This window comes from Aliidongia dinghuensis (assembly GCF_014643535.1).
In the GTDB taxonomy this organism is placed as follows: Bacteria; Pseudomonadota; Alphaproteobacteria; order ATCC43930; family CGMCC-115725; genus Aliidongia; species Aliidongia dinghuensis.
Genome location: NZ_BMJQ01000025.1, coordinates 1 through 57,671 on the forward strand (window position 1 = coordinate 1; position 57,671 = coordinate 57,671).

47 protein-coding genes (1 of these 47 running past the window's edge) are annotated in these 57,671 nt (G+C 66.2%); 16 read left to right on the forward strand and 31 right to left on the reverse strand.

Annotation, left to right across the window (positions count from 1 at the left end):
- Positions 1 to 124 precede the first annotated feature (124 nt).
- From IEY58_RS31065 to IEY58_RS31095, 7 genes are all read right to left on the reverse strand, one after another.
- A complete protein-coding gene (locus IEY58_RS31065; protein ID WP_229744090.1) occupies positions 125 to 1,279 on the reverse strand; it encodes a quaternary amine ABC transporter ATP-binding protein in 1,155 nt (384 codons plus the stop codon).
- Positions 1,236 to 2,123, reverse strand: a complete 888-nt coding sequence (locus IEY58_RS31070; protein ID WP_189052071.1) for an ABC transporter permease — start codon at positions 2,121 to 2,123, stop codon at positions 1,236 to 1,238. Before IEY58_RS31070 ends, IEY58_RS31065 begins: the two co-directional genes overlap by 44 nt.
- Positions 2,124 to 2,254: 131 nt before the next feature.
- Positions 2,255 to 3,253, reverse strand: coding sequence for a glycine betaine ABC transporter substrate-binding protein (locus tag IEY58_RS31075; RefSeq protein WP_189052072.1), 999 nt, complete (start codon positions 3,251 to 3,253; stop codon positions 2,255 to 2,257).
- 137 nt (positions 3,254 to 3,390) lie between these two features.
- Positions 3,391 to 4,737: an NAD(P)/FAD-dependent oxidoreductase gene (locus tag IEY58_RS31080; protein WP_189052073.1), complete on the reverse strand. Its 1,347-nt coding sequence runs from the start codon at positions 4,735 to 4,737 to the stop codon at positions 3,391 to 3,393.
- Positions 4,724 to 5,626, reverse strand: a complete 903-nt coding sequence (locus IEY58_RS31085) for a dihydrodipicolinate synthase family protein (RefSeq protein WP_189052074.1) — start codon at positions 5,624 to 5,626, stop codon at positions 4,724 to 4,726. Before IEY58_RS31085 ends, IEY58_RS31080 begins: the two co-directional genes overlap by 14 nt.
- 4 nt (positions 5,627 to 5,630) lie before the next feature.
- Positions 5,631 to 7,130 carry an aldehyde dehydrogenase gene (locus IEY58_RS31090; protein WP_189052075.1) on the reverse strand — a complete coding sequence of 500 codons (1,500 nt, stop codon included), beginning with the start codon at positions 7,128 to 7,130 and terminating at the stop codon, positions 5,631 to 5,633.
- Between the two features lie 42 nt (positions 7,131 to 7,172).
- The gene (locus IEY58_RS31095; RefSeq protein ID WP_229744091.1) at positions 7,173 to 7,832 is read right to left on the reverse strand and encodes a GntR family transcriptional regulator; all 660 of its coding nucleotides are present in this window, start codon (positions 7,830 to 7,832) and stop codon (positions 7,173 to 7,175) included.
- 255 nt (positions 7,833 to 8,087) lie between these two features.
- Here IEY58_RS31095 and purU point away from each other — a divergent pair, with 255 nt between their 5' ends.
- Positions 8,088 to 8,963 carry a formyltetrahydrofolate deformylase gene (purU, locus tag IEY58_RS31100; RefSeq protein WP_189052077.1) on the forward strand — a complete coding sequence of 292 codons (876 nt, stop codon included), beginning with the start codon at positions 8,088 to 8,090 and terminating at the stop codon, positions 8,961 to 8,963.
- Positions 8,964 to 9,053: 90 nt separating this feature from the next.
- Here purU and IEY58_RS31105 read toward each other — a convergent pair whose 3' ends face one another.
- From IEY58_RS31105 to IEY58_RS31135, 7 genes are read right to left on the reverse strand one after another with little or no spacing between them, the layout of a single operon-like run.
- Complete coding sequence (locus IEY58_RS31105; RefSeq protein ID WP_189052078.1) at positions 9,054 to 10,922, reverse strand: ABC transporter ATP-binding protein; 1,869 nt, start codon at positions 10,920 to 10,922, stop codon at positions 9,054 to 9,056.
- On the reverse strand, positions 10,919 to 11,806 hold the full coding sequence (locus IEY58_RS31110; RefSeq protein ID WP_189052079.1) for an ABC transporter permease: 888 nt from the start codon (positions 11,804 to 11,806) through the stop codon (positions 10,919 to 10,921). The genes IEY58_RS31105 and IEY58_RS31110 overlap by 4 nt, the downstream gene beginning before the upstream one ends.
- The gene (locus IEY58_RS31115; protein ID WP_189052080.1) at positions 11,803 to 12,747 is read right to left on the reverse strand and encodes an ABC transporter permease; all 945 of its coding nucleotides are present in this window, start codon (positions 12,745 to 12,747) and stop codon (positions 11,803 to 11,805) included. Before IEY58_RS31115 ends, IEY58_RS31110 begins: the two co-directional genes overlap by 4 nt.
- Positions 12,744 to 13,874, reverse strand: coding sequence for an NAD(P)/FAD-dependent oxidoreductase (locus tag IEY58_RS31120; RefSeq protein WP_229744092.1), 1,131 nt, complete (start codon positions 13,872 to 13,874; stop codon positions 12,744 to 12,746). Before IEY58_RS31120 ends, IEY58_RS31115 begins: the two co-directional genes overlap by 4 nt.
- Positions 13,871 to 15,298, reverse strand: a complete 1,428-nt coding sequence (locus IEY58_RS31125) for an FAD/NAD(P)-dependent oxidoreductase (protein WP_189052081.1) — start codon at positions 15,296 to 15,298, stop codon at positions 13,871 to 13,873. The genes IEY58_RS31120 and IEY58_RS31125 overlap by 4 nt, the downstream gene beginning before the upstream one ends.
- The gene (locus IEY58_RS31130) at positions 15,295 to 15,621 is read right to left on the reverse strand and encodes a (2Fe-2S)-binding protein (RefSeq protein WP_189052082.1); all 327 of its coding nucleotides are present in this window, start codon (positions 15,619 to 15,621) and stop codon (positions 15,295 to 15,297) included. Before IEY58_RS31130 ends, IEY58_RS31125 begins: the two co-directional genes overlap by 4 nt.
- Positions 15,602 to 16,720, reverse strand: coding sequence for an NAD(P)/FAD-dependent oxidoreductase (locus IEY58_RS31135; protein WP_189052083.1), 1,119 nt, complete (start codon positions 16,718 to 16,720; stop codon positions 15,602 to 15,604). The genes IEY58_RS31130 and IEY58_RS31135 overlap by 20 nt, the downstream gene beginning before the upstream one ends.
- A 91-nt stretch (positions 16,721 to 16,811) precedes the next feature.
- Between IEY58_RS31135 and IEY58_RS31140 the strand changes: the two genes are divergently transcribed.
- Complete coding sequence (locus tag IEY58_RS31140) at positions 16,812 to 17,729, forward strand: LysR substrate-binding domain-containing protein (RefSeq protein WP_189052084.1); 918 nt, start codon at positions 16,812 to 16,814, stop codon at positions 17,727 to 17,729.
- A 7-nt stretch (positions 17,730 to 17,736) separates the two neighbouring features.
- Here the strand turns inward: IEY58_RS31140 and IEY58_RS31145 are convergent, their stop codons facing one another.
- From IEY58_RS31145 to IEY58_RS31165, 5 genes are all read right to left on the reverse strand, one after another.
- Positions 17,737 to 19,119, reverse strand: a complete 1,383-nt coding sequence (locus IEY58_RS31145; protein WP_229744093.1) for an MmgE/PrpD family protein — start codon at positions 19,117 to 19,119, stop codon at positions 17,737 to 17,739.
- Positions 19,116 to 20,684: an ABC transporter substrate-binding protein gene (locus IEY58_RS31150; protein WP_189052085.1), complete on the reverse strand. Its 1,569-nt coding sequence runs from the start codon at positions 20,682 to 20,684 to the stop codon at positions 19,116 to 19,118. Before IEY58_RS31150 ends, IEY58_RS31145 begins: the two co-directional genes overlap by 4 nt.
- 188 nt (positions 20,685 to 20,872) lie before the next feature.
- Positions 20,873 to 23,932: a hypothetical protein gene (locus tag IEY58_RS31155; RefSeq protein ID WP_189052086.1), complete on the reverse strand. Its 3,060-nt coding sequence runs from the start codon at positions 23,930 to 23,932 to the stop codon at positions 20,873 to 20,875.
- A 112-nt stretch (positions 23,933 to 24,044) separates the two neighbouring features.
- Entirely contained in the window at positions 24,045 to 25,583 is a 1,539-nt protein-coding gene (locus IEY58_RS31160) for a patatin-like phospholipase family protein (RefSeq protein ID WP_189052087.1), read from the reverse strand.
- On the reverse strand, positions 25,580 to 25,828 hold the full coding sequence (locus tag IEY58_RS31165) for a hypothetical protein (RefSeq protein WP_189052088.1): 249 nt from the start codon (positions 25,826 to 25,828) through the stop codon (positions 25,580 to 25,582). The genes IEY58_RS31160 and IEY58_RS31165 overlap by 4 nt, the downstream gene beginning before the upstream one ends.
- Positions 25,829 to 26,065: 237 nt before the next feature.
- Here IEY58_RS31165 and IEY58_RS31170 point away from each other — a divergent pair, with 237 nt between their 5' ends.
- From IEY58_RS31170 to IEY58_RS31205, 8 genes are all read left to right on the forward strand, one after another.
- Positions 26,066 to 27,532 (forward strand): NADH:flavin oxidoreductase, encoded by a 1,467-nt coding sequence (locus IEY58_RS31170; protein WP_229744094.1) that lies wholly within the window; start codon positions 26,066 to 26,068, stop codon positions 27,530 to 27,532.
- Positions 27,529 to 29,070: a c-type cytochrome gene (locus IEY58_RS31175; RefSeq protein ID WP_189052089.1), complete on the forward strand. Its 1,542-nt coding sequence runs from the start codon at positions 27,529 to 27,531 to the stop codon at positions 29,068 to 29,070. The genes IEY58_RS31170 and IEY58_RS31175 overlap by 4 nt, the downstream gene beginning before the upstream one ends.
- Positions 29,067 to 29,507 (forward strand): hypothetical protein, encoded by a 441-nt coding sequence (locus IEY58_RS31180; protein WP_189052090.1) that lies wholly within the window; start codon positions 29,067 to 29,069, stop codon positions 29,505 to 29,507. The genes IEY58_RS31175 and IEY58_RS31180 overlap by 4 nt, the downstream gene beginning before the upstream one ends.
- Positions 29,504 to 30,979: a c-type cytochrome gene (locus tag IEY58_RS31185; RefSeq protein ID WP_189052091.1), complete on the forward strand. Its 1,476-nt coding sequence runs from the start codon at positions 29,504 to 29,506 to the stop codon at positions 30,977 to 30,979. Before IEY58_RS31180 ends, IEY58_RS31185 begins: the two co-directional genes overlap by 4 nt.
- Before the next feature lie 24 nt (positions 30,980 to 31,003).
- Complete coding sequence (locus tag IEY58_RS31190; protein ID WP_189052092.1) at positions 31,004 to 33,796, forward strand: hypothetical protein; 2,793 nt, start codon at positions 31,004 to 31,006, stop codon at positions 33,794 to 33,796.
- Positions 33,797 to 33,804: 8 nt separating this feature from the next.
- Positions 33,805 to 35,697 (forward strand): GMC family oxidoreductase, encoded by a 1,893-nt coding sequence (locus IEY58_RS31195; RefSeq protein ID WP_229744095.1) that lies wholly within the window; start codon positions 33,805 to 33,807, stop codon positions 35,695 to 35,697.
- 191 nt (positions 35,698 to 35,888) lie between these two features.
- Positions 35,889 to 37,184, forward strand: a complete 1,296-nt coding sequence (locus tag IEY58_RS31200; RefSeq protein ID WP_189052093.1) for a glycosyltransferase — start codon at positions 35,889 to 35,891, stop codon at positions 37,182 to 37,184.
- Positions 37,181 to 38,695 (forward strand): oligosaccharide flippase family protein, encoded by a 1,515-nt coding sequence (locus IEY58_RS31205; protein WP_189052094.1) that lies wholly within the window; start codon positions 37,181 to 37,183, stop codon positions 38,693 to 38,695. The genes IEY58_RS31200 and IEY58_RS31205 overlap by 4 nt, the downstream gene beginning before the upstream one ends.
- An 85-nt stretch (positions 38,696 to 38,780) precedes the next feature.
- Here the strand turns inward: IEY58_RS31205 and IEY58_RS31210 are convergent, their stop codons facing one another.
- The 3 genes from IEY58_RS31210 to IEY58_RS31220 all read right to left on the reverse strand — a co-directional run bounded on the left by IEY58_RS31210 (position 38,781) and on the right by IEY58_RS31220 (position 41,761).
- Complete coding sequence (locus IEY58_RS31210; protein ID WP_189052095.1) at positions 38,781 to 39,770, reverse strand: radical SAM protein; 990 nt, start codon at positions 39,768 to 39,770, stop codon at positions 38,781 to 38,783.
- An 82-nt stretch (positions 39,771 to 39,852) separates the two neighbouring features.
- Positions 39,853 to 40,620 carry a PIG-L family deacetylase gene (locus IEY58_RS31215; RefSeq protein ID WP_189052096.1) on the reverse strand — a complete coding sequence of 256 codons (768 nt, stop codon included), beginning with the start codon at positions 40,618 to 40,620 and terminating at the stop codon, positions 39,853 to 39,855.
- Between the two features lie 4 nt (positions 40,621 to 40,624).
- Positions 40,625 to 41,761 (reverse strand): glycosyltransferase, encoded by a 1,137-nt coding sequence (locus IEY58_RS31220; protein ID WP_189052097.1) that lies wholly within the window; start codon positions 41,759 to 41,761, stop codon positions 40,625 to 40,627.
- Positions 41,762 to 41,996: 235 nt separating this feature from the next.
- On the opposite strand from IEY58_RS31220, the gene IEY58_RS31225 reads away from it, so the two are divergent.
- Entirely contained in the window at positions 41,997 to 42,515 is a 519-nt protein-coding gene (locus tag IEY58_RS31225) for a DUF2141 domain-containing protein (protein WP_189052098.1), read from the forward strand.
- 29 nt (positions 42,516 to 42,544) lie between these two features.
- On the opposite strand, the gene spt is transcribed toward IEY58_RS31225, so the two are convergent.
- Entirely contained in the window at positions 42,545 to 43,768 is a 1,224-nt protein-coding gene (gene spt, locus IEY58_RS31230; RefSeq protein WP_189052099.1) for a serine palmitoyltransferase, read from the reverse strand.
- 3 nt (positions 43,769 to 43,771) lie between these two features.
- On the reverse strand, positions 43,772 to 44,023 hold the full coding sequence (locus IEY58_RS31235) for an acyl carrier protein (protein ID WP_189052100.1): 252 nt from the start codon (positions 44,021 to 44,023) through the stop codon (positions 43,772 to 43,774).
- A 552-nt stretch (positions 44,024 to 44,575) separates the two neighbouring features.
- Here IEY58_RS31235 and lptF point away from each other — a divergent pair.
- Positions 44,576 to 45,664, forward strand: coding sequence for an LPS export ABC transporter permease LptF (lptF, locus tag IEY58_RS31240; protein WP_189052101.1), 1,089 nt, complete (start codon positions 44,576 to 44,578; stop codon positions 45,662 to 45,664).
- Complete coding sequence (lptG, locus tag IEY58_RS31245) at positions 45,664 to 46,803, forward strand: LPS export ABC transporter permease LptG (protein WP_189052102.1); 1,140 nt, start codon at positions 45,664 to 45,666, stop codon at positions 46,801 to 46,803. The genes lptF and lptG overlap by 1 nt, the downstream gene beginning before the upstream one ends.
- Positions 46,804 to 46,844: 41 nt before the next feature.
- Here lptG and IEY58_RS31250 read toward each other — a convergent pair whose 3' ends face one another.
- The 4 genes from IEY58_RS31250 to IEY58_RS31265 form a co-directional block, all read right to left on the reverse strand.
- Positions 46,845 to 47,741 carry a CDP-alcohol phosphatidyltransferase family protein gene (locus IEY58_RS31250; protein WP_229744096.1) on the reverse strand — a complete coding sequence of 299 codons (897 nt, stop codon included), beginning with the start codon at positions 47,739 to 47,741 and terminating at the stop codon, positions 46,845 to 46,847.
- A 12-nt stretch (positions 47,742 to 47,753) separates the two neighbouring features.
- On the reverse strand, positions 47,754 to 48,470 hold the full coding sequence (locus IEY58_RS31255) for a phosphocholine cytidylyltransferase family protein (protein WP_189052103.1): 717 nt from the start codon (positions 48,468 to 48,470) through the stop codon (positions 47,754 to 47,756).
- A complete protein-coding gene (locus IEY58_RS31260; RefSeq protein ID WP_189052104.1) occupies positions 48,467 to 49,594 on the reverse strand; it encodes an inositol-3-phosphate synthase in 1,128 nt (375 codons plus the stop codon). Before IEY58_RS31260 ends, IEY58_RS31255 begins: the two co-directional genes overlap by 4 nt.
- Positions 49,595 to 49,999: 405 nt before the next feature.
- The gene (locus IEY58_RS31265) at positions 50,000 to 50,968 is read right to left on the reverse strand and encodes a glycosyltransferase (RefSeq protein ID WP_189052105.1); all 969 of its coding nucleotides are present in this window, start codon (positions 50,966 to 50,968) and stop codon (positions 50,000 to 50,002) included.
- Positions 50,969 to 51,141: 173 nt separating this feature from the next.
- On the opposite strand from IEY58_RS31265, the gene IEY58_RS31270 reads away from it, so the two are divergent.
- Both IEY58_RS31270 and IEY58_RS31275 read left to right on the forward strand, forming a co-directional pair.
- Positions 51,142 to 52,890 (forward strand): fatty acyl-AMP ligase, encoded by a 1,749-nt coding sequence (locus IEY58_RS31270; protein WP_189052106.1) that lies wholly within the window; start codon positions 51,142 to 51,144, stop codon positions 52,888 to 52,890.
- Positions 52,887 to 53,840: an NAD-dependent epimerase/dehydratase family protein gene (locus tag IEY58_RS31275; RefSeq protein ID WP_189052107.1), complete on the forward strand. Its 954-nt coding sequence runs from the start codon at positions 52,887 to 52,889 to the stop codon at positions 53,838 to 53,840. Before IEY58_RS31270 ends, IEY58_RS31275 begins: the two co-directional genes overlap by 4 nt.
- 21 nt (positions 53,841 to 53,861) lie before the next feature.
- On the opposite strand, the gene IEY58_RS31280 is transcribed toward IEY58_RS31275, so the two are convergent.
- The 3 genes from IEY58_RS31280 to IEY58_RS31290 all read right to left on the reverse strand — a co-directional run bounded on the left by IEY58_RS31280 (position 53,862) and on the right by IEY58_RS31290 (position 56,871).
- Positions 53,862 to 54,992, reverse strand: a complete 1,131-nt coding sequence (locus tag IEY58_RS31280; RefSeq protein ID WP_189052108.1) for a dATP pyrophosphohydrolase — start codon at positions 54,990 to 54,992, stop codon at positions 53,862 to 53,864.
- The gene (locus IEY58_RS31285) at positions 54,989 to 55,777 is read right to left on the reverse strand and encodes a sterol desaturase family protein (RefSeq protein ID WP_189052109.1); all 789 of its coding nucleotides are present in this window, start codon (positions 55,775 to 55,777) and stop codon (positions 54,989 to 54,991) included. The genes IEY58_RS31280 and IEY58_RS31285 overlap by 4 nt, the downstream gene beginning before the upstream one ends.
- Positions 55,778 to 56,139: 362 nt before the next feature.
- A complete protein-coding gene (locus IEY58_RS31290; protein ID WP_189052110.1) occupies positions 56,140 to 56,871 on the reverse strand; it encodes an MIP/aquaporin family protein in 732 nt (243 codons plus the stop codon).
- Positions 56,872 to 57,229: 358 nt separating this feature from the next.
- Here IEY58_RS31290 and IEY58_RS31295 point away from each other — a divergent pair, with 358 nt between their 5' ends.
- A protein-coding gene (locus IEY58_RS31295) for a dihydroxyacetone kinase subunit DhaK (RefSeq protein WP_189052111.1) crosses the window boundary here: on the forward strand, positions 57,230 to 57,671 show its 5' end (the start). 1,229 nt of this gene lie beyond the right edge of the window; only the first 442 of its 1,671 coding nucleotides appear in the window; its start codon is at positions 57,230 to 57,232; its stop codon lies beyond the right edge, outside the window.

Here is a 57,671-nt window from a genome sequence, read left to right on the forward strand (position 1 = left end):
CGCCGCCAGGACGATCGAGGACCTCTGGCAGGCCATCGGCGAAATCTGCGACCTCTACGAGCCCGATGAGTGCCTCAACTATTTCAAGACCGCGGGCTATGACCCAGCATGATCGCAAACCGCTCTAGAGCCGGCTCCGCTGGCTGCGCGCGGGTTCGGTCGTCGTGGTGGCCTGTGGGCCAAGGTTCTGCGGGAGCGACCCACCCGGAGAGATCAATGCCCCGGCAAGCTCTCGCAGGCTGACCAATCCGACAGGCTGTCCGGTCGATCCGACGACGACAACCTCGGTATCCGGGCCATGGACCACCATCCGCATCGCATCTTCGATCGCCGCGCCGGCTGGGATCGTGGTGTCTCCGGTCGGATAGGCTCGCCCGAGAGGCTTCATCACGGTCTCGACGCGCACCACGCGCGCTCTGTTGACGCCCTTGACGAAGTCCATGACGTAGTTGTCGGCCGGCCGCAGGACGATGTCCTGGCTCGTGCCCTGCTGGACGACTTCGCCGTCCCGCAAAATCGCGATCTGATCGCCGAGCCTGAGCGCCTCGTCGAGATCATGCGTAATGAAGACGATGGTCTTCTTCAATTCCGCCTGCAGATCCAGAAGCACTGTCTGCATATCCGTCCTGATGAGCGGGTCCAATGCCGAATAGGCCTCATCCATCAGGAGGATTGCGGCATCGTTGCTGAGCGCGCGGGCAAGGCCGACCCGCTGTTGCATGCCGCCGGACAGCTCATGCGGATAACGGGCATCGAACCCGTGGAGGCCGACCCGCTCGATCCACGCCATGCCGACATCGCGCGCTTTCGCCTTTGGCATGCCCCGGACCTCGAGGCCGAACGTCACGTTCTCGATGACGGTCCTGTGCGGCAGAAGGGCGAATTTCTGGAACACCATCGCGGTCCGATTGCGCCGGAATTCGCGCAGCTCCAATTCCCCCATATCGAGGATGTCGCGTCCGTCGATGACGATCGATCCCGAGGTCGGCTCGACCAGCCGGTTGATATGCCGGATCAGCGTGGACTTGCCGGAGCCGGACAGGCCCATGATGACCTGAATCTTGCCGGCCGGCATGGCGATGCTGATGTTGTTCAGCGCCAGCACATGCCCATGGTTTCGCCCGAGTTCGGTCTTGGAGAGCCCGTTCCTTACAGCCTCGACATGCCGCGCTGGCGAGGCGCCGAAGATCTTGAACAGCTCCCGTATCTCGATCGAGGCGTCGGACTGGATGTTTCTAGCCATGCGTGGCACCCCTATGCCGCTGTAGGCGGCGCCCATACGCCTGGCTTATGCGGTCGAAAATGATCGCAATGCCGACGATGGCAAAGCCGTTGAAGACACCCAGCGTGAAATACTGATTGGCGATCGCCTGAAGGACGCTCAGCCCCAGCCCCTGCACGCCGATCATTGAGGCGATGACGACCATGGCAAGCGCCATCATGATCGTCTGGTTGATGCCGGCCATGATGGTCGGCAGGGCGAGCGGCATCTGCACTTTCGACAGCTTCTGCCAGCGCGAGCAGCCGTAAGCGTCGGCCGCCTCGATGACTTCGCTGTCGACCAGCCTGATGCCGAGGTCCGTGAGACGGATGATCGGCGGAAGAGCGTAGATGACCACAGCGATGAAGCCCGGCACCCGGCCTATTCCCAAGAGCATGACGACGGGAATGAGATAGACGAAGGGAGGCATCGTCTGCATGACATCGAGAACGGTCTGCACGATGGCCCCGAGGCGCCTGAAGCGGGACATCAGGACGCCGATCGGAATGCCGATTGCGATCGAAAAGATCGTCGCGGCGAAGACGAGAGAGATCGTCTTCATCGCATCGCCCCACAGGCCGAAGAGACCGATCGCGAGCAGAGTTCCGACCGCGGCCGCCACGACCGCCCAGCTGCGGGCTGCAAACCACGCGACGGCACCGATCACGAGGACGATGATCGGCCACGGCGTGCCGGTTATCAGGCGCTCGAAGAAGATCAGGGTCCGGTCGAGCGGGCCAAAGAAGGCTTCGATTCCGTCGCCGTAGGTGCGGGTAAAGGCCCTGAACGATCCGTCGACGTATCGTTTGATCGCCAGCAGGGACTCGTCGCTTAATTGCGGAAAATTGAGCAGCCAGTTCATCGCGACATCCGTCAATGATCTGTTGCGGAACATCGTGGGCGTGATCGTCCGCGAAGGCGCCCGACGAGCAGCGACATCGCTCCCGAGGCTTCAAGACCTCTCCCAAAGCCCCGGGATGGTGTGCAATGACCTTAGAGCGCCGCCTTGACCTTCGCGGCGACGTCGGCCGGGACCCACTTCGTCCAGAGGTCAGGCTGCGTTTTCAGGAAGTGCTTCGCGCCGTCGGCACCGGTCGCCTGGTTTTCCGTCATCCAGAGCATCACGTTGCCGACGGTGTCCTGGCTCCAGCTCCGGGCTTTCAGATAGCCCAGGGCCGGAGCGATATCCTCACGCTTTGCGAACTTGCCGCTCACCAGCGTCACGGCCGGTGTCGCCTGCCAGTAGTTCGGCTTCGGATCGGGGCACGACTGAACCGTCGTGCACCGCTTCCACTCGGCATCGTCGTGGGCCGCTTCCAGGCGCTTCATCGGATATTTCTGCAGCAGGGACGTCGGCGCCCAGTAGGCGGCGATGTACCCCTGCTTGTGCTCGTAAGCCTTGGCGATCGCGCCATCGAGGCCGGCTGCCGACCCGGTCGGCACCAGCACGAAGCCCTTGTCTGCAGCCTTCAGAGCCTTGAAGAGCTGTGCCGTCACGACTGTGTCGCCCCATCCCTGCGGTCCCTGAAGAATTCCGCCCTTCGATGGGTCTTCGGGCGCCGGAAAGAGCTCGGGATGACGCAGCGCATCGTCGACGGTCTTGATGTCGGGGTGCTGGTCGGCCAGGTACTTCGGGATGTACCAGCCCGAAGAGGACCCTTCGTCGATCGCCGTCCCGACCTTGACGACGTGCCCGTCGGCGATCGCGTTGGCAACAACGTCCGGGAGGAGGCTCACCACCGCCTCCGGGGCGATGTCCGGTTGCCCCTTCTCGGCCATCGACGTAATCGTCGGAACAGTGTCGCCGGCGATGGCGGAAGCGTTGCAGCCGTAGCCGTTCTTGAGGATGAACTGGTCGACATAGGCGAGCGCCTCGGCCGACTGCCAGCTCATGGCCGCGATGGTGACGTCGCCGCAGGCCGCGGCGTTGGCGAAAGACGGGCCTGCCACCAACCCGGTGAGCAGGCACGTGGATGCGAGTAGTTTTTTCATTGCCATTTCCCTGTTGGCGGCAACTTCACTTGGTCCGTGGCGCCGCAGTCACGGATTTCGAGAGGAGGACGAGCCCCCGCGATTCGTTTTTTTCTTGCACTCGACGAGCCGCACGATTGGCATGTCGGCCGTTTCTCTTATTCGTCTCCCGCGTTCCACTCGCGCACGGCCAGGGTTATTTTGGCGCCGATCGTTGTCAGCGGTTGAGGCGGCAGCGATTTCGGAGGCTGGAAGGTCTGATAGATGCGACTGAGCTCGGAACTGACGCCGAGCGCCATCTCCGCCGCCGCGATGCCGGAAGCGGTCGCTTTCGATGCGCCAAGCCCGTTGCATCCGCAGGCAGCGATGATCCCTTGCTCGACCTCGCCGAAGGCGGGCACGCTGTTCCACGTGATCGCCATCGCCCCGGCCCAGCGGTATTCCATCCCGATATTCGGGAGGCCCGGGAAACGAGCGGCGAACTTACGATCGTGCAGCGCACCTGCGCGCCTCATCTCGCCGTCGCCGACGTCCAGGCCTGGATTGTAGGTGTATCGCGACCGGATCAGGATGCGGTCGCCGCCCTTTCCGTTAATACGGCGAACCGTCGTGCCCATGGGAAGTGCCGGTGTCGCGCCCCATTTGCGCGCGCCCGAAAGGCGTGCCGGGTCGAATTCCTCGGTGAGCGATGCATAGGTGAAGACGTGCAGCAGGCGCCCGCTGAAGAAACCGAAGCTCTGGGCGTGCCCGTTGTTGGCCAGAATGATCTGGCCCGCCTCAACGGAGCCGTGCGGGGTCTTGACCAGCCAGCCGCCGTCGACCCTCGCGAAGGACAATGCGGGCGTTCTCTCGAAGACCCGGACCGGCTCCTTCAGGCTGTCGGCGACCGCCCGGATATAGGCGGCGGGCTGGATCATCACCGTCCCGGGCATGAAGAGCCCCGAGGTGAAGGCAGGACACCCGGTAATCTCCGCAGTTTCTTTCGCATCGAGGAGGGTGTGCGCTTCTCCCAGTTCGGCGAGTTGGCGTGCATAGGTGACAAGATGTTTGTCCCCTTCGGCGCTCATCGCGACGCTGTATCTGCCGCATGGATCGAGGATATCCGGGCCCCAGCCCTGCTCGGCAGCCAGCTCGCTCGCCAACGCAATCGCCGTGCGTTGAACGGTGATATCCCGCCGGCTCTTGTTCGACGAGGCCTCGCTGAAATCTTCCGACGACACCTCGTGCGGCAGGTCGATGATGAAGCCGGAATTGCGTCCGGCCGACCCCTCGCCGATGCCCCCGACTTCCAGCACGGCGACACGCAATTGAGGGTCGAGCTGCGACAGCCGGCGCGCCGCGGACAAACCCGCGAAGCCGCCGCCAATCACGACAACGTCGGCCGTGAGGGCTCCCTCCAGGCGAGGCTTCTCGACACGAGGCGGCAGCATCGCAACCCAGCCGCACACCCCCGTATTCTCAGGGAGCCGCGAGGCCACAAAGCTTTTTGCCTTAACGGGGCTCATGATGCGCTGCTTCCCGCTCGGCAAGCCCGCCGAGGGCCCCCCGCAGGGCCTCGATTCGATCGGCTGGCAGCCCTCTCAGCGGCTTGCGCGGATGTCCCGCGCCATAGCCGGTCAGTTCGACGGCGGCATAGACGGATTGCACGTAGTCGCGCTCGCAAATGAGGGACATGACCGGCTCCAGCGATGTCCAGATGTCGCGGGCGGCCTCCCAGTTTCGAGCGCGGGCGGCCTCGAAGAGAGCGACGCACGTCCGCGGCGCGAAACCGGCACCGCCCCAGATCGCACCGCTGCATCCGGCATAGAGGGCGAAGAGCATGAGCGGATCCGTCCCGTTCATGACCGGCCTTCCGGTCCGAATGAGTGCCGCCTGCTTCACGAAATCGCCGCTGCTGTCCTTGACGGCGCAGAAGCCGGGGATGTCGCTCAATTCGTTGAGCAGCGACGGGGTAACCGCCACGCCGACGGCCTGGGGCACGTTGTAGCCGATGACCGGCAGGCCGGCCTTCGCGACCTCCGTATAGAAATCGACGATCCCCTGATGATCCGTCGGGCCTTCGAAGAACGGCGGCAGCACCATCACGCCGTCGGCGCCGCAATCGGCCGCGTAGCGCGTGCGCTCGACGACATCTTCCACGAGAAGGGCGGACGTCTGCGCGATGATCTTGGCGCGCCCGTTGATGATCTTCGCGCCGCGCTTGACCAGGGACTTCGATTCCTCGGTCGAGAGGTAGACGTGCATCCCGGTGCCGGAGCTGAGCACGAAGCCACGCACGCCGGCCGCGATATAACGCTCGATATTTCGTTCCAGCCGCGCGAAATCGATCCGCCCTTCACTGTCGAAAGGTGTCGCGACGGCGAGGTTCAGACCCGGGAAAGGAAAATCGGACATGTCGCTACAGTTCTCCCGTTTCGGATCCGGAGAGATCCAGCCAGATTGTCTTCAGTTGCGTGTATTGATCGTGGGCGTGCAGCGAATTATCGCGACCGCCGAAGCCTGACTGCTTGAAGCCGCCGAACGGCGTCGTGATGTCGCCTTCGCCGAAGGAGTTGACGGTGACCGTGCCGGCTTTCAGCGAACGCGCGGCGCGCAGCGCGCGCTTGCCGTTCGCCGTGAAGACCGACGCCGCGAGCCCGTAATCGGTGTCGTTTGCGACCTCTACGGCTTCCTGCAGGCTATCCACCGTGATGACCGACAGGATCGGCCCGAAAATCTCCTCTCGGGCAGGCCGGACACGATTGTGCTCGAGCTCGAGGATTGTCGGATGGACGAAGCGGCCTTCGCTGGTCGTTCCGCCATAGAGCACCCGCTCACCTTGCCCCAGGTAGGACTGGACCTTCCCGAAATGCTCTTCGGAGACGAGCGGCCCGATGCGATTGCGGGGATCGAGCGGGTCGCCGACGTGCCAGCTTTCCGCGAGCGCGATGATCTTCTCGATGAGGCGCTGCTTTACGTCCGCGTGCACGATGAGCCGCGAGATCGCCGAGCAATTTTCGCCCATGTTCCAATAGGCGCCGTTCACGACATGGCTTGCGACACTGTCGAGATCCTCGGCGTCATCCATGACGATACAGGGGTTCTTGCCGCCCATCTCGAGGACGACTTCCTTGAGATTGCTTTCGGCCGCGTACTTGAGGAAGCGGCGCCCGGTTTCCGTCGACCCGGTGAACGACACCACATCGATATCAGGATGCCGCCCGATGGGTTCGCCGACCTCGGGGCCTGAACCGGTCACCACATTCAAGATGCCGGGCGGAATGCCGGCCTCGAGCGCCAGCTCGGCGACGCGCAGCGCCGTCAACGAGGTTTCTTCCGCCGGCTTGACGATCAGCGAGCACCCCGCGGCGAGCGCCGGCCCGATCTTCCAGGCGAGCATCAGCAAGGGGAAGTTCCAGGGCAGGACGAGCCCGACCACGCCGATCGCCTCTCGGACGATCAGGGCGATGTGGTCATTCGACGGCGGCGACACCTGGTCATAGATTTTGTCGATGGCTTCGGCATGCCATCGCAAGCAGTTTACCGTCTCGGGAAGGTCCACCGTCTGGCAGTCGAAGATGGTCTTGCCGCTATCGAGGCTCTCCAGAATCGACAAATCAAGCGCGTGCTGCTCGATAAGGTCGGCAAGCCTGAGCAGCGCCCGCTTCCGGTCCGCAGGATGACGTTTTGCCCAGCGGCCGTCGGCCCACGCCGAGCGCGCACAAGCAACCGCCGTGTCGACGTCCTGCGCCCCGCAAGCCGGCAGTTGCGCGAGAAGCTCTCCCGTCGCGGGATTATAAGTCGAATACGTCCTCCCGGACGCGGCGGATACAGGCGCGCCGTCGATGATCGACTTGCTTGGGAATTTCAGCTCCTTCGCAAGCTTTTTATACTGCTCGGTCGTCAGCAGTTCAGCCATGGCCATCCCCGGTATTCTCAGATCTGGTTGATCTTGCGATCGCTACATGCCGATAGGGCTTTCAAGCCCTTCCGGCGCCGCGTACATCGCCATGTTGCGCCGTGACAGATCCAGGTGAGCGCGCACGAGATCTCCCGCGGCATCGCCACTGCGCCGCTCGATCGCCTCGATGATCTCGTCGTGCTGGCGCGCCGCGGTCTCGAGGTCGTCCTGCATTTGCGGGTTGTTCGGATGCCGGTAGAAGATCTTTCCGATGCGGGCATGGTCGATCAACAGGCGGCGCAGGCTCGGCATCAAGTAAGGATTGTGCGCCATCTCGCCGATCTGAAGATGAAACTGATCGTTGTAGAAGACCCGCCCGTCGACGTCATATTGTTCGACTGCCGTTCGGAAGCGTTTCTGGATCAGCTTCAATGCGTCAATTTCTGACCGCGACGCATTTTCGGCGGCAAGCTTCGTTGTCGCGACATAGATCATCGGCGCGACCAGGAAGAAGTTGCGCAGTGACTGATAGCTCATCGAGGTCACGCGCGCGGCCCGGTTGGCCTCGAGCTCGATGTAGCCCTCGCCCGCCATCTGCCGCATGAGCTCGCGGACGGGCGGGCGCGACAGCCCGAACTCCTCGCTCAACGCCATTTCATCCAGCACGGCGCCCGGTGCCAGCTCCATCGTCAGGATCCGCCGCCGCAGGACGTCGCTCATGGTCGCCTTTCGATCGGGCGACGGCGCAGCCTCGTTTCCGCTGGTTTCCATGCTCGTGACGTCTCCGCTTGAGATAGCCTACAATATGTCTACAAAAGATATACGTCAAGTTTGTTCATTTGTAGACATGCCTCACGGCCGCGTCGCCGGCCGGCCCGGCATCGCCGCGACCTGCGCCCAAGGTTGACGGCGGCGCCCGGCGCCGCCATTCCTTGCTTCCGACCGTCCCGTATTTCTTTTGACGAGCCAGACCTCATGTCTCTTTCGCTGGCGGACCAAGCCGTCCTCACGCTGTCCAGCGTCAACCGCCCCGGCATCGTCGCCCGGGTGTCGGGCTATCTGTTCGAACAGGGCTGCAACATCCTCGAGGCGCAGCAATACGACGACACCGCGAGCGGCCAGTTCTTCGCCCGCATCCGGTTCAACCGGGTCGACGACACGGCGCCGCCGATCGACGCAATCCGCGAGGGCTTCGAAACGGTTGCCCGCCGCTTCGATCTCGTCTGGCGCATGCGGCCGTGCGACGAGGAGCGGCGTGTCCTGCTGCTCGTCTCCAAGTTCGACCATTGCCTGGCCGACCTGCTCTATCGCTGGCGCATCGGCGAGATCCGCATGGCGATCACCGGCATCGTCTCGAACCACCCGATCGAGACCTACCGGCACCTCGATTTCGACGGCATCCCGTTCCACCACTTGGCCGTCACCAGGGAGACGAAACGGCAGCAGGAGACTGAGATCCTCGGCCTGGTCGAAGAGACCCGGACCGACACGGTCGTGCTCGCGCGCTACATGCAGGTGTTGAGCGATGAGATGTCAGCGGCGCTCGCCGGCCGCTGCATCAACATCCATCATTCCTTCCTGCCCGGCTTCAAGGGCGCCAAGCCCTATCACCAGGCGCACGCGCGCGGCGTGAAGCTGATCGGCGCCACGGCGCATTACGTGACGGCCGATCTCGACGAGGGCCCGATCATCGAGCAGGACGTCGAGCGGATCAGCCATCAGGACTCGGCCGACGATCTCATCCGCAAGGGGCGCGACATCGAGCGGCGCGTGCTCGCCCGCGCACTCGCCTGGCACTTGGACGACCGGGTGCTGATGAACGGCCACCGCACCGTCGTCTTCCGGGATTGACCGTCACGATCCGGACCCGATCGATGGCAAGGCGGTGGCCGAGCGCCCTGCCGATTTAATGCGCCTCGAGCTCCTCGATCTCGATCGTGCTCAGCAGTCTCTGTGGCGAGCCGATGCGGCGCAAACGGGCGGCGACCTCTCCCACTCCTCGCCCCAGACCATCACGGCGTGGCCCGGCGCGACGGTTCGATAGATACGGGCCGGCGCCTCATAATCCGGCGGGCGTACCGGGCTCCGGATTTCGTCGTCGACGACCGGCAGCCGCCCGCCACGGCGCGCCGGATCCGCGATCGGCACGGCGGCGAGCAGGCGCTTCGTATAGGGATGCTGCGGATTGCCGAAGATCGCCGCGCGCGGGCCGATCTCGACGATCTCGCCCAGATACATGACCGCGACACGGTGACTGACCCGCTCGACGACCGACATGTCGTGCGAGATGAAGAGATAGGCCAGCCCCAGGCTCGCCTGCAGATCGAGCATCAGGTTCACGACCTGCGCCTTGACCGAGACGTCGAGCGCGGAGACCGATTCGTCGGCGACGATCAGGCGCGGCTCGACGGCCAGGGCGCGCGCGATGCAAATGCGCTGGCGCTGGCCGCCAGAGAATTCGTGTGGAAACCGGCGCGCCATGTCGGGCTCGAGCCCGACGCGCCGCAGCAGATCGGCCGCCTTGTCGCGGGCTTCCGCACGGGTCGCGAGCCGGTTGACCAGCAGCGGCTCGGTGATCGCCGAGCCGACGTCCATGCGCGGGTCGAGGGCCGCGAACGGGTCCTGGAAGATCATCTGCATGCGCTTGCGCTGATCCTTGAGCGCGCGCCGCGGCAGCTTCAGCATGTCGACGCCGTCGAGCAGGATTGAGCCGGCGCGCGGCTCGACGAGGCGCATGACCGAGCGGCCGGTCGTAGACTTGCCGCAGCCGGATTCGCCGACCAGCGCCACGGTCTCGCCGGCCTGGATGCTGAACGAGACGTTCTCGACCGCGTGGACCCGCCCCCTCACCCTGCCGAACAGGCTGGACCGGAGTTCGAAGCGCGTCGTGAGGCCCGTAACCTCCAGCGCCGGCCGCCCGGATATTCCGACGGTGTCGGGCACCTCGGTTGGCACGTCCGCCTTGCCGGTCGTCCGATCGACGACCGGGAAACGCATCGGGCGGGCGCGGCCCGTCATCGAGCCGAGCGCCGGCACGGCCGCGAGCAGCGAGCGGGTATAGGGATGGTCCGGCCGCGCGAAGATGTCCGCGGTCCGCCCCGCCTCGACCGCCTCGCCCCGATACATGACCACGGTACGGTCGGCGATCTCGGCGACCACGCCCATGTCGTGGGTGATGAACAGGACGGACATGCCGTCCTCCGCCTGCAGCGCGCGGATGAGGTCGAGGATCTGCGCCTGGATCGTCACATCGAGCGCGGTCGTGGGCTCGTCGGCGATGAGCAGCTTCGGCTTGCAGGCGAGCGCCATCGCGATCATCACGCGCTGGCGCATGCCGCCGGAGAAGCGGTGCGGATATTCGTGGAACCGCGACTTCGCCGCCGGGATGCGCACCTTGTCCAAGAGGCGGATCGTCTCCATCTCGGCCGCGGTCCGGTCGAGGCCGCGATGCAGGATCAGCGTCTCGGCGATCTGGCTGCCGACGGTCAGCACCGGATTGAGCGACGTCATCGGCTCCTGGAAGATCATCGCGATCTCGTTGCCGCGGACCTGGCGCATCTCTCGCTCGGAGAGCGCCAGCAGCTCGGTCGAGCCGAGCCGGATCGAACCCTCGATCCGGCTCGCCCCCGGCGGGACCAGCTGCAGGATCGAGAGCGCCGTGACGCTCTTGCCCGACCCGGACTCGCCGACGACCGCCAGGGTCTCGCGGGGCGCGATGTCGAAGGAGACGCCCTTGACCACCGGCCGCCAGCCGTCGCCGACGCGGAACGAGGTCGCCAGGTTTTCGACGGAGAGAACGGGTGCCGTCATCGCGACCCCTGCGAACGCGGATCGGCGGCATCGCGCAGCGCATCGCCCAGCAGATTGAGCGCCAGCACCGTCGCCAGGATCGCGAGGCTTGGGAACACCGCCAGCCACCAGGCATCGAGGATGTTCTCGAACCCTTCGCGGATCATGCCGCCCCAGCTCGCGGCCGGCGGTGGTGCGCCAAGGCCGATGAAGCTCAACGACGCCTCGGTCCGGATCGCAGAGGCGAGCCAGAGCGAGCTCACCACGACCACGTCGGAGATCATGTTGGGCAGGATGTGCCGGACCATGATTCGGAACGGCCCGCAGCCGTAGGACCGGCACGCCTCGACGAAATCGCGCTGCTTCAGCGTGATCGTGGGAGCGCGGGCGACGCGCGCGAACGGCGCCACCTCCGTCACCGCGATCGCGATGATCAGGTTTTGCAAGCTCGCCCCCAGCATGGCCGCAATCATCAGGCCCAGGAGCAGGGTCGGGAACGACAGCAGGACGTCGAGCACGCTCATCACGATCTGATCGAGGAGCCCGCCGACATAGCCCGTAACCACGCCGATGGCGGTGCCGACGACCATCGCAATCAGCACCGAGATGAACCCCACGGTGAGCGAGATCCTGGCACCGTAGATCAGGCGGGAGAGCACATCGCGGCCGTAGCTGTCGGTGCCGAGCCAGAATTCGGCCGAGGGCGGCTCGAGCCGTGCCACGATGTTCTGCTCCAGCGGATCGTGCGGCGCCAGCAGCGGGGCAAAGATCGCCACCAGCACGATCGCGGCGAGCAGGACCACGCCCGGCCAGGACAGCCGGTTCTGGGAGAAGGCACGCAGGAACCGGCCGGACCGCGGCGGCGGCGGCGTTACGACATCGGGCGTTACGACATCGGCGGTCATGAGAACTTGACCCGGGGATCGACCAGGCCATAGGCGAGGTCGGTCAGCGTGTTCACGACGATCACGCAGACGGCGAAGATGATCATGAGCCCCTGCAGCAATGTGTAGTCGCGTGTGTCGAGTGCCGCGATGATCAGCTTCCCCAGCCCCGGCCGGTTGAAGATGATCTCGGTCAGCACCGAATTGCCGATGAGCGTGCCGAAATAGAGCCCGACGACCGTGATGACCGGGATCAGGCTGTTGCGGAAGGCATGGCGCCAGACGAGCCGGCCCGGGCCCACGCCCTTGGCGCGGGCGGTGCGGATATAGTCCTCGGTCAGCACGCCCAGCATGGCGGCCCGGGTTACGCGCATGACGTAGGCCATCATGATGATGCCGAGATTGAGCGCCGGCAGCGCCAGCGCCTGCAGATGGGCGGCAAGGCCGCTACCCTCGCCGATCTGGCCCAGGACCGGAAACCAGCCCAGCTCGATCGCGAACACGATCAGCATCAGGATGCCGGAAACGAAGGCCGGAAAGGACAGGCCCAGGAGCGACACGAGGCGCGAGATATAATCGAGCCAGCCGTTCTGGCGCAGCGCTGCGACGACGCCGAGCGGCAATCCTGCGACGAGGCCGATCGCGATTGCGGTCAAGGTGAGCTCGATCGTTGACGGCAACACCACCAGCACTTCGTCGACGACGCTCCGGCCGCTACTGAGCGACTGGCCGAGATCGCCACTCAGCACATGGCCGAGGAAGGTCAGATATTGTACCGACACCGGCTGGTCGAGCCCGAGCTTGACGCGCAACGCCGCGAGTGCGGCCGCCGTCGCCTGATCGCCCAGGATGACCGCCGCGGCATCGCCTGGCACGAGCCGCACCAGCACGAAGATCGCCGTCAGCATGATGAACAGCGTCGGGATCGCCAGAGCCAAGCGCTTCAGGAGATATCCCGTCATGCGGCCGCCCTCGCCGGCATCAGGCGCTCCGGCGCGAAGGCCGCGATCGGGCGCTGCGTCCCGCCCTCGAGGATCAGGTCGCAGAGGATGGCACCCACGACGGGCACCAGCTGAAAGCCATGGCCGGAGAAGCCGAAAACGTGAAACAGGCCCGGCTGGTTCGGCGAGGCGCCGATGACCGGCAGCAGGTCGCGGGTCTTGGCCTCGATTCCGGTCCAGCAGCGCGCGATCCGTACGTCACCGACCACCGGGAAGAGATCGACCGCCGCCCGCGCGCCCCGAGCCAGCGTCGCGAAATCGACGCGGCTCGCCTGTCGGTCGAGATCGGCCGAACCTTGCAAGCCGCCACCGATCACCAGCGTGCCCTGGTCCGACTGCTTGAAGGAGAGCGCACGGCCAACGACACTCACGACCGGCGCCAACACTGGTGCCAGCCGCTCGGTCACGATCATCATCGAGGCCTTGAGGCCGAGCTCGATCTCGTCGCCTAACATTGCCGCAAGCCGGCCCGCCCAGGCGCCGGCGGCGTTGACCACGACCGGTGCCGTGAAGCGGCGGGCACCGGTGCTCAAGAGCCAATCGGCGCCCCGCCGCTCGACCGCCTCGACGCCGCAACCTTCGACGATCGTGACGCCCGCAGCCTCGCATGCCCGGCGGAAGGCCGCGATGGTCCGGTGCGGATCGGCGGCGCCATCGCGGCGGGCGACGAGCGCACCCACGCAATGCGGGCTCAATGCCGGGACCAGGCGGCGCAACTCCTCGGCATCGACGATCTCTTCGTGGGTATAGCCGAGCGCGCGCATACGGGCCTCGCGCTGCAGCAGGTCCGGCCAATGGCTGTCGAATTCGGCGACGCGGATCTGGCCGTCGGCATGAAAGCCGCAGCCATCGCCGACGATCGCCTCGATGCGGTGCCACATCTCCATCGCCTCGAGCGAGATCGGCACCTCGGCCACATCGCGGCCGAGCGTGCGCACGCCTGCGGCGGTGGCGCCGGAGGCATGGCGCCCGACCCAGGACCGCTCCAGCACGAGCACGCGCCGGCCGGCCCGCGCCAGATGCAGCGCCGCCGACAGGCCATGCAGCCCGCCGCCGATCACGGCAACGTCACATCCCAGCACGGTCACGACGCCGCCTCCGTCTCGTCGAGGCTCGCGAGCTCGCCGAGTGTCACCGGCTTCAGCGGCGGCCGAACGCGGTAGAAGCCGAGCTCCGCGACCGGGCGCCCCTGCGCCGCGGCCAACAGATGCATGATCGTATAGCCGCACTGCCGGCCCTGGCACGGCCCCATGCCGGCGCGTGTGAAGGCCTTGAGCTGGTTCGGCCCTGGCCGGCCCACCATAGCGCGGGCACGAATGTCACCGGCCATGATCTCCTCGCAGCGGCAGACGATGGTCTCATCCGCAGGTGCGAAGACCTGCGGCCGCGGCGCGAACAGGGCGTCGAGGAACGGTCGTGGCGCCAATTCGCGGGCGAGCGACCGGCTGAGCGGCTGTGCCTCGGCCGCAAGTGCGGCCTCGCTGAGCGCGCCGAGCTTGGCCGCGACCTTCAGGCCCGCGAGCTGCCCGCGCAGCTCCGCAGCCTCCGCACCGCCGATGCCGGCGCCGTCCCCGGCCACGAACACGCCCGCCAGCGAGCCCTCGCCCCAGGCGTCGACCTTAGGCGCGTAGCACTGCTGGTCCGCGCGCCATTCGACCGCACAGCCGAGCGCCAGCGCCGCATGGATGCTCGGCACCACGCCCTCGTGCACCAGCAGAACCTCGGCCGGCACGGTCCCCTCGCTGCCGTCTTCAGTCCGATAGCTGAGCGTCTGCAGCCGACCCTCGCCGGCCGCCGCCAGCTCTGTCACATGACGGATGACGGGCACGCCGGCCCGCTTCAGCGCCAGCGTCCAGCCGAGCCCCTTGGCAAGCTTGCCAAGGCCGGCGAGCGCTCCTGGCAGGTGCGGCAAGGCGGCCTTCAACCGACCGCTGGGCGTAGTGTCGAGGAAGCCCGCGATCGTGCCGCCGGCGGCCAGCAGCTGGGTCATGTAGAGCAGCGGCAGCGGCCCCGATCCGGCGATCCAGACCGGCTTCTCCGGCACCTCGTCGGCGGTCTTGAGCAAGATCTGTGCGGCCCCGACGGTGAGAACGCCCGGCAGCGTCCAGCCCGGAAACGGCACCGGCCGCTCCTGAGCGCCGGTTGCGAGGATGACCGCCTTCGCTCGGACGCTGCGCGCCCTGCCCTCGCGCGACAGGAACGCGCGGAAGCCTCCTTCGATTTGCCCCGGCTCGACCTGCCCCGGCTCGACTTGCCAGAGCTGGCTGCCGGGCTCGTAGGTGGCACCGCAGGACCGGAACGCCTCGGCGCGCTTGGCGCCCGCCTGATAGGCCGTGCCCAGCCGCCTGCCGCGCGACGTCGCCGCCACGGTCTCGACCGCGCGCCAGATCTGGCCGCCCGGGGCGGGCTGGTCGTCGACGACGAGAACATCGAGGCCATGGCGGCGCGCGGCGATGGCGGCACCCATGCCGGCGGGGCCGGCGCCAACCACGAGAAGATCAACCGCACTCATGCCGAGAGCGCCTGATCCGTGAGTGACCGACGGCCCCGCTGGCGCACGACCCGCATGCCGGGTTTGACCGGTGTCAGGCAGGTCTGGACCGACCCGACGCCGTCGACTTCGGCCAGGCACTCGAAACAGACGCCCATCAGGCAATAGGGTGCGCGCGGGCTGCCGGAGACCGGCGTCGTCCGGGTCCAGGCGTCCGACTGGCGCAGCAACACGGCGGCGATGCTTTCGCCGGCCTCGGCCGCGACGGGGGTGCCGTCGATATAGATCGTCACGGCCTCGGCGCCCTCATTACTCAGGCCGGGATCATGCAGCTTGCGGAACATCGAAACGGCTCATGTGGAAGGGGGAAAGATCGTCCGGCAACGCACCAGCCGCGATGGCGGCGGCGAGAGCGCCGGCATGGAACGCGGCGAGTGTCACGCCGGAATGGCACACAGCGGCGAAGGCGCCGGGATGACTCTCGGACTGGGCGTAGATCGGGTAGCTATCCGGCGTCAGGACCCGCAGTCCGGCCCATTGCCGGACCAACCGGGCCTGGGCGAGCGCTGGGACGATACGGATCGCGGTCCGGCTCAGGCGGCTCGCGGCATCGCCGGTCGTCGACACATCGAAGCCGACGTCCTCCTTGGTCGCCCCGATCATCACCGTGCCGTCCGCGGTCTGGCGCAGCCCGCTCGCCGGCAATGGCAGGAGCGGTTCGAGCCGCTCGGTCACCAGGATCTGCCCGCGCTCCGGCCGGATCGGCACGTCGAGCCCGACCTGGGCTGCCAGACCCGCCGTGCCGAGCCCTGCCGCGATGACGATGCGCGGCGCCACGAGGACCTCGTCGCCGACCAGCAGGCGGAAATCGCTGCCTGCCACGGAGATCTCCCGCACGGCGGCATGGCTGCGGAACGTGCCGCCGAGCCGCGTCATCCCCGCCTGCAGCGCCGCCAGCAGCCGCAGCGGATTGGCATGGCCATCGCGGCGGCCGAAGCTTGCCCCCGCTACGTCCGGCCCGAGCGCCGCCTTCGGCAGCAGCCGTTGCAGCGCCGGCCGGTCGATCATCTCCCAATCCGGCTCGCCGCCGCCCCATTGATTGTGCAGGCGCTGCAGCGTGGCCTCACGCTTCTCGAACGCCTCGGCACCGAGGCAGAAGGCGAGCCCGCCGTTCTGCTCGTAGCAGAGATCCGTGCCGCTCTGCGCCTCAAGCTCGTCGGCGAAGCCTCGCCAACCATCGATGCTGCGCCGCGTCAGCGTCTGGTAGGCCGGCAGGCCCAAGCCCTTGCCCTGCAGCCAGACCAGGCCGAAATTGGCACGCGCGGCACGAAAGTCACCGTCGCTGCCGTCAAGCAGCAGCACGCGCTCGCCCCGCCCTGCCAGGCCATAGGCGATCGCGGCACCAACCATGCCCGCTCCGACGATGACGATATCCGGCCGCATGCAATTCTCCTTGCCGGCCTCGACGCTAGGGCGCCATCCTCCATGGCGTCAAAGTCGTTTTTCTCTCGACTGTATTCTCAGAGGTTATGGCATGACGCGACGGATCAACCTCCGCCAGGTCGAGGCTTTCAAGGCCGTGATCGAGTACGGCACGGTCAGTCGGGCTGCGGAGATGATGAACGTCTCGCAGCCGGCGATGAGCAAACTGATCGCGCATTTGGAGGAGGATACCGGCCTGCAGCTGTTCGACCGCTTGAAGGGCCGGCTGGCGCCGACCCGGCGCGGCATGCGGCTCTACGAGGAGATCGACCGGATCTTCGCTGGCGTACGCCAGGTCGAGAACGCGGTCGACACGATCCGGCGCGACGAGCAGAGGCGAATCCTGATCGGCGTGATGCCGGCGCTGTCGGGCTCGTTCATCCAGCAGGCGACCTGCGCCTTCCTCGCGCGCCATCCCGACGTGTTCTGTTCGATCCTGACGCGCAGCTCGCAATGGGTGACCGATGGACTCGTCACCCGGAAGCTCGACGTGGGGCTGGTGATTGCCCCGATCGACAATCCCTACATCGTCGCCGAGCCGATGATGGGTCAGCCGGTCGTCTGCATCCTGCCGCTCGATCATCCGCTCGCGGCGAAGAGCGTCATCGAGCCCGGCGATCTGACTGGAGTCCCGTTCGTGTCATTCGATCTCGAGAGCCATACGAGCCGGCGCGTGACCAGCGCGCTCGAGGCTCACGGTGTCACGCCCAATGTAGCGATGATTGCCAGCGTGTCGCCGACGCTCTGCGAGTTCGTCGCCGCCGGCGTCGGCGTCTCGCTCGTGCATCCGCTCATCGTCGGCGGCCTGCGCGAAAGGCTGGCGATCCGGCAATTCGAGCCGGCCATCCATCTTGACTTTTATCTCTGCCACCTGCGTGACAGCCGCAACGCCCGCCTGGTCGAGGCCTATCTGGAGGCCACGCGCGAGACGACCGCCGAGATCTCGCGCACGATCCTCTCCAACGGCTGATCGGCGCTTACGCTTCGCTCGCACGATTGCGGCCGAGCCGCACATCGGCGAAGACGCGCAGCAGCGGCCGATGATCCCCGCCGCGCAACGCACGGACCGCGCTCAAGAGCGCGTCCTGCTCGGCGGCGCTCGCGACGAACCGCGTCGCCCGGCGCAGCTTCTCCTCGAGCCCGTCCCAGGACGGCGGGTCGCTCGCCTCGCCGCGCGGCGCCGTCTCGGGCGAGACGAAGCGCCGGCCGCCGGCCATGACCGAGACCCGCGCCAGGGTTTCGGCCGGAAAACGCGCATCGAGCGCCCGATCGAGACGGAGCGACACCTTGCGCGCGAAGGCCGCCACCTCGGGCCGTCCGACGGCATCCGCCCGCAGCGGCAGCAGCGCTTCAGCGCCGTCCAGGGCAACGAGCCCCAGGCAATAGGGAATGCTGAACTGCATATCGGTGAAGCCCTGCGGCTCGGCCCGGTTGGCGATCCGCAGCGCACCGCTGTAGGTCTCGACCTCGACGGCGTCGATCGCGCGGGGATCGAGCCCATGCCGCTCGATCAGGCCGAGCAGCGCCTCGACCGGCGCATGCACATGCCGGCAACAAGCATGGAACTTGACGTAGCTGCGCGTGATCGCCGGTGGCCCGGCCAAGCCGGCGAGCAGCGTTTCCGGCGCGAAATGTTCTGTGACGTCAAGCAGACCGAGCGGTCCGGTGTGCCCGGCTTCGGCAAGCAGCAGCGCGTTGATCGCCGTCACGTTCGACCAAGGGATGCCCTCCTTGACGTCGCTGCCCTCCTGCGCGGGGAAAACAGGACCGCCGCCGGCATGGAGCTGGTTCGGCGCACTGACCCCGGCGATCGCGAAGGCGTGGGCCAGCGCTGCCTCCGGCGTGCCGCGCAGCAGGCCCAAGGCCGCGACGACGCCGTAGCCCGACCACATGCCGGTATTCGCGTAGAACCGCCGGGACGCGCCGATCGCGACGCCAACCTGGTAGCCGACCGCGATCGCCTTCAGCAGGTCATCCGTCGCCGCGCCCACGCCCTCGGCACCCGCGACGGCAACCGGGATGACGGCGGCGCCAGGGTGCCCGCGCGCGAGCCGGTGACCGTCGTCGAGGTCGAGCGCTGCCGCCGCGGCGCTGTTGCACCACACGGCGCCGGCCAAGCCCGTGCGTCGTCCCGAGAACCAGATCGGATGATCGCCGCCCGCGAAGACGGCGGACGCCGTCGCCCGCACGGCCCGGGGGCCGGGGGCGTCGAGACCGGCCGCCGCCGCGGCCACGAGATCGAGCAAGCTGCGGCAGGCGGCCTCACGCTCCTCGGCACCGAGGGCGCGCGCGCGAGCCGCCGCGACGTAAGCCGCGAGATGGCAGACCGTTGCCATCGGCGCCTGGGCCCGTCCGGTCAACGCGGCTTCACCGTGCTCGCCTCGGTGATCGGCGGCGCCAGGTTCATGGCGCCCTTGAGCTCGTAGCCGTAATTCAGGCGATCGCTATGGACCCAGACCTGGCGCAGCTCGAACAGCGGCACGGCGCAGACGTCGGCCATGATCTTGCGCTGCGCCTCCTTCCACATCGCCAGTTGCGCCGCCGCGTCGGCGGCGACGCGCGCACCCTCGATCTCGGCATCAGCGACCTTGCAGTGCGAGAAGTTGCTGGCCGCGGTCGGCGTGCCGACGATCGCCCGGGAATGGAAGAATTCGCTGAGATAGGTATCGGCGATCGGAAAGCGGGCAGCGCCGTAGAACACGAGCCCGCTCAGGTCCCGACGGATCTGGCTCTGATAGGTCGGGTGGTCGACCACCTGCATGTCGAGCTTGATGCCGACCTTGGCGAGCTCAGCCTGGATCACCTCCATGAACGGCTGCTGGGCCGAGATGTTGGAGACGATCGCCTTCACGGTGAACCCGTCCGGATGGCCGGCTTCGGCCAGAAGCGCCTTGGCCTTGGCAAGGTCGAAGCTGTAGCTGCCAACCGAGCAATCCTCGCCGAGATAGCCCGGCGGGACGACGGAGCATCCCTTGAAGCCGACGTCCCGGCCGACGAAGCGGACCAGATCATCGACATTGATCGCCGCTGCAATCGCCTGGCGCACGCGGACATCGTCAAGCGGCGGGACGGTCTGGTTGATGTGGAGCTCCCGATATTCGCCCGGCCGGAAGATATCGACATTGAAGCCGCGGCGCTTGCGGGCGCTATCGACCCAGCGCTGCTCGCGCTTGGCTTCCATCAGGTCGAGTTCCCCCGACGCGAAGGCGAGCTCGCGCGCGCTGTCGGACGGAATGTTATGCACGATGATCGTGTCGATCTTGGGCTTGCCCCGGAAATAGTCGGGATTGGCGGCGAGCTTCACATATTGCTGGGTCACCTGCTCGACGAAGGCGAAGGGACCGGTCCCGACCGGATGATGGCCGAAATCGTCGCCCAACTTCTCGGCCGCCTTGCGGCTGATGATGTTGCCGCCGTGGTAGCTGGAGACGCGGCCGAGGAAATTGACATCCGGATATTTGAGCGCGACGCGCACCGTATAGTCGTCGAGCTTGGCGACGCTCTCGATGGCGGCGAAATCCGAGGAGAAGGTCGAGCGCTTGGAATCGGCAGCGCGGTTCAGCGAATAGACCACGTCGTCCGCGGTCAGTTCGCCCCAATCACCCTGGAACTTGACCCCCTTGCGCAGATGGAACGTCCAGGTCCTGCCGTCGGCCGACGCCTCCCAGCTCTCCGCCAGGTCGGGTTCGATATCGCGCGGGTCGGCGCTGCCCGGCTTGAACCGGACGAGACCGCTATAGATCCAGCCGATGAGTGTCATGTCACCGGTGGCACTGGCCCGGTGCGGGTCGAGGGTCGAAACGTCGCCGGATCCGCTGCCGACCTGCAAGGTGCTTTCCTCGGCGAGGGCCGGTTGGGGAAGCCCCAGTTGAGGAAGCCAGAGTACGAACAGCAGGCCCGCTATCCGAGCCGCGACCTTCAACATGCTTCCACCCTGCTTCTAGATTGACCGCCGCCCGAATCATCAGCAGGCCAGGGATAGTCTGTCCAAGTCGAAAGCCGACCCCTGCTATTCTCCAGGGTTATACGCGGCGCGAGAGTCCGCGGCGTTCGGGTGCCTGGGCGCCTGAGGAGTGCGGAAGGCACCGGAATTCCAACCTCGGGCAGTCCAACCTAAAGCGTGAGCAGGAACATCACCAGATCGTCGATGTCCGACTGCGGCGAGCCGCCCGGCATGCACCAAGGGTGGGGCGCTGCAGGCAGCCCGCCGATGCGCGCGCGGCTCCTCGGATCATTCGGATCGAGACCGAATTCCAGGATACCGTAAGTGGTGCGCATCTTCTGGTAGTCCCAATAGTAATAGCCGTCGTCCATCTTGGTGAAATAGGCGTGCCGTGCCACGAGCCGCTCTTCTTCCGCCCTGACACGGCGATTGGCGTCCGGCGCCACGATCTGCTCGAGCACGCCGGGCTTGTCGCTACTCAGGCGGGTATAGAGCTCGAAGCGCATGCCGGTGCTCGGGATCCTGAAGCTGTGATCGGCACCCTGGCGGATCGTGTAGAGCTTCTTGTAGATGGCGGAGGCCCGGGCGAGGTCGACGCTGCCGTCGGCGTTGACCGGCGCCTCGCAGCGCTCGGGGCGCACCAGCAGGTCCAGACCGTCCATGTTGTCGGGCGCATCGGAGACGATGTGCCCGTCGCTCAGCAGGCCGCGCTGCTGGACCCAGAACAGGTTCTGCAGGATGGCGGTTCGGATCGCCTGGGTCCGCCGCTGCCAAATGGTGGGCGAGAAGAAGCGGCCGACCGGATCGCTGCCGCCGGCTGCGGAAATCGGCTGCATGTCCTCGTTGGTCCAGAGGCCGGCATTGCCCGGCACGTGGCAACGTCCACAGCTGTCCTGGAACAGCTTCGCACCGTGCGCCACATGCGGCACGAGACCGGGGAAACGCTGGGTGAAGGGGGTGGATGGTGCCGCCCGGCCGCCCGTCGCCGCGTCGCGCATTGCGCCCAAGCCGCCGGCCGGACCCGGATGCGGCGGAAAGCTCGGGGGCTTGAGCAGATCGTCCGCCTGATAGCCGAAGCTGACGAATGTGCCCTCGTTGACCCCCGTGCCGATCCAGTCCGCATGGCCCTTGTGTGCCAGCCAGCGGTAGACGCCGATGCGCCGGAGCAGCTCGTCATCCTGATGCAGCGTCGAGGTGTAGAGGGTCAAATCCTGCAGCGCGCGCGCCGACATCGGTCCCCTGGCCCCTTCCGGCTCTTCGCCGTGCAGATAGGCGCCCTCGAAGCCGTCGATCAGCTCCGACCGCGACAGGGCCCGGCGGACGGGCGTGTGGTTGGTGATGATCGGGATCGCTTCGGGCGAGAAGAAATAGTCGTTGGCGTAATCGCCCGGCAGATCGGCGGGATTGAACAACGTCGATTCAGTCGAACCGGGCGGCAAATTGTAGAGCAGCAGCGTCTTGTCGACTTTCTGCTTGGACAGGGCGACGCCGTGCCGGGCCAAGAACGTGTCGAGGGCGTTCCGGAACCGGCCGAGCATGCCGCTTGTTTCTCCCGCCGCGGCGACCTGCTGGCGGGTTCCGCTCGGATAATCCTGGCGGATGAAGTTCAGCGGCAGCCCCTCCTCGGCCACGAGGCCCAGCGTGCGCCCGCTGAGAGCAAGGAACGTCGCGCGCCAGTCAGGATTGGGAATGCCGCTGAAGAAGCGGCTGACCTTCTTGCCACCCACATCATATTCGAACGTCACGCGCGCCGCATGACAGGCGGCACAATTGAAGCCGATCCAGTCGACGGTCTTGTGCTCGCCCGGAACAGGTGCCGCCACCTGCGCAAAGACATAGCCGGCCCAGCCCGTCGGCCGGGTCTCGCCGCCGTCGAGCGGCTTCGGGAAGGGCGGCGGCAGCTGGAACGCCATCTGGATCGGATAAGGCGTCGGATCGGCGAAGGTCTGGCTGCTGAAGGCAGCCGACGGTGCCACGACCTTCGTGGCACCGGCATCGGGCAGCAGCGGAACGGCGCCGAAGCTGGTGAACGGGCGGATCCCCTCGCCGGTCGTGCGGTCGATCAGCGCCTTGTGCAGGACCATCTGCTGTGCCGAGCCGTCCACCGCCGGGACCGGAAACAGATAGCCCTGGGCCTCGGTCTTCGGCTCGGGAATGCCCGATTTCGCGTATTCCACCCCCTTCACCACCGCGTCCAGAGGCGGTTCCTTGCGATCGAAGTCGAAGCCGAAGATGCCGTCCCAATCGACGCCCAGCACGAAATGCGGTGCCGCCAGGTTCCAGTCCCAGGCCCAGAAGGCTTTCTCGCCATAGGCATATTGGTCGGTCGCCGAACGCTGCGTCGGCGTCGCCTTGACGAGCCGCCGGGTGCCCGCCGTCGCGAGCGCCTGCGTGGCCGCACGCGCTTCCGCCGGGTCCGACGACGTCACCGAGCCATATTGCAAGCGGTCGCCGCCACCGACCGCGATGCCGACGGGAACGGCATTGCTCGCCAGCACTGTCCTGCCGGTCCGCTCGATCGGCCAGACGTCGACAAACGCATAGCGCTTGTCGATCGTCACGCGCGCCGTGTTCGGGTCCTGGTAGAGCAGCGGCTTGCCGGTCCTGACGTCGAGCACGTCGTTGGCCGAGGTCGGAATCCGGATGACCTGGATCGGCCCCTCATAGGCGGTGATCGGTACCGTCAGGTCGATCTCGCCGTCGTTCCAGCTGTAGATGTCTCCCGCCCAGGTGTCGGGGACCGCCTCCCACGGCTCGACGAAATAGTCCAGCGTCTTGCCCTGCAGCCGTGCCAGGACGGAGGACACGCCGGTCCCGGCGTCGATGCGGGCGCGATAGGACGACAAATTGCGCTCGAGCGCGCGGACGGTGCCGAACAGCACCTTGGATAGTTCCTTGTCCCGGGCTTCCGGCGGCGAGCTGCGCACCGAATGCCCGCCGCCGGCGGGCGCGCTGCCACCGGCCGGCGGGTCGAGCCCTGGCCGGGCCGCGGTAATCGGACCGGCCCCGAAATTGCGGCCCTTGAGCAGGATCGCCTGGCCGGGCTTGAGCGATGGCTGCGCGCCAGGGTTGGCGCTCGACCACAGGATGGCACCGCTGCCGCGGTCGACGATGCTTTCAATGACGGGTGCATCGGTGATGACCGGCGTATCGGCCGCCTTGGCCCCCATCGCGCACAGAGCCAGCGCTACCGTCAGCAGCGTTTCGGCGAGCCGTCTCACGATATGCATGGGCCGTCCCCTCACTGCGAGCGATTGCCAAATGGCTAGGTCTTGCGAAGGCGATTCCCGTGACGACCACGCCTGACTACATCCCAAGCGCGACGGCGGGCGGTGTCGCCGGTCACATCATCCGCCGGCGGGCCTGGGCGCCCGGCCGTGGCGGTTCCACCGGGCAGCGCGTGTCGGGTACGGGCGGGGCCTCCGGCTTGCCCTGCAAGCCGATATCCGCCACGAGGAGTCGGAAACACGGATGGCGCCATAGCAGCTCGCCGGCCACCTTGTCCAAGAGCGCCACATCGCCCGGCTGCAACGTCCAGCTCGTCGCGATCGACTTGACCTTCTGCTGCTCCTCGCGCTCGGTCGCCGTCGCGTTGGGCAGCTGATCGAAATCGATCGAGATCGGATAGACGGCGAAGTTCGCCTGGACCTGCCCCTCGGCAACCAGCCGGTCGCGGTCGTCGGTCAGCAATTTGACGAAGTTCTGGAAGACGAGCGCGGAATTGGCCGAGGCGCTGTCCACCAGCGTGCCGCTGATCCCCTGGGCGCTCTCGAGGGCCGTCGTGTATGCCGGCGACCGGTCGAGCTCGTTCGGCGGATCGCTGCGCGCGTTGACGGCGATGACGACGATCCGGGACAGTTTGCCTTGCGCGACCATGCGCCCGATATCGGCCGGCGTGCCCACCGTCAGCAGCGCACGGCGAAGAGCAGTCAGGCCGGAATTGTCGGCGACGCCGCCATCGACGAGGCGGAGATAGAGCGGCTTGCGGTAGGGCCCGACCGCGGCGTCGGCGCCCGTCGTCTCGATCGCCTCGTTGCGCAGCGACTGACGGTAACGGGCGATGCGGTAGGTTTCCAGATTGGCGTACGGCCCGGCCGGAACCTGGAGCTGGAGCCGGTAGGGCAGGCGCCCGTTGCGTTGCCCCGGACATCCGCCCGGCAGATAGGAGTCGTTGCGCAGCAGGACCGGCGGGAAGGCGATCGGAAACGCCGCCGAGGCGGTGACGCCGAGACTGACCGGCACCTGGTCGTAATCCATGCAGACGTCGTCGAGCGTATCCCGGTCGAAGGTAAAGACCTGCCCCGCGACCAGGTCGGTGGCGTTGAGCAGCACCAGCGGCTTGCCCGGCTGGTTGAACACGGCCATCGTCGCCTTGGTCTGCAGCAGATCCTCGACCATCTCCTGCAGCACGTCGATCCGCGTCCGGTTCTCGAGCTGCAGCGATATCCAGGTGCCGGGCTCGAGCGCCCGCTCAACGAGCCACCCGATGCCGTCGTAGTTCTGGACGCGCTCCATGAACGCCGCGGCGTGGGCCGGCCCGTTGAGGCCCAGATCGGCGGCGTAGACGCTGCCGCCCGAGACCGACGAAACGACCGCGATATCCGCCGCCAGCGGACGCAGCTCGCCGCCGGAGGCGTAGCGCACGTCGTTCAACTGCTTGACGACCGCGGCGCCGAGGGCGGCGGCCCGCGAGCCGCCACCGGAAATCGCCAGCACCACGAGCGGACGCGCCGGATCGGCGTCGATCGCCGGCTGCGGCGGGTTGGCCGTCCCGGCGGCGAGCGGATAGTCGGTCGGTCGCGTGCCGCAGGCGCCGAGCAGCAACAGGCACAGGCCGGCGCAACATCCGCGCACGGCACGGCGGATGATGCCCTTCTTCACGGCAATGTCCGAAAGACAATGTCAATGACGTCGCCGTCGACCGCCTGCACCACGAGCCAGGGCGGGTGGAAGCGCTGCTCCGTCTGCAGACTGAAGCAATAGATCCCTTCGACGACGATGAAGAGGGCGTTTGTCTCGAAGCCCGTGGGCACGGGCTCGGCGATCGGCGCGAGCTCGTCGTCCGGCCGATCGCCCATGACGACGGGAACGGTGCCGCCGTCGTAGCTGATGCGGATTGTGGCCACTAGCGCCTCCGCGATTAGTCAGTCGCGCCAGATGAACACTTTATAGGTCAATTTCCTACAGACGGTCAATCAAAGCGCGAATTGGTCACCAGTTACGCGTCACATCGTTCGCGAGCGCCTAGCGCACGCGTTGATTGTACATGGTAGCAAGGTATGCTTAGATGTGAACTGCCTCACGTGACATGGTTTAAAGCTCGAATAAATTAATAAACGACGCTTTCACCCACGGAGCCAGACATGCTGCAGGCTACCGATGCACCGCTGTCGGACGCGCAAGCCATGGACAAGGCGTTCCTCCACGAGGACAACGCGGCGCTTATCTTCTCGCCGCTGAAGTTTAGACATTTAGAGATCAAGAACCGGCTGTTCAGATCGAACCTCTCCGGAATGTTCGATGAATACAATGGCTATGGCGGCCATACGCGGCTGAACTGGGAAGAGAAATTCGCCAAAGGCGGCGTCGGCTGCATCATCTCTTCCTACACCCCGGTCGCGGTGCGCGGGCGTATCCTGGTCCGCTATGCCATGATCGACAACGACGACAAGATCCCGTTCTGGGCAGAAGTCGGCAAGCGTGTCCACGCCCACAACTGCCACTTCATCATGCAGTTGAGCCATTCCGGCCGGCAGCAGGACATGGGCGGCGTCGAGAATCTCTTCAAGAAGGCGCAAAGCTCGACCAGTCAGACCGATTTCTTTCACGGAATACTGGCCAACGCCATGACCGCCTCGGAAATTCACGAGGTCGTCGAGCAGTTCGCGCAGGGCGCGCGCCGCGCGCGGGAAGCCGGCCTCGACGGGGTCGAGCTGCACGGGGCAAACGGCTATCTCATCACGCAATTCCTGAGCTCAGGCATCAATGATCGCACCGACGATTACGGCGGCCCCGTCGAAAACAGGGCGCGGTTCGTCCTCGAGATCGTGCGCGCCATTCGCCGCGAGGTCGGTCCGGACTTTCATCTGCAGATGAAGATCAACGGCGTCGATCACAATGACTGGCTCTATCCCTGGATGAAGAAGGGCAACACGCTCGAAGACACGCTCACCATCTGCAAGATGCTGCTGGACGACGGCAAGGGCGTGGACGCCTTCCACATATCGAGCGGATCGACCTTTCCTCACCCGCGCAATCCGCCGGGCGACATTTCGACTCAGGCCCTGACGCGCTGGTACGGCGGCATGCTGGCGTCCGGCGTGCGGACCCGGTTCAACTATGCGATCTTCAAAAGCCCGATCGGCGGCCGCCTGTTCCAGTGGCTGTGGCGCTTCCGGCGCGGCAAGGTCATTGAAGGCATCAACGCCGAATACGCGAAGTATCTGCGCAGCGCGATCACGCAGATCGATCCGAGCATCAAGTTCCTGTGCACCGGCGGCTTCCAGCATGCGTCGAATATTGCGGGCGTGATCAGGGACGGCTCGTGCGACGGCGTCACCATGGCGCGGCCGCTCATCGCCAACAACGATCTGCCGCAGATCCTGCGCACCGCCAACGGGCCGATCAAGCAGAAGGAATGCACCTACTGCAACAAGTGCCTGATCAATGATCTGGCAAACCCGCTCGGGTGCTACGAGGTTTCGCGCTACGACGGCGAGACGTTCGATGAAAAATGGGAGAACCTGATCAAGAGCGTCATGTCGGTCTACGACCCACCGTTATTCCGGCGCAACACGCCTGAAGAAACAGAAGGCGGGCGTTCATCATGAACTACAATCCCCCGACCCCCGCAGAACGTGTCCTCAATCGCTATCGCTGGATCCGCTGGATCGTTTCGCTGCTGGTGATATTGGCGGCGCTCTACTATCTGGTCTTCGTCAACCAGTACGTCGTTGCGTACAAGAGCGACCTCGATCACTACAAATACGGCTCCATCGGCAGCGAGCCGGTCAACGGCCTTCCGATCCTGGTGTTCAAGGCGCTGCCGGTCATGTTTCGCGCGGAACTGGGGCCAACCGGTTACCGCCGGTTCGGCATGCTCTACGAGACGGAGCAGTCCGAGCTGCCGGTTGGCATGTCGAGGCGGATCGTTTCCGGCATCGAGCGCGTCTGGCTCAACTGCGCCGTGTGCCATACCGGCACCTATCGGCTCGAGCCGACCGACCGGCCGACCATCGTCTATGGCGCGCCGTCGAATAATTTACGCCTGTTCGACCTGATCAAATTCTTTACGAAGGTAGGCAGCGATCCGCGCTTCAGCGCCGACAATCTGATCGACGCAATCGATGGCCCCGAGGTTCACGGCCACCTGAATTTCGTCGATCGCCTCATCTATCGCTACATCGTCTTCCCGCGCGTGCAGGCCGGTTTCCAGCATCTGGCGCAGCAGGTTTCCTTCATCAACCGTCAAGCCGACTGGGGCCCCGGCCGGGTCGACACGTTCAACCCCTACAAGGCGATCCAGTTCAATTTCCCGATGGACGCCGGCCACATCACCGATACGGAGCTGAACGGCTCCTCGGACTTCCCCTCGATCTGGCAGCAGCGGCCGCGCGACGGCATGCATCTGCATTGGGACGGCAACAACACATCGGTCGATGAGCGCAACCTGAGCGCAGCGCTTGGCGCCGGGGTCACGCCCGTGACGGTCGATATCGCTGCGGTCCACCGGATTCGGCGCTGGATCTGGACGCTGCCGGCGCCACCCTTTCCTGCGGCGGTCGATCGGGCCAAGGCCTGGCGCGGCGGCCAGCTGTTCGCCGAATACTGTGCCGCCTGCCACGGCATGAAGAATGAAGCGGGCCAATACGTCTACGACACCAACCGCTATCCGCGGCTGGGCCAGGTCGAGGATCTCGACCGGATCGGCACCGACCGGGGCCGCTGGGCCTCCTATACGCAGGACTTCTCGGCGGCGCAGAACATGCTCTACGCCGGCTATCCGTGGCGCTTCTCCCATTTCAGCAAGACGGCCGGCTATGCCAACCAGCCGCTCGACGGCATCTGGGCGCGCTCGCCGTATCTCCATAACGGCGCCGTGCCGACCCTGCGCGATCTGCTGGAGCCGTCGGCCTGTACCGCCGCAAATCCGTGCCGGCCCGCGCAATGGTATCGGGGCATGGACATCCTCGACACCGCCAAGGTCGGCTACAGGACCGACGGCTACGGCTACGACCCGAAAGCCCTGTTTCTCTACGACACGACCGTTCCCGGCAATTCCAACCGCGGACATGAGGGGCCGGCCTATGGCACCGGCCTGCCGGCCGCCGACAAGGACGCCATCGTGGAGTACATGAAAACATTATGAAAGCCGCTGGACAAAGCACCGTCAGCGTCTGGATCGTGCGCCACACGGCCCTGGTGTGGTTCGGCATTTTCCTGAACGCGCTGTTCATCATCCCGCTGCTGTTCTTTCCGCGCTGGATGCTCGACCTGTTCAGCATTCCGCTCGAGCAGCTGATCTGGGCGCGAGAGTCAGCCGGATTGTTGATGATCATTTCGGCCTTCTACGTTCCGGCCGCCGTCGACTTCGGCCGCTACCGCGCCAATGCCTATATCGCCATCTTCCCATCGCGGACGTTCGGCGCGACGTTCTTCTTCTTCGCCGTCGTGCTGTTCGGGCAGCCGCCCGGCTTCCTGTCGATCTCGTTCGTCGACGCCTTCATCGGTTCGACCACGTTCTATTGCCTGCTCCGCATCAAGGCGCTCGAAAGGCAGCACAGCGAGTCCGGTGTCATCCGATGATCGGCGTCCTGCAGCGATGCCTCGCCGGGTTCCTGGCGCTCATCGTGGTGCTCATCGTCTTTGCCTGGTTCGTGCTGCTGCGCCCGGTGGCCCAGCCGCCGACGAACGATCCCCTGCAGACCTTCGACCACGGCTCGATCGGCAACGAGACGCAGCAGGGCCTGCCCTACTGGATCTGGCGGGTCCTGCCGACGATGTTTCCCGAATATCTGCCGGGCAACCAGGACGGCTACGGTTCGATCGGCGTCTATTGGGTCGGCGGTGAGGAGCTGCCGGTCGGCTTCTCCAAGAAGACGCTGGGTGTCATCCCGCGCGTCGCGCCGAACTGCGCCTTCTGCCATCAGGGCAGCTATCGCCTGACGCCTGACGCACCGCCGACCCTCGTCCCGGCCGGCGCCGGCTCCCGGGTCAACGTCCAAGGCTTCATCCGCCTGCTGGTCGCGATCGGCCGTCACCCCGAACGGTTCAGCGCCGACAATGTCATGACCGCCATCACCGCGATCTACGACATGCCGTGGTGGGAACGGCTGCTCTACCGCTACCTGCTGATCCCGGCGGTCCGATCGGCGTTCGTGGCCCAGGCGAGCCGGTTTGCCTGGATGGACTCGCGCCCGGACTGGGGACCGGGACGGATCGACCCGTTCAACCCGGTCAAGTTCTTCAACCTCCACCTGCCCGACGACGGCACGATCGGCAACTCCGACATCGTGCCGCTATGGAATCTCGGCACGGTGCTGGCCGATACGGACGGTCATTATTCCCTGCACTGGGACGGGCTCAATTCCAATCTGCGGGAAACCGCGGTTGCCGGCGCCATCGGCGACGGTATGGATTATCAGGGCTTTACCGCAGCCGGGCCGGCACTCGACGCCATCATCGACTTCGTCCGCCTGCAGAAACCGCCGCCCTCGCCCTTTTCCACCACGGCGGCCGGCCCCTATCGCGTCGATGATGCCGAGATTCAGCAAGGCAAGGCGCTTTATGAGACCCACTGCGCCGCCTGCCACGAGCCGGGCGGGGCGCGGTTCCGCACCGTCATCCCGGCGGCGGAGATCGGGACCGACCGGCATCGCATCGACATGTGGACCGAGGAGGCGGCGGACCGTTACACGCACTATCGCGAGGGCGACTACAACTGGGGCTTCCGCGCGTTTCACAAGACCAACGGCTATGTCGCGACCGAGCTCACGGGGCTGTGGCTGCGCGGCCCCTACCTGCACAACGGCTCCGTCCCGACGATGGCCGACCTCCTGGCCCCGCCGGCCGCGCGGCCGCAGTCGTTCTACCGCGGCTACGACCTGATCGACGCGGCCAAAGGCGGGTTCGTCAGCGAGGCCGGGACCCCGGCCGAGCGCTACGGCACGCGCTACGACACGACCGTCCCCGGTAACGGCAATGGCGGGCATCTCTACGGCACAGATCTGTCCGACCCGGACAAGCAGCGGCTGCTGGCCTTCCTGAAGACCTTGTGATCCGCCGGGCGAGGAGGCCCCGTCATGAGAACCATCGCGGCAATAGTGGGACGGGTTCTGAAATGGGCGGCGATCTCGCTGGCGGCGCTGGTCCTGGTCGCGATTGTCGGCGGATTTCTGGCGCTCTGGGCGATCGTCGAGCCCGACAGATCGAAATTCGGCACGATCCCGGACGAGGCGAAAGCGGCCGGCCGGACACGGCAGTCGCTGCCCGCGGTCGCGAAGCCATGCAGCGAGGAGCCGGCCGACTGCAGCTATTTCGCCGAGATGGACAAGGGACTGCTGGTCAAGCCGGCGGACGGCGCCCCATATCCCAAGGAAATACAGGAGGTAGCGCAGCTGACCAAGCTCACGCCCGAGCAGGTGCGCGAGAGTGCGCTACGCGGCCAGAACGCCTGGATCGTCTGGACCGGCGGCAACGACAGGTTCTGGGACTATGCCGCGCGCAACACGGCCGGTGCGTTCGATCTGCTGAAGACGGTCTCGTCCCACAAGGACATGGCCTATGGGCGCCACAATCGCTGGTCGTGGCTGGGGCTCGTCAACGAGCCCTGCTTCACCGAAGCGACCGGCCCCGATCCCAACCGGTTCGGCTTGTGGCTCGATCAGCGCGACCCGAGCTGCGCGCCGGACCCGCTCGCCGATGCCGAACGATATCCCGGTGTCGCGGCCGGGGCCCGCGGCAAGACCGTCCCGCTCGGCTCCTATTACGGCGAGCCGAGCGGCGTCATGGGGCTGAGGCTGTTCCCCAACCCGGATTTCGATGACAAGGCGAAGGCGAAGTGGGATCCGGTGCGGTACTACACCGATCCGTCCTACTACAACGACAAGGACCTGGTGCGGCCCTACCGGGTCGGCATGGCTTGCGCGTTCTGCCATGTGGGACCCAGCGCCATCAATCCGCCGGCCGATCCCGAGAACCCGAAATGGGCGAATCTCGCGTCGAATCCGGGTGCGCAATACTTCTGGGTCAACCGCATCTTCTTCTGGAACACCCGGCCGCGCGGCGCCGACGGCACACCCGCGCCGAACGAGGGCAACTTCCTCTACCAGCTGTTCCACACCAATCCGCCGGGAAGCCTCGACACCTCGCTCGTCTCGACCGACTACATGAACAACCCGCGGACGATGAACGCGGTCTACAGCGTGCTTGCCCGCATCGGGCCGAGCCTCGTCACCGGCTCGGAGCAGCTCACCGGCGGCGAACGGGACAACAAGCAGTTCCAGGACTACGCCACGACCGCGGCCTTGTCGCAGTTCTGGAACCCGGTCAGCAGCACGACGCAGACGATGCGCGTGCTCAAGGACGGCGCCGATTCCGTAGGCACGCTCGGTGCGCTCAACCGCGTCTATCTCAATATCGGCCTGTTCAGCGAGGAATGGCTGCTGCATTTCCGCCCGTTCATCGGCGGTCAGAAGATCTCGCCGATCAAGATCAGCGATGCCGAAAAGCAGTCGGTCTATTGGCAGGCGACAGAAGATCGCACCGCCGACATGGCCACCTTCTTCCTCGTCACGGCCCGCCCCGATCACCTGGAAGACGCACCGGGCGGCAAGGAGCTCCTCGAGCCCCTGGATTCCACCAAGGTCAAGCACGGCCAGGTCGTGTTCGCCGAGAACTGCGCCGCCTGCCATTCGAGCAAGACCCCCGAGCCGCCGGCGAACTCGGGCATCGACACCGGCATCTGCGCCGGCGGCGGCAACGGCCCCAACTATCGGCAGTGCTGGGACCGCTATTGGGCCTGGACGCAGACCAAGCCGTTCAAGGACGCGATGGTGAAGCTGGTGACCGCGCGCGACGCCGACGGCAAGGATGCGTTCATCCCCGGCAACTACCTGTCGTCCGAGCGCCGCGTGCCGGTCGACCTGCTGCAGACCAACGCCTGCACCGCCCTCGCGACCAACGGTCTCGCCGGCGACATCTGGGACAATTTCACCTCCACGTCCTACAAGAACTTGCCGCCGGTCAAGGAATTGACCGTCTACCATCCGGTCTCGGGAGCGGCGATGCCGCTGCAGCCGCTCGGCAACGGACGCGGCTATCTGCGCCCGGCCTCACTGATCAGCGTCTGGTCGACAGCACCCTTCCTGTCGAACAATTCGGTCGGCCACGACGATTACGAAGACTATCCCCGCACGCCCGCCCCCCGCATGGCCGCCGCGGGTCCAATGAACGGCAGCTACTACGGCAAGGAAAGCTGCCCGGCCGCGAGCGACGCCGACCCGTACCTGCCGTGCGTCGCGAACCGCCTCAAGGTATTCGACCGCTCGATCCGGGAGATGCTGAACCCTGAGACCCGGCGCGTGGACAAGTTCACCCGGATCCCCGTCCCCGGCTACATGTACCGCACGTCGGCGCCGTCCTGCCTGATGATCCCCTCGGGCTTCTCACCGTCCCTGGTGCGCGGCCTCTCGGGCCCGCTGCACTGGCTCGCCCCCTGGGCGGTCGACAAGGACGGCGGCATCGCGCTCGGGCCGCTGCCGAAGGACTTCCCGATCAACGCGCTCGCGAACACCAAGCTGCTGCCCGACAATGACGAGCCCGGAGGGATCGGCCACTATTGGCGGTTGCTGAAGGCGGCACCGACCCTGCTCGGCGCGTTCCGGCAAATGGGCGGCGCCTGCACGCCCGAGGCGCTCGCCGACCCCGTGACCGAGGCCACGGCCGAAGCGGCGGTCCGCGACAGCGGCCTGATCGACGCCTTGGTCGGGCTCAGCAAGTGCCCGGACTATGTCGTCAATCGCGGCCATTACTTCGGCGCCGATCTGTCCGCGGACGACAAGGAAGCGCTGATCGCCTACATCAAGCATTTCTGAGCCGCGCCGTGGCCGCAGGGGAAAGCTTCGACTATGTCGTCGTCGGCGCCGGCGCCGGCGGCTGCGTGGTGGCGGCGCGCCTGGCCGAGGCGGGAAAGCGGGTGCTCGTCCTCGACGCTGGCGACGATCCGCTGGAGCCGAAGGACGAAGCACTGTCGGCTCGGCCGCTGCCATCCGACTACGCGGTGCCGGCCTTTCACGCCTTCGCCTCGGAAAACCCCGGCCTGCGCTGGGATTTCTGGGTGCGCCACTACGCGTCGCCGGGGCAGCAGAAGAAGGATTGGCGCTATCGCCAGACCTCGGACGGCGAAAAGGTTGATGGCGTACTCTATCCGCGGGCGAGCGGTCTCGGCGGCTGCACCGGCCATAACGCAATGATCATCGTGCGGCCCAACAATGCCGACTGGAACCATATCTGGCAGGTGACCGGAGACGCCACGTGGCAGGCGTCGAACATGCAGAAATACTTCCACCGGATCGAGCGCTGCCGCTACCGGCTGTTCCTGTTCCGCTGGCTCGACCGGCTGTTCGGCTGGAATCCGACCGGACACGGCTGGGACGGCTGGCTCACCACCGAGCGGGCGCTGCCGTTGCGCGCCGTGCTCGATTGGCGCCTGCGCCGGACATTGTGGAGGGCGCTGCTCGCCGCCGGCAGCCTGCTGCCGGATGTGGTGAAGGATTGGGGCTGGTTCGCGAGCAGCGGCGGCGACCCGAACGACCAGCGGCGCGTCGATGCCGAGGCGTCGATGGTGTGCGTGACGCCGATGTCCTCCGCCAGCCACGCCCGCACCGGTCCGCGCGAGTTTCTGCTCGCCATGCAGAAAAAGTTCCCCGACCGGCTGACGATCCGCCTCAACGCGCTCGTCACCCGCATCGACATCGATCCGGCGACCAACGCCGCAGCGGGCGTTTTCTACCGGGAGGGGACCCGGCTCTACCGGGCTTCGGCTAGACCGCATGGTCAACCGGGCGACGAGCGGTACGTCCGTGCCGACCGCGAGGTCATCCTGGCGGGCGGCACCTTCAACAGCCCGCAGCTGCTGATGCTGTCCGGCATCGGCGACCCGGCGCATCTGGCCGAGCACGGCATCGCCCCGGTGAAGGAGCTCGCGGGGGTCGGACGCAACCTCCAGGACCGCTACGAGATCGGCGTCGTCAACCGCATCGCGCCGCCCTGGCAGGCGCTCAGCGGCTCGACATACAGCGCCGGCGATCGCCCGTATCGCAAATGGCACCGGTGGCGAGCCGGCCCCTACACCAGCAACGGCCTGATGTTCTCCGCAATGTTCCCGTCGCGGACCGATCGGGAGCAGCCCGACGTGTTCTGCTTCTTCCTGCTCGCCGATTTCCGCGGCTACTATCCGGGATATTCGGAGCGCATCAAGAAGCTCAACTATCTCACCTGGACCGTCCTCAAGGCCTATAGCCAGAACACCGCCGGCACCGTCCGGCTGCGGTCCGGCGACGCCTTCGATCGGCCGCAGATCGACTTCCACTATTTCCACGAGGGCAATGGCTCTGCCGACACCGATCTCGACGCGATCGTCACCGGGATCAAGTTCGGACGCCGGGTCGTCGACGCGATCGGCGACCTGATCGTCGAGGAGGAAACGCCCGGGCGTCATCTCTACACCGACGATCAGCTGAAGCGGCATATCGAGGACAACGCCTGGGGGCATCACGCTTGCGGCACCTGCGCGATGAAGCCCGAGGACGAGGGCGGCGTCGTCGACAGCAAGTTCCGCGTCCACGGCGTCGGCAATTTGCGCATCGTCGATGCCTCGATCTTCCCCCGCATCCCCGGCTATTTCATCGTGACTTCCGTTTACATGATCGCCGAGAAGGCCGCCGACGTGATCTTGGGCGACGGCAGCGTATCGGCCACGCCCGGCCGGCCGTAGAGCCGAGCTTCGGCCCTGCCATCCCGCCCCCCTTCTTGTCCGGGATGACGGACAGATCAGGGTCGACCGTCAAACGGCAGTTTTCGGTTCTGTTGCCCCCAGGATCCGCCTATGACTGTTCCGCGGCAGCCGCTCGCGGCGCGCCCCAATCTGTCTCCACTGCTGCGGCCTGTCCTTTCCAGCGATCATCCATGAAGATCCTGTTCGCCTTCGAGAACCCTCTGCCGAGCGCCGAGGCGGATGCTGAAGTCTTCGTGACGACCGCGCGATACCTTGCGCCGCTCACGACCGGGGCGTGGCTGCATATTCCTTTGGCCGACAACGCCGATCGGGACACGATCGAAAGGCTGGCCGGCATGCCCATCGTGCGCGCCCATGCGCCGCTTCGGCCGGCCGCACTGCGGCATTTCCTCTGTGGCCTGACCCTGGTGTTCCGGCGGGAATTTCGGCAGGCGGACCTCGTCTATACGCGCAACCTGTGGGTCGCCTGGCTGGCGATCCTGTTCGGCCAGCGTGTCGCCTTCGATCATTACCGCCCGTGGCCGGACCAGATCCCGCCGCTCCAGCTCTGGCTCTATCGCCTGATCTGCCATCCGCGCTTCCTGATCCACATCTGCCACTCGGACTACACCCGGCAGAAGTATCTCGACCTCGGCATTCCGGCGGAAAAGCTCCAGTGCATCCATAACGGCTTCGAGCCGCAGCGCCTGCACGCGCCGGTGCCGATCGAGCTCGCGAAGGCGCACATCGGCGTCGCCGCTGACCGGAAGACGGTCGTCTATACCGGGCGCGTCAACCACAAGAAGGGGCTTCATCTGGTGATCGAGGCGGCAAAGCGATTGCCCGATCTCCAGTTCATCCTGGTCGGGTCGTACGGCGAGGGCCCGATCGAGGCGATGGCGCGCGGCGTGCCCAACGTCCGGGTCGTACCCTTCCAGCCGGCCGAAGCGCTGGCACAGTATGTCTTCGCTGCGGACGTGCTGCTGATACCGCCGTCCTGGCAGCCGCTCGCCGAGTTCGGTTCGACAGTGCTGCCGCTCAAGCTGTTCTTCTATCTCGCGTCCGGCCGTCCCATCCTGGCCGGCCAGACGCCGGACGTGCAGGAAGTCCTGGAGCATGGGCGGAACGCCTTCCTCTGTCCGCCCGATCGGGTGGAGGCACTCGTCGATGGGCTCAGGGAACTGACCGGCAGCTCGACCCTCGGCGCCCGTCTCGTCGCCGCGGCGGCGGCCGACAGCCGCGGCTTCACCTGGGAGGCGCGCGCCCACAAGATCGCCGCCGTGCTGGCACAGCGGCTTGCGGCGGCACCGGTCCGGCACGGCGCCTGGGGCCCGGGCCAGTTCCGCGCCTGGCGCGAGAAGTCGCGGCGCTGGCTCGTTCACCTGCTCCGGACGCGATCCTGGGTCCTGCCGCCCGCGTCCGTCCTGCCCGAGCCCCTCTTGCCCGAGCCCGTCCTGCCCGCCGACCATACCGCTTCCGCGGAATGAGCGCCGAGCCGCATCGCGACGGCACCGACGCCGCGCCCACGCCGGATACGCCCACGCCGGATACGCACGCACCGGATGCGCTCGCCAGCCATCGGCGGCATCTCGGCCGGGGCTTCAACTGGCTGGGCGGCGCCACGATCATTGCCAAGGTCATCGACTTCTCGACGATCGTGGCGGTCCTGCTGTTCCTGACCAAGGAGCAGGTTGGCATCGCCTCGCTCGTCGTCTCGATCGCGATGATCGTCGAAGCCTTCGACGGTCTCGGCACCAGCGAGGCCCTGGTGCAGGCGAAGACGCTCACGCGGCGGCAGCTCGACACGCTGTTCTGGTTCGTCGTCGGCGCGGCCACCCTGGTCGCGGGTGTCACGCTCATGGCCGCTCCCGCGATCGAGGCGGCCTACGGCGTCGCCGGCATGGCTGGCTATTTCGTCGCGGCGGCGGTGAAGCAGCCGCTGGTAGGGGCGGCGCTCATCCCTCTGGCGCTCATGAATCGCGACCTGCAGTTCGAGCGCATCGCGATCGTCAATGTGGCTGCGACCCTGGCCGCCGCCCTGACGCGCCTCGGACTGGCCATGGCCGGCGCCGGCGCCTGGGCGGTCGTCGCCGGCTATGCGGCGAGCGGCCTCTACATCCTGATCGGCGCCATGGCGGCGCGACCGTTCTGGCCGCGGCTCCGGTTCGCCCTGCCGGAGATCTTGCCGCTCGTCCGCTTCGGCATCCGCGCCGCCGCGTCGAACATCGCCGAACAGATTTTCAAGAACGTCGACTACCTGCTGATTGGCTGGTTCTACGGCGCGGCGCCGCTCGCGATCTACCGCGTCGGGTTCGACATCACCATGGAGCCGGCGATGGCGGTCGGTACCCTGGTGAACCGCACGGCCCTGCCCGTCTTCGCCCGAGTCGCCGCGAGCAAGGATGCGCTGGCGCAGTCGCTGCTCTGGTCGCTGCGCCGGCTGGTAAGCCTGGTAGCCCCGCTGATGGCGGGCCTGATGCTGGCCGCGACGCCGCTCACGGCCCTCATCCGCGACCAGCACGGCAACAGCTATGCGGCCGCCGCCCTGCCGCTCCAGGTGCTGGCGGCGGCAGGGCTGCTGCGCGTGACCTCGCAGTTGCTGACGCCGGTGCTGATGGCGGCGGGGCGCCCGGGCCTGGCCGCGCGCTTGTCGGTCGCGACCCTGCTGCTGCTGACCTTCGGCATTGCGGTCGCCGGCTTCTGCTTTCCGGCCGCGACCGGTATCGTCGCCGTCTCGGCAGTCTGGCTCGGCATCTATCCGCTGCTCATCGCCTGGGGTGTCGTTTACCTGCGGCGGCATTGGGGCGTGCGCGTCACCGACCTGGCGCGGGCATTCGCCGCACCGCTCGTCAGCACCGGCGTCATGGTCCTGTTGGCGGTCGCGGCACAGCGGCTCGTCGGCAGCGACGATCCCAGGCTGCAGCTGGGCCTCGTCATCGCCGCCATGGCGCTCACGTATGGTGGCTTGTTCCGCTACGCCCGGCTCCGTCCAGCCTGACTCAGTCCAGCCTGACTCCGGCCCGCCTGATTTGGCCCGCCTGATTTGGCTCACCTGATTCCAGCGGACCAGGCCGGTTGCGCGGCTATTCGGCCGCGACCGGCTGCGGCGCCTTCTGCGCCCCGCGGTAGCGGTCGAACATGCTCATCTGATGCACGCAGCTCAGCGTGCAGGTCGGGCTGCAAGACTTCTCGGTGTGATACTCGCGGCGAATATCCTCGCGAGTGTACTCGAGCAGCGGAATGCCCGGATAGCCGCGCTGCTGCGAGCACCAGTGCACGGTGCCGTCCTCGGTGACATAGAGGTAGCGCGCCCCGGCGCGGCATTTCCAGTCATTGGGCTTGCCGTTCATCAGGTTCTTCTGGAACAGCCAGTAGTTCAGGCTGTGCACGATCGACGGCGAGATCTTGGTGACCGTCTCGTAGGCCTGCATCTGGATCGCGCTCAGCGGCTTCAGCAAGCCAGTGTGATCGTGCAGCACGCCGACCGAATGCTGCAGGCCGTATTTCGCCGCGGTTTCGGCCACCGTCACCACGTCCTGCGTCCGCTCGCCGCTGACGCCCAGGACCGAGTTGACGTTGACCTTGAACTTGGCGTGCTTTGCGAGGAGCTCGAGCTTGCCCTCGACCGACCGCAGGCTCTTCATCGAGATCTCGTCGGGCACGAGATTGTCGATGCTGATCTGCATGCCCTGGAGGCCGGCGGCGTTGAGCCGGTCGATCCAGTCGCGGGTCAGGCGGAAGCCGTTGGTTATCATGGTCACGATCATGCCGTGGGCGCGCGCCGCGCGGACGGCCTGGTCGAGCTCGGGATGCAGCAGCGGCTCGCCGCCGGTGAAGGTGATCGAGGCGGTCTTGAGCTTGGCCAGATGATCGACCCGGGCGATCAGATCCTTGAGCGGCACCGGCGGCGAATGATCGTCGTACTCGTTGCAATAGCCGCACGCGAGATTGCAGCGGCGCGTCACCACGACCTGGGCCAGAAGCGGCGTGTAGCGCGTGCCCATGGCCTTGGCCAGGAACCGCAGACCGGAACCGAGGCCGCTCAGTCGCTCGGATAAGGAATTGTCGCTCATCAATGTCACAGACCTATCTTCCAGCCGCTTGATGTAGTGGCTCGCGCCGCCGTCGCAAGAAAATTTCGTGTTCGCGCGGCACTTAGTCGAGACGCCTGCTGACCCTACGCCAGGGCGCCCACCATTGCAGCCCGGCCACGTCGAGCAGCCGTTCTCCTGACAGCTCATAGCGCGCATCGTCGTTTCCGGCCGGCGCCTGGGCGTAAAGCATCTCCTCCGCGGGCCAGCGATGGAACAGCGACCAGGTCCACGCGCCATGGCGCCGATACACGCGGGAGAACCGATGTGCGGTCGTCCGATCAGGGGCGATCGGGCGGCGCGCCGTCCAGCACGGCTGCCGGGCCACCTCGCGCGCCAGCGGCCAGCTCCTGGCGCCGACATAGTTGGAGAACCAGGTCGTGAAACCCAGTTCGGCCTGCAGAGCCACGACTGCACGGTGGACCTGGATATGCTCGGTATGGCCGTATTCGCCCCAGGGATTGTGGGTGTAGACGTCGCCGCAGCCGGCGAGCACCGGGCGCAACCGGTCGACCAGCATCAGGAAGTTGGCCTCATAGCGAGCCCGGGCCGCGTCGTCGGTTACTTCGATGCCGGAGGGCGTGAGCCGCGGACGGGTCCAGTCGGCCGAGAACCGGGCGCCACTCTCCGGGATCTGGAGATCGACCAGGCCAGGCAGCGGCAAGGCCGCAACCGCTTGGCGCCGGGCCGCGGCGAGCTTCGGCCGTTCGAACGGATCGCCGAAGCAGAACACGACCTGCCCGGCCGACGAGACGAGTCCGCTCAGCCACAGGATCTCGTCATCGGGATGGGCGACCACGATTGCGGATGCTCCCGCCACCGAAGCGCGCACGCCGCTATCCACGGCTCGAAAGGACGACGTCATAGAGGTCCTCGAGTGTTTCGGTCTGGCGACGGATATCGAATCGCCGTTCGACATGGGCGCGCGCCGCGGCACCCATGCCGAGGCGCAGGGCGCGATCGTCGAGCAGGTCTGCCATGCGGCCGGCCAGCGCCGCGGCATCGCGTTCCGGCGCCAAGAAGCCGGTTTCGCCATCGACGATGCCTTCCGGGATGCCGCCGATGCGCGATCCGACGGCCGGCACGCCGGTCGCCGCCGCCTCGAGCAATACCATGCCCAGGCCCTCGACCCGGCCGGTGCGCGTGCGGACGCTCGGCAGCGCCAGCATCGCAGCCCTGCGCATCCAGGCCAGCACCTGCGCGTGCGGCAACGCCCCCAGGAACCGGACTCGTTCGCCCACGCCCAAGGCTCCGGCCAGCGTCTCGAGCGAGCGCCTGAGCGGGCCGTCACCGATGATGACGAGCCGGGCGTTCGCATGCCGCGCCGGCAACGCTGCGAGCGCACGGACCAGATATTGCGCCCCCTTGACCTCGACCAGGCGGGCGACATGCAGGATCGTCGGCGTTTCCTCGTCCGGCGCCCGCGGCCGGATCGCCTCGCAATCGACGCCGATATAGTGGACGTGCGTTCGCGCCGCGGGAAAGCCCATGGCGAGCACGCGCTCGCGGACGAACGACGACGCGCACAGGAACAGGTCGCCCGACCGGGCGAGCCGGTGCCGGAACAGCGGGTAGTTCGCCCAGGCCGGCGACGCGAGCAAGGCAGCGGTCGACAGCGTCGCATCGAAGCCGTGGAAGGTCGTGACCAGCGGCACCTTCAGCCGCTGGGCGAGTGGCAGGGCATAGACGCCCTCGATGCCGAAATGGGCATGGATGAGCGAAGGGCGGCGGTCGCCGAGGAGACGCTGATAAGGTCCCGGGTTGCGGGTCAGCATCTGCCACGCGATGCGCGGCAAGGGCCACCCGGGACCAAGGTCCTCGAGTGCCAGCGACGCGGCCCCGGCGGGCGGTGCGCCGTACCTGAGCCGCCCGAGATAGAGCGGCTTGTGCCGGCGCAGCTGCTGCGCCTGCTGCGTGATGAACGGCTCCGATATTCTGAACAGGTTATGGCGGAATACGGCAATCTCGCGCACAGGTACCTTCCGGGTGCCGCCTCCACACGGGAGAACGCGCATTACCGTCTCATTCGGGGTGCCGGCGCATCGGCGCGCAGGCGAAGCTCGGTGAACCGTAAAAGCCCGGCCGGTCACGGGCAAGCCGCCACTTGCAGCCGCGGCGAGGGAAACGGTAGATAGCGCCCCAGTTGATATCGCTCGTCTGATCCCACGCCGAACGTGGTGCAGCGGCAGCGGGGACGGACACGTGGAAATGATCATCCGGAACGGTGCTGGAACGGCACGCAGCCTCCTTCGGCCCAACCCCCTTAGGCACTGGGCGCTGATTGCCGTCCTTGCGTTGCTGGGACATGCAGCCCGGGCGGACTCGCCGCCGGCGTGCGACTCGGCCGATTCGCACCAGGTCCGGCTCCAGATCAGCGTCAGCGGCATGCATTCCGCGGCGGGCAACATCACCATCACGATCTATCCGGACGACGCCGCACATTTTCTCGACGGCAAGTTCAAGCTGGCCAGGCAGTCGGTGCCGGTGACATTGCCGGTCACCCACGCCTGCTTCGCCTTTGCCGAGCCCGGCTATTACGCCGTGGCGCTGTTCCACGACGAAAACAACAGCGGCCACTTCGAGACGACAATGCTGGGCCTGCCGGCCGACGGCTTCGGCTTTTCCAACAACCCGACGCTCTATCTGGGCCCGCCCGACCTCGGCAAAGCCAGGTTCGAGGCGCGTTCGGGCGACAATCCGATCGCGATCCAGATGAAATATTACTGAGCCCACGGGATCGGGGGCGGCAGCGGGGGTCAGCCAGCCGCCCGCACCTCCGCGCGCGCCGGTGCGATCAGCCCCATGGCCCGGCCCACCTCGGCGAACAGCGACAAGGCGTGGTCGATCTGGTCGGGCGTGTGCGCGGCACCGACGCTCGAGCGCAGCAGTGCCAAGCCCTTGGGCGTCGCCGGCGGCAGGCTCACGTTGGTATAGAGGCCCGCGTCCAGCAGGCGCGACCAAAAGGCGAAGGCGGTCTCAGGGTCCGGCATGATTGCGGAGACGACCGGGTTCGGCTCGGGCCCGAGATTGAAGCCCAGGTCGGCCAGCCCGTAATAGAACTGCCGGGCATTGTCCATCAGCCGCTCGCGCAGGATCGGGCGTGTGCGCAATTGATGGAGCGCCTCGAGCGCCGCCGCGATCACGCTCGGCGGCAAGGATGCCGTGAACATATAGGGCCGGCTGACGACGCGCAGGATGTCGAAGCCTTCCATGTCGCCGACACAGAAGCCGCCGACGCCGCCCAGGCTCTTGGAGAAGGTCCCGACGATGAAGTCGACGTCGGCCTCGACCGCCTCCGCCTCGGCAAGGCCGCGGCCGGTTTGGCCGAGCACACCCAGCGAATGGGCTTCGTCGACCACCAGATAGGCGCCCCATTCGCGCTTCACCGCAGCGAACTCGCGCAGCGGCGCCGCGTCGCCCAGCATCGAATAGATGCCCTCGACGACGACGATCTTGTCGCCGGGCGTATCGCCCAGGCGACGCAGACGGTTCGCGAGATCGTCCGGGTCATTGTGGCGGAAGCGCGTCACCTGGGCGTGCCCGAGGCGCGATCCATCGTAGATGCTGGCGTGGCAGTCCGCGTCGAGCAGCAAATGGTCGTTCTTGCCGGCGAGTGCCGAAAGCACGCCGACGTTCGCCTGGTAGCCGGTCGAAAACACCATCGCGTGCTTGCGGCCGTAGAAGTCGGCGAGCGCGCGCTCGAGCCGCTTATGGCCGTCGTAGCTGCCGTTCGCGATGCGCGAGCCCGTGGTGCCGGTGCCGAACATCTCCGTCGCCTCGACCGCCCGCGCGATCACCGCGGGATCATAGGTCAGGCCCAGATAGTTGTTCGTTCCAAGCAGCAGGATCTCGCGATCGCCGATTCTCGCCTCGGTCGGCGAGAGCACTCGGTCAAAAGCGACGTTGAAGGGATTGGACTTGGCGCTCTCGAGCCGGTCGTAGGCGGCCCTCAGCGGCGCGAACTTGTGAAAAAGCGACATCGATCAGGCATTGGCCTTCAGGCCGCGCACGGCGAACACAAGATCGCCCAGCGTTTCGATCTCGGCGATCTTGTCGAGCGGCACGGAGATATCGAGTCGGTCTTCGATTTCCATCACGAAATCCATCACCGCGACAGAATCGAGCCCCAGATCGTTGACGATATTCGTCTGATCGGAGAGTTCGACGAGCTTATGCAGCGACGAGCGCAATGTGTCGAATATGATCTGCCGAATATCACCGACCGATGTGTCCATGTGCTCTTCCGTCGGCTCTACGTTTATCACTGCGTGCTCGCGCGAACGGCTTCCGTCTTGCACGTGCCATGGTTTATAAGGGGCTGACATGGGCTTGTCACAAACTTTATGCTGCGTTGCCAATCATAGCGGCCTGACCGGCCGCTTCATGAATGTTTCACAGCGCTCCAAATGGGGGCTTTCTTCGCGCGATCCAGAGGGCAGCCGCTGAATACCTCAGAAACCTCCCGAACGGCTGAATTTTGTAGCATCCGCGATGCCGGCATCGCGAATCGCGCGCGCTGCGCCCTTGTGGTGGAAATAGCAGTCCCCAAAATCCCGATTGCGGCGTAGGCTCCGCAAGCTTCGAATGAACGACCACACGAACCACATGCGAGCCGCCGGCTCACATCCGAGCCGGACCATGTCGCTGGCCAAGCACGCGCGCGTTTCCGACCCCTGCCGCGGGCGGGGCTGCGCGGCTCAGCCGAGCAGGCGTCGGTCCGGCGGCCCGATGTTCACCGGCGGCTCGGCGCTGTGGCCCACTTCTGCATCGGCAGGCGGCGTGCACCTTTGATCATCCATCGTTATCTGATCAGCGAAATCGTCAAGCCGCTGGCCGCCATCCTCGGCATCCTCGCCGCGCTGTTCGCCAGCTATAGCGCGGCAGGTTTCCTGTCGGACGCGGTCAACGGGCTGCTGCCGATCGACATCCTCGCGGAGATGATCGCGCTGAAGGCGCTCATCTCGCTCGAGGTGCTGATCCCGGTCTCGCTGTTCATCGCCGTGGTGCTGGCGTTCGGCAAGCTGAACGGCGACTCCGAGTTCATCGCGATGTTCGCGTTGCAGGTGACGCCCGGCCGGGTGATGCGTTCGGTGCTCATGCTGTCGGGCGGGCTCGCCGTACTTGTGGCCGGGCTGTCGCTGGTCGCGCGGCCCTGGGCCTACGAGGCGCTGCATGAACTCTCCAGGCTGGCCGAACTGACGCTCGACGTCGATGCCATGCAGGCCGGCACCTTCTACGTCGGCCAGAACGGCAGTCGCGTGATCTTCCTCATGCACCGCGACGGACCGGCGTCGCCCGCTCGCGACGTGTTTGTGAAGCGCTGGCATGACGGCTATGCCGAGATCATCCACGCGAAGCTCGGTTATCAGCTGGCGCCGGCCAAGTCGAGCGGCGACCCGCAGATCTTGCTGAGCGACGCCCACATCTATGAACTTGGCACCGAAGAGCGGCAGACCGACCGGACGATGACGGCGTCGAGCATCATCGTGGACCCGAATCGGCATGACCCGGCGCCGCCCGAGTACAGCTCCGTCGCCGCCAGCAGCCGGGACCTCGCGGCATCCGCCGAGCCAAGGGACATCGCCGAGCTGCAGTGGCGGTTCTCGACGCCGCTCTCGACGCTGCTCCTCGCCATGCTGGGGATCCCGCTCAGCCGGGTGAAGCCGCGGCAAAGCAAGTACGAGAAATTCGGCACGGCGATCCTGCTCTATTCTGGCTACTACCTCATCTGCACCTCGGCCAGGACTTGGGTCCAGCACGGTGTCGTGCCCGCGTTCCCCGGCATCTGGTGGGCGCCAGGGATGCTGGCGCTGGTCCTGCTCGCCCTAACCTTCGCGCCCGGCATGGGGCTGCGGCTCCGACGCCGATGGGCGTGATGCTGGACATATCCAAGCGGGAGATATCGAGGCTGGCTGCACGGCTCGAGCCGGTGTGGTCGGCCCTGGCGACGCCGCTCGATCGCTATATCGCGACGGCCGCCTTCAGGGCTTTCATCCTTGTGGCAGGCGCCTTGACCGCCTTGTTCAGTCTGCTCGAATTCGTCGAGCAGCTCGCCTCCGTCGGCGAAGGCCGCTACAGCCTGCTCGACGCGTTCATCTACGTGCTGCTCACCGCCCCGTCCCGGGTGCTGCAGGTGACGCCGGTTTCGATGCTGATCGGCTGCCTGCTGGCATTGGGCGCGTTTGGCCGGAACTCGGAGCTCACGGCTCTGCGCAGCGTCGGCATCTCCGAAAGCCGCATCATCGGGTCGGTACTCAAGCTGGCCGTGCCGATCATCCTGGTGCTGTTCCTGATCGCGGAATTCGTGGTGCCGCCGGCGCAGGAACTCGCACAGACCCAGCGTGCGGCCGCTCTCTCGACGTCGACGACCGACCGCGACTACAGCAGCTTCTGGGCCCAGGGTGAGCATCAATATCTGAACGTGCAGCGGTTCCGCGGCTCCGAGGGAGCCGAGGACATCGACATCTATGCCTTCGCGGACGACGGGAGCCTGACCAGCTTCGTCCATGCCGACCAGGCCGATATCCATCCGGACGGCACCTGGCTGCTCGTCGGCGTGCTGCGAAAGACCATCGACGGCTCGGATTTCCAGACGGAGCGCCTGGCATCGCTGCCATGGCGCTCATTCGTATCGTCCGCACAGATCCAGCTATTGACGCTGCCGCCCGAAGCCATGCCGCCCGTGGCGCTCTTCCGCTATGTCCGCGACCTGGCGCGGAACCATCAGCAGGGATTGCGCTACGAGCAGGAACTCTGGCGCAAGATCAGCATCCCGCTGTCGATGATCGCGATGATCATGGCTTCGGCGCCGTTCGTCTTTGCGCCGCCGCGCGGCCAGAGCATTGGCCAGCAGATCACCATCGGTGCGATCGTCGGCATCGTGTTCTCGCTCTTCCAGCAGATCGCCGGCCACCTCGATCTGCTGCTCGACCTCAATCCGGCCGCAGCGGCACTGGTGCCGTCACTGCTGCTGATGGGCCTGTCCGTCTATCTGTTCCGCCGGGCGCATCGATAGCCCGATCGATCGCCCGGGGGGGATAGCGTCACGGGCCGCGGCTAGGGCCGGTCGAGCTCCGCGAAGAACCGTGCGTAGCCGGCCCGCCGCTGAGCCAAGAGCACGAGCAGGATCGCGTTGAAGCCGACGATCTCGAACCAGAAGTAATACTGGGGTGCCCCCGCGAGCGCGAAGAGGAAGATCCCGAGGGTGCGATAGTTGGCCGACATCACCGCCCATCGGCGCACCAGCGGCGCGAAGGTTTCACGGTAGCGCTGGCGGATGGCGTCGCTCCGTTCCGGCTCGGCGTCAAACGCCGTCGACAGTCTTTGGTAAAATGCAACAGTGACGCCGGCCGCGAGGAATTGCAGCCGCACGTAGGCGCGGTGCAGCAGATCGGCCAGGCGCTGCCCCGGCGTGAGGGCACGCGGCGCGTGCGGTGCCGCCGTCAGCCCGACGAACTCTGCGGACTTCCGGCCCAGGCCCCAGAAATTATATTCCTGGCGCAGCACCTCGTAGACCGCTGACTGGAGCGCATGGCAAAGGCCGGCTGCGACAGCGAGCAGCCAGACAGCACCGCCGAAGTGCCGTTCGAGGCTGCTTGCGAGCCCCGAATAGACCGCGATGAACGTGACGTAGTCGCAGATGCCGTCCAGCACCTTGCCGGAAGGCGACTGCGTTTTCGTCAACCGCGCGAGCTGCCCGTCGGCACCGTCCATGACGTGCCACGCGATCATCAGCACGAAGCCCGCGATCACGCACCAGGCGTTTTCGTAATGGCGATAGGCGACACCCGCGAGCCCGCCGAACGCCATGCCGGCGATCGAGACGGTGTTCGGATGAATGCCCAACGCCGCGAAGCGCGGGGTGAGCCAGCTCGCGATCGGATGAATGAAATAGAGGTTGGAGACCTCTTCGATCTCCAATGTCCGGCGAACCGGCTCCGCGGTCTCCATCATGCTGCGTCGCCGTCAGACCCGTCCCGCGTGCAGCAGCGACTCGGCCTTGCCGAACGCGACCGGATCGTCGACGTCGATCCAGAGCCGGTCGCCGATGTCGAAGACTCGCGCCTTCTGCCACCGCGCCAGCACGTTCATGGCGCCCGAGATGCTGTCGTCCCCGCTCGCCTGGCTTTCCTCGAGTGCTGCGAACATGACCGGCGTGCAGAGGAACACGCCCGTGTCGAACGCATTGAAGTCGCGGATCACCTTGCCGATGTGTTCGATCCGGCCGTTCGTGCACTTGACGCGCGTGACGTCCTCCGGGTCGTGCAGCGGATTGCCGATGTTGAAATCGACCGCAAGCGTGACCGTATCGGACTCGAGCGGTGCCGCGGTGAGGCGCCGGAAAATTTCCGGATCGACCAGATGGTCGCACATGGTGAGGACGAACGGCTCGCCCAGCACCGCCTTCGCCTTGTGCACCGACACGCCGTTCGCCCGGTTCCATTCGTCGTTGACGACATGGGTCACGCGGACCTTCTCGCGTTCAGCGAAGGCATCGAGCGCCCGCCGCAGCTCCTCGCCACGGTAGCCGCTGACGACGACGAACTCGTCGATCCCGGCCTCGAGCACGCGCGACATCACGCGCTCGATCAGCGGGATCCCCTTGATCGGGATCAGCGGCTTGAGCTCGCCCTTCTCCCTCAGCCGGGCACCCTGCCCGGCTGCGACGATCAGGCATTTCATCGGACGGCGAGTTTGACGGTGCTGGTGCGGATGAAGCTCTCGGTCATCTGATAGGCGTCGTCATCCGTGTACTGGACCGCCGGATGCTTGCAGAAATAGGCGCTCGGCCCCTCGAGCACGCCGCCGATGCCGTTCTCGAGCGCCAGCTTGCAGCAGCGGATCATGTCGATGACCACACCCGCGGAATTGGGCGAGTCCTCGACCGACAACCGCAGCTCCAGGTCCATCGGCACGTCGCCGAACAGATGGCCCTCCATCCGGATGAAGCAGAGCTTGTTGTCGTTCTGCCATGGCACGTAGTCGCTCGGGCCGACGTGAATGTTCTCGTCCTCGATGCGCTTCTTGGCGACCGCCTGGACCGCCTCGGTCTTGGACGTCTTCTTCGACGCCAGCCGCTGCTGGTTCTTCATGTTGAGGAAGTCGGTGTTGCCGCCGGTGTTGAGCTGATACGTCCGGAGCAGCTTCACGCCGCGCTTGGCGAACAGATCGGTCAGCACCCGGTGCGTGATCGTAGCGCCCAGCTGCGACTTGATGTCGTCGCCGATGATCGGCAGGTTGCGCGCCTTGAACCGATCGGCGAACGCCTTGTCGCTGGCGATGAAGACCGGCATGTTGTTGACGAAGGCGACGCCGGCCTCGAGCGCGCATTCCGCATAGAAGCGGGCTGCCTTCTCCGACCCGACGGGCATGTAGTTCAGCAGGACCTCGGCGCCGCTGCGCTTCAGCTCCGCAACGATCTCTTCCTTCGTGAGTTCCTGCGCATCGGAACGGACAAACGTCCGATCCTCGGCATAGTCGGCCATATGTTCGGAGATGCCGTCGAGCACCGGGCCCATCTTCACGACCACGCCCATCTCGGGAATGTCGGGTTGGAACACCTTGGTGCAGTTCGGCTTCGCGAAGATGGCGCGGCTGACGTCGGTGCCGACCTTGCGGGCGTCGACGTCGAAGGCGGCGACGACCGAGATGTCGCAGGGCAAATAGCCGCCGATCTCGCGATGCATCAGGCCGACGACGCCGTCACGGCAGCGCTCGGGCGTGTAATAGTAAATGCCTTGGATCAGGGCGCTTGCGCAGTTGCCAAGCCCCGCAATCGCGATGCGAATGCTGCCTTTTCTCAACATGATATATCCCGTGTAAGGCCGCCTCGCCCGGAAGCAATGGCGGTGCCGAAATTTTCCCGCGTTGGGTTTTGCTGACTGGTGCCAGGGTACGCGCGCCGGAACGTCGCGAGTTTTGGCGTCTGCCGTTCTCCTCACCGGCGGTCGCACCCGGAAGCCGCACTGGAGAAGATTCGCGCCCGAAGGCAATAGCGCCGCATGTGCTGGATGACCTGTCTGGTTCGAGAGCAATCGATGGGGCCGTTTCAGGTGAAAACAGTCATGTATCCGAGCCGGCCGCCGCTGCATCCATGGTCGTCGACTTTAACGGGGGTCGCAAAACGGTCACAATCATCCGTGGATGGTCCCCCGGCTGCAAGAGAGAAATCGGCGCCGTCGTTGCGGCGGCGCTTGCAACAGATAGGAGCGTCAGGCCGCTTCCGGTAGGCCCCGAATGCAGGAACAGACGAGCGCGCTGTATAACTGGCGCTCGCGATGGGCGCGCACATAGGCAGGATCGATCAGCGCAACGCGGGCCTTGGTGCGGACAGACGCGTACCAGTGCACCACCCGCGTCTCCGCCGAGAGGACGTCATGAAGCGGCACCCCCGGAGCGATCCTGAACCACAGTTCGGAGATTCTGGGCGGCAACGGATAAAACACTTTGGGCTCCTGGACGACCAGATCGCCTTGCTGATAGCGGTCGACCACCTCCTGGAGCAAGTCCGGGCCAAGCGAATAGGCTTGGGCGAGCCGGTCGGCCGGCACGGTCAGCATCGCGCGAAGATAGGCCTGGATGAGGGGCGCATTCGCCTCGGCGCCCATGACGGCATTGTTGACCCCGCGGAAATAGAGGTGCTCGACGCGCCGGAATGCCCTCCAGCCCTGCGGCATCCGGCGCAGCCCCTTGCGCAGCACGTCGAGGGCCAGGTGGCGGGCCCAGACGATCGGCGAGCGCGAGGCCCTGACGGACTGCGGCCACACGATGAATTCCGAGCCGACGAACTGCGGCACCTCGAGCAAGGGGCGAAGCGAAGCCGTCGTGATCGTGTCCAGGTCGAGGTATATGCCGCCGTGCTGGTACAAGATGGCCGCGCGCAAGACGTCCGCGCGCATGACAGGGCTGTCGAGCCTGCGATAGAGGCCCGCCAGCGCGTCGCCGACGCCGAGCAGCCCGCCGACCGCCGCGAGGCACGCATATGGATCGATGCGGGCGAGCCGCACGCCGGGCGCCGTACTGAGCGCGCGCAATTCGGCACCGTCTTCAAGCACATCGGTATGGTGCAGGATGATTTCAGGCAGCCCGCTGCGCTCGGCGGCCGACAGCACGGCGAACACGTAGGCCCAGGGCAGCCGGGGGCCGATCCAGCAGAAATGCACACGCGCGGGGATAGTCATGGGCTGATTTGTCCAGAAGGCGCTTTTCCTCAGCGCGGTTCCACAGTTAATTCGGGGCCAAACGGGCGCGGCCAGCCATCGAACGGCCTCGCCCCTTCCCTCTTAGGGCAGCATTGCCATCTTTACCCTATTCTGGTAGCTGCACGAACGATGGGCTGGAGCAATTTCTCGACATGACAGAACCGACGGCTTCCCATCACCCCGAGCTGCCAACGCGCTATGCGGATTTCGGCAGCATCGCCGAAGCACTGGACTACGCAGCCAAGGGCCCGACGGGCCTCAATTTTTATTCGGGCAAAGGCACGCTGATCGAGGCGCTGCCCTATCGTGCTCTGCGCGAACAAGCGATCGATCTCGCCCGGCGGCTGCTCGGTGCAGGCCTCGAGCCAGGCGATCGAGTCGGCCTCGTCGCGGAAAGCGACGGGGATTTCGTGCGCGCGTTCTTCGCCTGCCAATACGCGGGTCTTGTGCCGGCGCCGCTGCCGCTGCCGGCCGCGTTCGGCGGCAAGGACGGCTACATCGCCCATCTGAAGCGCATGCTGCAGAGCGCGCGGGTGAGTGCCGCCTTTGGCCCGGCGATGCTTGAGGCTTGGCTCGAGGAAGTGGTTGCGGATCTCGACCTGAAGGCCGCGGGCACCCTCCGGGCGCTCGACGGCTCGCCCCCTGTCGCCGGCGAATTGCCGGCCCAGGATCCGGATGGCCTCAGCTACCTGCAATTCTCGTCGGGCAGCACGCGCTTTCCGCTCGGTGTCGCGGTTACGCAACGCGCCTTCATGGCCAACGCGCAAGGCATGGGCCGCGACGGCCTCGCTATCGGCGACGGCGACCGCGCCATCACCTGGCTGCCATTCTACCACGACATGGGCTTGGTGGGTTTCCTGCTGACGCCGATCGCCTGTCAGATGACGGTCGACGTGATCTCGACGCGCGACTTCGCCCGCCGCCCGCTCCTGTGGCTCAACCTTATCAGCCGCAACCGCGCGACCGTCTCCTACAGCCCGTCCTTCGGCTACGAACTGTGCGTGCGGCGGAGCGAAACCGCCTCGATCGACGGCATCGACCTGTCGAGCTGGCGCAGCGCCGGCATCGGCGGCGACATGATCCGTCCGAACGTGCTCACCCGCTTTGCCGAACGGTTTGGCCCGCACGGCTTCAAAGCCGGGGCCTTCGTGCCGAGCTATGGCATGGCCGAAGCGACGCTCGCCCTCAGCTTCATGCCGGCGGGCGAAGGGGCCCGGCACGACGTCATCGACAGCGCGATCCTGGAAGCCGAGCATCGTGCGGCGCCCGCGCGGGACACCCGGCGGCGCACGCGCACCTTCGTGCTGTGCGGCCGCATGCTGCCCGACCACGACATCGAGATCCGCGACGAAGCGGGCCGCCTGCTGCCGGACCGGCGGGTCGGGCGCATCTTCGTGCGCGGCCCGAGCCTGATGTCCGGCTATTTCGACGCCCCCGAAGAGACCGCCCGCGTGATGTCGGACGACGGCTGGCTCGACACCGGCGACCTCGGATATCTCGTCGATGGACAGATCGTCATCACCGGCCGGGCCAAGGATCTCATCATCGTCAATGGGCGCAACCTCTGGCCTCAAGACCTCGAGTGGGCCGTCGAGGCCGAGCTGGCACTGTTGCGCAGCGGCGACGTCGCCGTGTTCTCGGTCGACGGCGAGACCGACGAGGAAGTCGTGGCGCTTGTCCAGTGCCGCAGCTCGGAACCGGCGATGCGAGACGCGTTGGCGACCGAGGTCGCCAACGTGCTGCGCGGCCGCCATGGGCTCGACTCGAAAATCGTCCTCGTGCCGCCGCACAGCCTGCCCCAGACCTCGTCGGGCAAGCTCAGCCGCAGCCGGGCCCGCACGATGTATCTCGCCGGCGAATTTTCCCGTGTGGCTGTACCGGCAGACGCCGGCGCCGAATGAGCGGCGATCGCATCGTCGCCGTCACCGGTGCCACGGGATTTCTCGGCCGGCATCTGGTGATGGCGCTCGGATGCGAAGGGGCACGGGTACGCATCCTCGCCCGGCGCGATCCGGCCCCTGAGCTCTGGGCCGGTGTTGCGCCTGAAGTCGTCATGGGCAACCTCGACGACCCGCACGCGCTCGATCGGCTCGTCGCGAGGGCCGACGCGGTTGTGCATGCCGCCGGCCTCATCAAGGCGCGGGATCGCGACGCCTTCCTCAAGACCAACCGCGACGGGACGCGAGCCGTCGCCATCGCGGCACGGCGCGGTGCGCCCGACGCCCGCTTCGTTGCGGTCTCCTCGCTTGCGGCGCGCGAGCCGCAGCTCTCCGATTACGCCGCCAGCAAGCATGCCGGCGAAGAGGCCGCGTGTGCCGCCTATGCCGATGCACCGGGCCGCCTGGTCATCGTCCGGCCGCCTGCGATCTACGGCCCCGGAGATCGCGAGACCCTGGCGATCTTCCAGGCCGCATCCCGCGCGGTGGCACCCGTCTTCGGGTCCGGCCGTGCCGCCGTCGTGCATGTCAGCGACGCCGCGGGCGCGATCGCGCGACTGGCACTTGGCGTCGGCGACGCCGGCTGCTATGCGCTCGCCGATCCCAATCCCGCCGGGTACGCGCTCGGGGATCTGCTAAGGGAAGCCGCCCGGGCAGTCGGCAGCAACCCCCGCCTAGTTCTCATCCCGGACGGCCTCCTGCTCACTGCCGGCCAGATCTCGGCCTGGTGGGGACGCCTTGGCGGCCGCGCGCCGATCTTCACGACCGGCAAGGCACGCGAGATGCTGCACCCGGACTGGTCGGTCCCGGCCGGCGAGGCGCTGCCCGCCGCGGTCTATCGCTCGAAGATCGGCATTGCCGAAGGATTTCGCGAAACCGTGGCCTGGTACCGGGCAGCCGGGTGGCTGCCGTAACGGCGCGGCGGGACCGACGCGCTAAAGCGGCTGTTCGTAGATGCGATAGGTCTTGTAGGCGACGCCGCCCAGGCTCTCGTTCATGTGCCGCATCGGCAGATTGTCCTCGAGGATCCATGACAGCTCGACATGGGTGAAGCCCATGCCGGCGGCCTCCTTGCGGACCGCGTCGATCAGCAGGAACGGCAGCAGCTTGCCGATCACGCCTTGCGAGGCCGCGCGCTTGATGCCCATGAGCGGCACGCGGGCCGTCTTCACGCCCGAAACTTTGAGGCGCCACAGCAGCTTGGCCCAGCCGAACGGCAGCAGCCTGCCGCCCAGATCACGGATCGCCTCGTTGAGATTGGGCAGGCAGACGAGGAAGCCCACGGGCTCGCCCTTCTGCTCGACGATGCTCACCAGGCGCGGGTCGAGCAGCGGCTTCAGCGACTTCGCAAGATGGTCGGTCTCGATTTCCGTGAGCGGCACGAAACCCCAATTGTCGACCCAGGCGTCGTTGAAGATCTCGGTGATCGTCCGGACTTCGTCGTTGTAGCGCTTGAGGTCAAGGCGCCGGACCACGATCTCCTTGGGCAACGGCCGGTCGATGAGGCGGCGGGCGCCTGCCGGCAGGTCGACGGTAATGTCATAGAGGTAGGCTAAGACGTCCTTTGCCTTCCGCAGTCCCAGCTCTTCGAGGCGTCGGCCGACGTGTGGCCGGTCATGCCCCATCAGCAGCATGGGCGGCTTGTCGAAGCCATCGACCAGCAGCCCCATTTCCTCGTTGATGTTGAGGTTGAATGGGCCCTGCATCCGCTGCATGCCGCGGGCGCGCAGCCAGTCCGCCGCCGTTGCGACGAGCGCCTGGAATACCGCCGGATCGTCTTCCGCCGCAATGAGGCCGAACAGGCCGGTCTTGTCGGGCCGTACGGCCAGTGCCTGATGGTCGATCTGCGCACTGATCCGTCCGACGTCGCGCCCGTCCTTGCGCGCGATCCAGAACTGCACGTCGGCATGACCGAAGAACGGGTTCTTCGGCGTCAGCGCCTCCAGCCGTTCCAGATGAAGCGGCGCGATATAGTGGGGATCGTCGCGCTGGAGCCGTTCGGGCAGGCGGATGAAGCGGTTGAGGAGCGCGCGCCCCTCAACCGGGACAATTTCGATGGCTGTCACTGAGCGGCCTTGAGGTCGGAAGCGGCAAAGGCGGAAGGCGGACGATCGCGCGGCGGGGAGCCGGTCAGTTCCATCACGCGAGGATAGCGGCGTGCCTCGTCGAGATCGTAGCCGAGGTTGTAGACAGTCGGGCTCTTCGGCACGTCGCGCACCTGGCGATAGTAGGTGCCGAGCAGCCGGTCGGGCGTAAAGCTCGTGATGCCGTAGTTGCCGTTCTCATTGTGGAAATGGTGGGCGAGATGGTCCCGCTTCAGCCGCTGGATGAACCGGCTCTTCGGCTTGTAGTTCAGATGCTGGATGCAGTGGATGAACTCGTAGACGCAGGTCGTGAAGAGCCCTGCGGCGAGCGCCGTCGCCGCTCCGGGCGCGCCGGCGATCGCATAGCCGATCGGCAGCGTCACAAGCGCGATCGTCGGCAGCGTGTTGCTGGGCGCGCCGAACAGGACCTCGAGCTTGTGCGGGTCCTGGTGATGGTCGAAGTGGATGCGTTTCCAGAGCGCTGCCGACCAGTTCATCTTGTAGAGCCACCGGCCATGCAGGATGAAACGGTGGATCATGTACCAGGCGACCGGGTAGACCGCCAGTACCGCAAAAATGGGCGGGACGACGTCCGTCCACCCCGTCGCTGTCGCGATCGCGACGGCGGCCGCCGCGAGCCCTGCGCCCGCATAAAGCAGGATCGCCGGATAGGTAGCGTAGGCCCACCAGAGTTCGGGCAGCGTCATGCGCCCGAGGTCATAGCTGCGTCCTTGCCAAATGCGCGCCAAGCCAAATTTCTGCGCCATTCCGTTCCTAAACTCCCGGCCCGCTCGGGAAAGACATATGGGCAGCAGCCAGCGGAAAACAGCCACTTGCTATCGCAAAATATGCATGCCGGTAAAGGTGCTGCGTTGCTGTGACACCATCGACGATGGCCGGCAGGTCTCTGCCTCCCGCAGGGGTCGCCCCGGATGACGCTCCAGAACGACCGCCGTTTCTTGCTGTCCGCAGCCTCTGCCGCGGGCCATTCCGCCGAGGCCAGCAACACGGCGACACGGCGCCCGCCAAGGGCAGCGATTCGCGAGCTTCTCGAAAGAGCGGTCGAGCCGGTCAGACGAAAATGGCGAGGCCTCATCGATGTGGTCGTGCCGTCGGAACGCCCCGGGGATCAGCCGATCGCGCGCAGCAGCAAGGCCGCCACGGCCGCGCCAAGGCACGGACCGACCACCGGTATCCACGCATATCCCCAGTCCGACGGGCCTTTTTTCGCGCCGAGGGGCAGGATTGTATGGGCGATGCGTGAGGCCAGGTCTCGCGCCGGGTTGACCGCAAAACCTGTCGGACCGCCCAGCGAAAGTCCGATACCCCACACCACGCCGGCTACAAGGAATGGTCCCAGCCCCGCGGCCGGCCCCGTCGCCGATACTGTTTTGGAGAAGATTGCCGCCACGCCGAGCACCAGCGTCATGGTCGCGATGGCCTCGGTCAGGAGGTTCGCCAGAGGGTAGCGCACGGCAGGTCCGGTCGCGAAACACGCGAGCTTCAGGCCAGGATCGGCCGTCTTGGACCATTGCACGAGGTAGGTCAGATACATCAGCAGCGCGCCGACAAACGCACCCGCGAACTGTGCCAGAACGTATGGGACAAGCTTTGAGACGTCCCCGGTGGCGATGGCGAACGCGAGAGTGACAGCCGGATTGATGTTCGCGTCCGGACTGCCGAACAGCAGCGCGGTGAAAACGCCGATGAGCACCGCGAGCGCCCAGCCGGTCGCGATGACGCCCCACCCGGAACTGTTCCCTTTACTCTCGCTGAGACAAACGTTGGCGACGACGCCGGTTCCGAAAAGCACGAGCATAGCAGTGCCCATGAACTCGCCAACTATTGGACTTGCCAGCATTGGAATCCTCCCGATTTTTTTCTTTCGTTGATCGGAGACACGGCCGGATCCGCACGGGCTTGATAACCTCAAGCTCGCCATCACCGGCGCCATTCGCCGGTCCGATCGGACATTAGAATGTTTAGTCGAACATGATTCACTAAGCATGTCAACTCGATGTCGCGGCAACAAGCGGCTAGACCAGATTCGTCGAATTCCTCTGATTTCTCCCGATTTTTGCTGCGCATCGCGTCAAGAAGATTTGCTGCGCTGCACAACATCACGTACTTGACATGTTTAGTTTGCGACCGACAGATAAACAGCAGAGGCGCACTTAGACGCCTCGCCTGCCGACCGGCACGTAGAGGAGGAACCGAAGATGACCCACCTGCTGAACACACGCGCCGCACTCGTCGCGGAGGCAATCGATGGCGAGCTGCTCGTTTCGGGCGGTCGTCTTGCTCGGCTCGACGGATACCCTGACATCCGGGTTGTCCTGCGCGCCGATTGGGATCGTTCCAAAGTCGCGATCGTGTCGGGCGGAGGCGCCGGGCACGAGCCGGCGCACGTCGGCTTCGTTGGACGCGGCATGTTGACGGCAGCCGTATGCGGTGACGTGTTCGCCTCGCCCAGCACCGACGCGGTGCTGGCCGCGATCCTGACGGTCGCGGGGGAGAAGGGCGTGCTCCTTATCGTCAAGAACTACACTGGCGATCGCCTGAATTTCGGCCTCGCGGCCGAACGGGCGCGCGCACTCGGCATAAAGGTCGAGACCCTGATCGTGGGCGACGACGTCGCCCTGCCCGCCATCGCCCGGCCGC

What these genes read in the sequence shown, in the direction of transcription:
- IEY58_RS31065 (WP_229744090.1), bottom strand. Translation starts at nt 1,279, where the DNA reads ATGGGCGCCGCCTACAGCGGCATAGGGGTGCCACGCATGGCTAGAAAC.
- IEY58_RS31070 (WP_189052071.1), bottom strand. Translation starts at nt 2,123, where the DNA reads ATGAACTGGCTGCTCAATTTTCCGCAATTAAGCGACGAGTCCCTGCTG.
- IEY58_RS31075 (WP_189052072.1), bottom strand. Translation starts at nt 3,253, where the DNA reads ATGAAAAAACTACTCGCATCCACGTGCCTGCTCACCGGGTTGGTGGCA.
- IEY58_RS31080 (WP_189052073.1), bottom strand. Translation starts at nt 4,737, where the DNA reads ATGAGCCCCGTTAAGGCAAAAAGCTTTGTGGCCTCGCGGCTCCCTGAG.
- IEY58_RS31085 (WP_189052074.1), bottom strand. Translation starts at nt 5,626, where the DNA reads ATGTCCGATTTTCCTTTCCCGGGTCTGAACCTCGCCGTCGCGACACCT.
- IEY58_RS31090 (WP_189052075.1), bottom strand. Translation starts at nt 7,130, where the DNA reads ATGGCTGAACTGCTGACGACCGAGCAGTATAAAAAGCTTGCGAAGGAG.
- IEY58_RS31095 (WP_229744091.1), bottom strand. Translation starts at nt 7,832, where the DNA reads ATGAGCGACGTCCTGCGGCGGCGGATCCTGACGATGGAGCTGGCACCG.
- purU (WP_189052077.1), top strand. Translation starts at nt 8,088, where the DNA reads ATGTCTCTTTCGCTGGCGGACCAAGCCGTCCTCACGCTGTCCAGCGTC.
- IEY58_RS31105 (WP_189052078.1), bottom strand. Translation starts at nt 10,922, where the DNA reads ATGACGGCACCCGTTCTCTCCGTCGAAAACCTGGCGACCTCGTTCCGC.
- IEY58_RS31110 (WP_189052079.1), bottom strand. Translation starts at nt 11,806, where the DNA reads ATGACCGCCGATGTCGTAACGCCCGATGTCGTAACGCCGCCGCCGCCG.
- IEY58_RS31115 (WP_189052080.1), bottom strand. Translation starts at nt 12,747, where the DNA reads ATGACGGGATATCTCCTGAAGCGCTTGGCTCTGGCGATCCCGACGCTG.
- IEY58_RS31125 (WP_189052081.1), bottom strand. Translation starts at nt 15,298, where the DNA reads ATGAGTGCGGTTGATCTTCTCGTGGTTGGCGCCGGCCCCGCCGGCATG.
- IEY58_RS31130 (WP_189052082.1), bottom strand. Translation starts at nt 15,621, where the DNA reads ATGTTCCGCAAGCTGCATGATCCCGGCCTGAGTAATGAGGGCGCCGAG.
- IEY58_RS31135 (WP_189052083.1), bottom strand. Translation starts at nt 16,720, where the DNA reads ATGCGGCCGGATATCGTCATCGTCGGAGCGGGCATGGTTGGTGCCGCG.
- IEY58_RS31140 (WP_189052084.1), top strand. Translation starts at nt 16,812, where the DNA reads ATGACGCGACGGATCAACCTCCGCCAGGTCGAGGCTTTCAAGGCCGTG.
- IEY58_RS31150 (WP_189052085.1), bottom strand. Translation starts at nt 20,684, where the DNA reads ATGTTGAAGGTCGCGGCTCGGATAGCGGGCCTGCTGTTCGTACTCTGG.
- IEY58_RS31155 (WP_189052086.1), bottom strand. Translation starts at nt 23,932, where the DNA reads ATGCATATCGTGAGACGGCTCGCCGAAACGCTGCTGACGGTAGCGCTG.
- IEY58_RS31170 (WP_229744094.1), top strand. Translation starts at nt 26,066, where the DNA reads ATGCTGCAGGCTACCGATGCACCGCTGTCGGACGCGCAAGCCATGGAC.
- IEY58_RS31175 (WP_189052089.1), top strand. Translation starts at nt 27,529, where the DNA reads ATGAACTACAATCCCCCGACCCCCGCAGAACGTGTCCTCAATCGCTAT.
- IEY58_RS31180 (WP_189052090.1), top strand. Translation starts at nt 29,067, where the DNA reads ATGAAAGCCGCTGGACAAAGCACCGTCAGCGTCTGGATCGTGCGCCAC.
- IEY58_RS31185 (WP_189052091.1), top strand. Translation starts at nt 29,504, where the DNA reads ATGATCGGCGTCCTGCAGCGATGCCTCGCCGGGTTCCTGGCGCTCATC.
- IEY58_RS31190 (WP_189052092.1), top strand. Translation starts at nt 31,004, where the DNA reads ATGAGAACCATCGCGGCAATAGTGGGACGGGTTCTGAAATGGGCGGCG.
- IEY58_RS31200 (WP_189052093.1), top strand. Translation starts at nt 35,889, where the DNA reads ATGAAGATCCTGTTCGCCTTCGAGAACCCTCTGCCGAGCGCCGAGGCG.
- IEY58_RS31205 (WP_189052094.1), top strand. Translation starts at nt 37,181, where the DNA reads ATGAGCGCCGAGCCGCATCGCGACGGCACCGACGCCGCGCCCACGCCG.
- IEY58_RS31210 (WP_189052095.1), bottom strand. Translation starts at nt 39,770, where the DNA reads ATGAGCGACAATTCCTTATCCGAGCGACTGAGCGGCCTCGGTTCCGGT.
- IEY58_RS31225 (WP_189052098.1), top strand. Translation starts at nt 41,997, where the DNA reads ATGATCATCCGGAACGGTGCTGGAACGGCACGCAGCCTCCTTCGGCCC.
- spt (WP_189052099.1), bottom strand. Translation starts at nt 43,768, where the DNA reads ATGTCGCTTTTTCACAAGTTCGCGCCGCTGAGGGCCGCCTACGACCGG.
- IEY58_RS31235 (WP_189052100.1), bottom strand. Translation starts at nt 44,023, where the DNA reads ATGGACACATCGGTCGGTGATATTCGGCAGATCATATTCGACACATTG.
- lptG (WP_189052102.1), top strand. Translation starts at nt 45,664, where the DNA reads ATGCTGGACATATCCAAGCGGGAGATATCGAGGCTGGCTGCACGGCTC.
- IEY58_RS31250 (WP_229744096.1), bottom strand. Translation starts at nt 47,741, where the DNA reads ATGATGGAGACCGCGGAGCCGGTTCGCCGGACATTGGAGATCGAAGAG.
- IEY58_RS31255 (WP_189052103.1), bottom strand. Translation starts at nt 48,470, where the DNA reads ATGAAATGCCTGATCGTCGCAGCCGGGCAGGGTGCCCGGCTGAGGGAG.
- IEY58_RS31260 (WP_189052104.1), bottom strand. Translation starts at nt 49,594, where the DNA reads ATGTTGAGAAAAGGCAGCATTCGCATCGCGATTGCGGGGCTTGGCAAC.
- IEY58_RS31265 (WP_189052105.1), bottom strand. Translation starts at nt 50,968, where the DNA reads ATGACTATCCCCGCGCGTGTGCATTTCTGCTGGATCGGCCCCCGGCTG.
- IEY58_RS31270 (WP_189052106.1), top strand. Translation starts at nt 51,142, where the DNA reads ATGACAGAACCGACGGCTTCCCATCACCCCGAGCTGCCAACGCGCTAT.
- IEY58_RS31275 (WP_189052107.1), top strand. Translation starts at nt 52,887, where the DNA reads ATGAGCGGCGATCGCATCGTCGCCGTCACCGGTGCCACGGGATTTCTC.
- IEY58_RS31285 (WP_189052109.1), bottom strand. Translation starts at nt 55,777, where the DNA reads ATGGCGCAGAAATTTGGCTTGGCGCGCATTTGGCAAGGACGCAGCTAT.
- IEY58_RS31290 (WP_189052110.1), bottom strand. Translation starts at nt 56,871, where the DNA reads ATGCTGGCAAGTCCAATAGTTGGCGAGTTCATGGGCACTGCTATGCTC.